Raw genomic sequence first — 57671 nt, forward strand, 5'->3', positions numbered from 1 at the left:
CGGCACGCAATTTCGTACTCACTTTCGATGCCGAGCAGCGCGCTGCGTTGCTCGCGTTCCTGAACTCACTTTAAACGCGCAAAGGAGCCGGGCATGTTCCGACCCAAACTGTTGTTCACCAGCCTCGCCGCACTCGCCCTCGGTGCCTGCTCGCCACAAGACCCGCAAGCAGTGACCTCCGCCGCCATCGCCAACCAGGTGATCCTCCCTACCTACAGCCGCTGGGTCGAAGCCGACCGTACGCTGGCTGCCAGCGCCCTGGCCTACTGCGAAGGCAAGGAAAGCCTGGAAAAAGCCCGCGCCGACTTCCTCAACGCACAAAAAGCCTGGGCCGAGCTGCAACCGCTGCTGGTCGGTCCGTTGGCCGAAGGCAACCGCGCCTGGCAGGTACAATTCTGGCCCGACAAGAAAAACCTGGTCGGCCGTCAGGTCGAGCAACTGGTCAACGGCGACAAGCCAGTTGATGCTGAGGTTTTGGGCAAGTCCAGCGTAGTGGTGCGTGGCTTGTCGGCCTATGAGTACATCCTGTTCGACAGCAAGCCGGACATCGCCACTGCCGAACAGAAAGCCCGCTACTGCCCGCTGCTGGTGGCCATCGGCGCACACCAGAAAGCCCTGGCAGAGGAGATTCTCAAAGGCTGGAACAGCACCGATGGCATGCTTTCGCAGATGACCAAGTTCCCCAACCAGCGCTATGCCGACTCCCACGAGGCTATCGCCGATCTGCTGCGCGCCCAGGTTACCGCCCTGGACACCCTGAAGAAGAAGCTCGGCGCACCGATGGGCCGTCAGAGCAAGGGCATCCCGCAGCCGCTGCAGGCCGAGGCCTGGCGCAGCCACAACTCGATGAACAGCCTGCAGGCCAGCCTCAAGGCCGCCGAAGCCGTCTGGGTCGGGGTAGACAACCAAGGCCTGCGCGGCTTGTTGCCCAGCGATCAGAAAGCGCTGGCGGACAAGATCGACGCCGCCTACGCTACCTCGCTCAAGTTACTGGCCGACAACCAGAAAACGCTCGGTGAGCTGCTGGCCGACGACGCCGGCCAGCAAACCCTCAACCAGATCTACGACAGCTTGAACGTCGTCCACCGCCTGCACGAAGGCGATCTGGCCAAGGCGCTGAACATCCAGCTGGGCTTCAATGCCAACGACGGTGACTGATCATGCTGCGACGCCAGGCACTCAAACTCGGTAGCGTATTGCTCAGTGCCCTCACCTTGGGCGGCTGGAGCCTGTTCCGCAGCAAAGGCAGCGAACCCCTGCTGCTCTCGGCGCGTGACAACGGCGACGGCCAGCACTATGCCGTAGGTTTTCGCCTGGACGGTACACAGGTGTTCAGCACACAGGTCGCTCAGCGTTGCCATGCCATCATCCACCACCCCGAGCAACCAATCGCCCTGTTCGTCGCCCGCCGCCCAGGTACCGAAAGCTACCTGATCGACCTGCGTGACGGGCGCCTGCTGCAAACGGTAGCCTCGCAACCGAACCGGCACTTCTATGGCCACGCCGTCGTGCACAAAGGCGGCGAATGGCTGTATGCCACCGAGAACGACACCACCGACCCAGGCCGCGGCGTGCTTGGCGTGTACCGTTTCGAAGGCGAACGCCTGGTGCACACCGGTGAGATCCCGACCCACGGTATCGGCCCGCACGAGGTTGCCTGGCTGCCTGACGGCGAAACGCTGGTCGTGGCCAACGGCGGTATCCGTACCGAAGCCGAAAGCCGTGTCGAGATGAACCTCGACGCCATGCAACCGAGCCTGGTGCTGATGCAGCGCGACGGCACCCTGTTGAGCAAGGAAACCCTGGCCCAGCAGATGAACAGCGTGCGACACCTGGCAGTGGCCAGCGATGGCACCATCGCCGCCTGCCAGCAGTTCATGGGCGATGCCGATGAAACTGCCGAGCTGCTGGCGATCAAGCGCCCGGGCGAGCCCTTCAAGGCCTTCCCGGTGCCGGAGCGGCAACTGCAAGCCATGGCCCAATACACCGCGAGCGTTGCCATCCACAGCGAGCTGCGGCTGATGGCGCTGACTGCACCGCGGGCCAACCGCCTGTTCGTCTGGGACCTGGACAGCGGCGCGGTGCGGCTGGATGCCCCGATGCCCGACTGCGCAGGCGTTGGCGCGGTGAAGGACGGCTTTGTCGTCACCTCCGGGCAGGGCCGCTGCCGGTTCTACGATTGCCGCAAGGCCGAACTGGTCGGGCAACCGATGAACCTGCCGTCCGGCTTCTGGGACAACCACCTGCATCTCGTCTGATTTTTCTGTTGCACTCACTGGCCTTCTCGCAGCTAAAGCCGATCCCACAGGGTTCTACACGGTCCCTGTAGGAGCGGCTTTAGCCGCGAAAAGGCCGGCACAGGCATTTCACACCCCTCCTCCCGAAAAACAGTCAATACTTCCCCCATTCACACGTGGGCAGGATCGCCCGTTGTCGTGTAGAAGCGAATAACAACTGCATCCAAGGAACCGGACCTATGCTGCGCCGCCGCATGCTCATCATGTTGGCCGTGGTTCTGCTGATCGTGCTGGCCCTGGGGGGTTACAAAGCCTTCTCGATCTACCAGCAGATCCAGATGTTCACTGCCCCCAAGCCACCCATCACCGTGGCAGCTGCCATGGCCGAACAGCGCCCGTGGCAAGAGCGCCTGCCCGCTGTCGGCAGCCTCAAGGCGCTGCAGGGCGTGGATCTGAGCCTGGAGGTGGAAGGCATCGTCAAATCCCTGCACTTCGACTCAGGCCAGCAGGTCAAGGCCGGGCAACTGCTCTTGCAGCTCAACGACGATCAGGAAACAGCCCTGCTCGGTACCGCCCTGGCCGACCTGGGCCTGGCCAAGGTCGACTTCGGCCGTGGCAGCCAGCTGGTGGGCGATTCGGCCATCTCCCGCGGCGAGTTCGACCGCCTTTCCTCCCAGTACCGGCGCAACCAGGCAGTGGTCGAGCAGCTTAAGGCGCAGAAGATCAAGAAACGCATCAATGCACCTTTCAGCGGCACCATCGGCATCCGCCAGGTGGACATCGGCCAGTACCTGGCCGCCGGCACTGTGATCGCAACCCTGCAAGACACGTCCAGCCTGTACGTAGACTTCAACGTGCCGGAACAGGCGCTGCCACAACTAAGCCTGGGCCAGCAGGTGCTGGTGCAAGTGGCCGCCTACCCGGGTCAGCGCTTCCCCGGCAGCCTCAGCGCCATCAACCCCAAGGTCGAGGAAACCACGCGCAACCTGCTGATACGCGCCACCATGGCCAACCCCGACGGCAAACTGCTGCCAGGCATGTTCGCCAGCCTGTTGATCCTGCTGCCCAACCCGCAACCGCAAGTGGTGGTGCCGGAAAGCGCCATTACCTACACCCTGTATGGCAACTCGGTGTATGTCGCCTCACCGAAAAAGGACAAGGACGGCAAACCGGAATACGACGACAAGGGCCAACCCCAACTGATCGCCGAACAGCGCACGGTAAAAACTGGCGAGCGCCGAGACGGCGTGGTTGTGATCCGCGAAGGGCTGCAGGCCGGGGAACAGGTGGTCACCGCCGGGCAGCTGAAACTCACACCCGGTGCCGCGATACGCATTGGCCAGGACAACGCCCTCATGCCCGAACCGGGCGCAGCGGCCAAGGACTGACAGGAGGCTGACATGGCGTTCACCGACCCGTTCATCCGCCGCCCGGTGCTGGCCAGCGTGGTCAGCCTGCTGATTCTGCTGCTCGGCTTCCAGGCCTGGAACAAGCTGCAGATCCGCCAGTACCCGCAAATGGAAAACGCCCTGATTACGGTCACCACCGCCTACCCCGGGGCCAACGCCGAAACCATTCAGGGCTATATCACCCAGCCATTGCAGCAAAGCCTGGCCAGCGCCGAAGGCATTGACTACATGACCTCGGTGAGCCGGCAGAACTTCTCGATCATTTCCATTTACGCGCGCATTGGCGCCGACAGCGACCGGCTGTTCACCGAGCTGCTGGCCAAGGCCAATGAGGTGCGTAACAAGCTTCCCCAGGACTCCGAAGACCCGGTACTGAGCAAGGAAGCTGCCGACGCCTCGGCGCTGATGTACGTCAGCTTCTACAGCAAGGAAATGAGCAACCCGCAGATCACCGACTACCTGTCACGGGTTATCCAGCCCAAGCTGGCCACTTTGCCGGGCATGGCCGAGGCGGAGATCCTCGGCAACCAGGTGTTCGCGATGCGCCTTTGGCTGAACCCGGTGAAGCTGGCCGGTTTCGGCCTTTCGGCTACCGACGTGACCAATGCCGTACGCCGCTATAACTTCCTTTCCGCTGCTGGCGAGGTGAAAGGCGAATACGTGGTCACCAGCGTCAACGCCAGCACCGAGCTGAAGTCGGCCGAGGCGTTCGCCGCCCTGCCGCTCAAGACCAGCGGTGACAGCCGCGTGCTGCTGGGCGATGTGGCGCGGGTCGAGATGGGCGCAGAAAACTACGACACGGTCAGCTCGTTCGACGGCACCCCGTCGGTCTATATCGGCATCAAAGCCACCCCGGCCGCCAACCCACTGGATGTCATCAAGGAAGTGCGGCGCATCATGCCTGAGCTGGAAAGCCAGCTGCCCTCGGCACTGAAAGTGTCGATTGCCTACGACGCCACGCGGTTCATCCAGGCCTCGATCGACGAAGTGATCAAGACCCTGGGCGAAGCGGTGCTGATCGTCATCGTGGTGGTGTTCCTGTTCCTCGGTGCCCTGCGCTCGGTACTGATTCCGGTGGTGACCATACCGCTGTCGATGATCGGTGTACTGTTCTTCATGCAGATGATGGGCTACTCGCTCAACCTGCTGACCCTGCTCGCCATGGTGCTGGCCATCGGCCTGGTGGTGGACGATGCCATTGTGGTGGTGGAGAACATTCACCGGCACATGGAAGAAGGCAAGTCGCCGTTCGACGCAGCCCTGGAAGGCGCGCGCGAAATTGCCATGCCAGTGGTGTCCATGACCATCACCCTTGCCGCCGTGTATGCACCGATCGGCTTCCTCACCGGGCTCACCGGCGCGCTGTTCAAGGAGTTTGCCCTGACGCTGGCCGGGGCGGTGATCATTTCCGGTATCGTTGCCCTGACCCTGTCACCGATGATGTGCGCCCTGCTGCTGCGCCGGGAGCAGAACCCGAGCGGCCTGGCCCACCGCCTCGACCAGCTGTTCGAACGCCTGAAAGGGCGCTACCAGCGTGTGCTGCACGCCACCCTCGACAGCCGGCCGGTGGTGCTGGTGTTTGCCGTGATCATCCTGTGCCTGATCCCGGTGCTGCTCAAATTCACCCAGAACGAACTGGCGCCCAACGAGGACCAGGGGGTGATTTTCATGATGAGCAGCTCGCCTCAACCGGCCAACCTCGACTACCTCAACGCCTACACCGACCAGTTCACACCGCTGTTCAAGGCCTTCCCCGAGTATTACTCGTCGTTTCAGATCAACGGCTTCAACGGCGTGCAGACCGGTATCGGTGGTTTTTTGCTCAAGCCTTGGAACGAGCGCGAACGCACACAGATGGAGCTACTGCCGCTGGTGCAGGCCAAACTCGAGGAAATCAGCGGGCTGCAGATCTTCGGCTTCAACCTGCCGTCGTTGCCCGGCACTGGCGAGGGCTTGCCATTCCAGTTTGTAATCAATACCGCTGGCGACTACCCGGCACTGCTGGACGTGGCCCAGCGCATCAAGACGCGCGCTCAGGAATCGGGCAAGTTCGCCTTCCTCGATATCGATCTTGCCTTCGACAAGCCCGAAGTGGTGGTGGACATCGACCGGGCAAAGGCGGCGCAGATGGGGGTATCGATGGACACCCTCGGCGGCACCCTGGCGACCCTGCTGGGCGAGGCGGAAATCAACCGTTTCACCCTTGAAGGCCGCAGTTACAAGGTGATCGCCCAGGTTGAACGGTCTTACCGCGACAACCCCGGCTGGCTGAACAACTACTACGTGAAGAACGACCAGGGCCAGTTGCTGCCGCTGTCCACCCTGATCACCCTCACCGACCGCGCTCGCCCACGCCAGCTCAACCAATTCCAGCAACTGAACGCTGCGATCATCCAGGGCGTGCCCATGGTCAGCCTGGGCGAGGCGCTGAAGACCGTGCAGGACATCGCTCGCGAAGAGGCCCCGGAAGGCTTTGCCTTCGACTACGCCGGCGCGGCCCGCCAGTATGTACAGGAAGGCAGCGCATTGTGGGTCACCTTCGGCCTGGCGCTGGCGATCATTTTCCTCGTGCTGGCTGCACAGTTCGAAAGCTTCCGCGACCCGTTGGTGATTCTGGTGACAGTGCCGTTGTCCATCTGTGGCGCGCTTTTGCCGCTGTTCCTGGGTGTGTCGAGCATGAACATCTACACCCAGGTCGGGCTGGTGACATTGATCGGGCTTATCAGCAAGCACGGTATCCTGATCGTCGAGTTCGCCAATCAGCTACGCGATGAGCGTGGCCTGAGTGTGCGCGAAGCGATCGAGGAAGCTGCGGCCATTCGCCTGCGGCCGGTGCTGATGACCACTGCGGCTATGGTGTTCGGCATGGTGCCGCTGATTCTGGCAAGCGGGGCAGGAGCGGTCAGCCGGTTCGACATCGGTATGGTGATTGCCACCGGGATGTCGATTGGCACGCTGTTTACCTTGTTTGTGTTGCCGTGCATCTACACCCTGCTGGCGCACAAGGCGAGCGCCAAGGCACCTGCAATCGCTTGAACCGACCTTGGGGCGGGCTTGCCCGCGAAGAGGCCGGCAAGGCAGACGCAAAAAACCAAAGGCCCCGCAATCGCGAGGCCTCTGGCTTTTCCAGCTAACGCAGGGTTCATCCCTGTGACCGCAACCCTTGACGCAGGCCAAACAGGAACAGCAAAAGGTCCTGGTCCGGCTCGCTCCGGGCCTGCTGCTGCGGTTTTGCATCCCGCGGCAACGCGCACTGCTCTGCCATCTCAGCCTTGCTGAACACGGTTGGCCTCGGCTCTTCCCAGGCAGCCACCGCCACGGTGGTCACCGCCAGGCCAGCTACCAGGAACAAAGCTCGAGCAATTTCTAGTTTCATTACTCTAACCCTTTGACAGCGCTGCCAAACGCCATCTTGTAAAAGTAGAGCAGCGTCCGCCATTCCGCGTCATTGAGCGACGAATGGCGGCGCAGCTGACGCAAGTCATTGCCGGCCGCCCGCTGGCAGCTGATACGCCGCCTGCACTTTTCCAGGTCCAGCAGCGCCACTTCGACCCGGGCCTGCTCGCCCTCGCCGATTACCTTGATGAATACGTGCTTGCCATACAGGCAGCCGTGCTGCCAGTGCCCCAGGTGCATCCGCGCCAGGTTGTCCGCCAGGTCCTTGAGCATGCGCTCATGCACCACCTGCGGGTAACGCTCGCGGGCACCTTCGGCATGCCAGGTGTCGAGTTCGACAAAACCGTCCAGCGCTTCGCTGACCAGCAGCGCGCGCCACTGGTGCTCGGCATCGCGCTGCGCACCACAGAAGACGATGCGCGGTACACGCACGCCCAACTGCTCGAAACTGTTCAGCGCATCGAGTTCACGCAACACGGTCGGCCGACCAAAAGGGTGCAACAGGCTGCGGTAGATATGCCCAACCTGGCGTTTGGCATACAACAGCTTGCCATCGACATCGTTGAGGCGTTGCACGCCACTCTCGCCGCCGCGGCGCTGGTTAGGCTCCTCGACCCACTCGCCTTGCTGGCGCCAGTAAAAATCGAACTGCGCTTCCCCTTTATGGGCTACAGCCATCAAACACTACCCCTTACGCAATACATAGACCCGCCACATGGCATAGAACGGCAGGAAGTCGAGGCGTTCCTGGATTCTGAAGCCGGCGGCCCTGAATTCTTCTTCGACCGTTTCGGCAGGTAACACGAAACGGTTCTGGTAATTGTCCTGTTCGGCCTTGGCGCTACGGCGTTGCTCAAGCTTTTTCCGCCGCCAGGCCTTGAAGTTGCCATCCACCCACAGGGAAAGGATCACACTATCACGGCTAACCCGTTGAAATTCCGAAAGAATGGTCTTTCTGTGCGCCGACTCGCCAATGTGATGGAACAGGCGCATGCAGAAAATGCTGTCCACGGCGTTGTCTGGCAGGTCGATGGCAAATGCAGAAGTCTGCAAAGGCCGTACCCGTGCCACCACTTCTGGCGGTTGCGCCGCACAGGCTGTCTCGATCATGGCCTCGGAGTTGTCGGCACCGATGATTACCCGATTGGGCTTTTCCGCCAACAGCGGCCAGAAACGGCCCGCTCCGCATGGCAGGTCGAGTACCAGGCCAGGCTCGCCCGCCAATGCCAAGGCGCGGCGCGCCAACTGCTCATCTCGCTTGTGGGAAAGGCGTCGCGCCAGGCCGTCCTGGTGCTTGAGAAAGTACTCGCGCGCATGGTCTTTGTCGTACTTCTCGGAAAATTCAAGCTTGATGGGGCTACGCATTGGGCATCTCCTGACTCCATTGCGCCCACACTAGTCATGCAAGCGTTGGAATCAGGTCATGCCAATGTGAAAAAAACGTTGAGCACTATTTGACCTGATACAAGAAATTACTCGACCAAGGTGTCCGGGTCGCCTTTGGCCACGGTGTTGCTCAGGTCCACCTGGAAGCGGCAGCCATGCGGCAAGGTGGATGTCAGGGTGACACGCCAACCTTGGTCGTCGCAGATCCGCTGCACCAGCGAAAGCCCCAGCCCAAGCCCCTCGCCACGCCGTTCATCGCCACGCACGAACGGCCTGAACATGGCCTCGCGCTGCTCTTCGGGGATACCCACGCCGCTGTCCTCTACGCTGAAACCGTTGGCTTCCAGGCTCAGGCGGATATACCCACTGTCGGTGTAGTGCGCCGCATTGCGCAGCAGGTTGCCCATCACCGACTGCAGGAAGGTGGCGTTGTACAGCACAGGGCTAGCGCTCACGCGGCCATCGAAATACAGGGTGAGGCCTTTCTGTTCGATGGTGTCGCGCCACACCCCGATGAGCTCGTCGGCCACTTCGCGCAGGGTCGCCCGTGACGCCACTGCCCCCTCATCACGCTGCGCGCGGGCCAACATGAGGAAGGTCTTGACCAGCTCGCGCATTTCTTCGGTGGCCCGCGCCACGCGCTCCACCTGGCTACGCGCACGGGCATCGAGGCCGGGGTTTTCCATCAGAAGCTCACACGAGGTAGCCAACACCATCAACGGCGTGCGCAGCTCGTGGCTGACGTCGCTGGTGAACAGCCGCTCGCGGGTCAGCGCATCACGCAGGCGGCCCAGGGTGTCGTCGAAAGCCACTGCAAGCTGGCCGACTTCGTCTGCCGCATAATCCGGAGCCAGCGGCGGGGCCAGGCCCAATAGTTGATCGCGGTGGCGCACCTGACGCGCCAGGCGGATGACCGGTGCCATTACCCGACGTGCAACCAGCCAGCCAAGGATGACGGCCAACACCAGGCTGAGCACGAAGCCCACCACAACCACGGCAAACAGTACGCGCTCGCGCTCCTCGAAGTCGCTCTGGTCCTGCAGCAGTACATAACGGCGACCATCGACGATCTCGACCATGGCATGGTAGGACAGCTGGTCTCGGAACACCTCGTGGAAACCGCGGTCGAGGTGCCGCAGGTCCTTGGGCAGCTCGAAGTCGTCACGCCCGCCGCTGAAATAGAACAGCTGGTCTGGGCGAGGCCGATGACTCCAGTCACTGACGCTGTCCATACGCAACAGGCGCTGCAGATCACCGCCCAGTACCGAGGAAATCAGTCGCTCTTCGACCAGGTGCACTGTGCCGACGATACCGAATGCGAAGGCTCCGGCCACCAGCGCGCTCATCAGGGCAAAGGCGATGATGATGCGCTGGGCAAGGCTTTGCTTAAACTCCATCGCGGCCCTCGGCGAGGCGATAGCCGACGCCATGGACGGTATGCAGCAACGGTTTTTCAAACGGTTTGTCGATCACCTGGCGCAGCTGATGCACATGGCTGCGCAGGCTGTCGCTATCGGGGCAGTCGTCGCCCCACAAGGCTTCTTCCAGCACCTCGCGGCGCAGTACGTGCGGGCTTTTCTGCATCAGTACCGCCAGCAGCTTGAGGCCGACCGGGTTGAGCTTCAGCAGGCGCCCCTGGCGGGTCACCTCGAGGGTGTCGAGGTCGTAGCTCAGGTCAGCCACCTGCAGGGTGCGCCGCCCACCGCCCTGGGCACGGCGCAGCACCGCTTCGATGCGCGCAGCCAGCTCCGACAGGGCAAATGGCTTGAGCAGGTAATCGTCAGCACCCGAGCGGAAACCTTGCAGGCGGTCGTCCAGCTGGTCGCGGGCAGTGAGCATGATCACCGGCGTGTCACGGCGGGCATCTTCGCGCAGGCGCTTGCACAGGGTGTAGCCATCGATGCCTGGCAGCATGATGTCGAGTACGATCAGGTCGTAATGTTCGGTGGCAGCCAGATGCAGCCCGGACAGGCCATCCTGGGCACAGTCGACGGTGTAGCCTTTCATGCCCAGGTAATCGGCCAGGTTGGCCAGGATATCGCGGTTGTCTTCAACCAAAAGAATGCGCATCGGTTTCTCCTGTGCGGCGCTTCTCGCTGTGGTGCGCGGCAGGCGCAGCTTAAGGCCTATGCCTGCACGGTGCCAGCCCTGGGGAAAATTCACCGCACTTGACGGTTTTTTCACTGATCCTTCACGGACACAGGATAGCGGGCGGCCGACAATACCCGTTCTTTTTCGCGCCCTGGAGCTGTCATGCAGCAACGCACCCGCCCTCGCCCGATCAACTACTGGCTGTACCTGGGGATTCCCCTGGCGACTGCGGTGGCCTTGATCCTGCTGGAGCTGACTTCAGTCGACATGGATGTCGCCAACCTGTTCTTCGACCCCGCTGCCGGGCAGTTCATTGGCCGCCACAGTTACCTGTTGGAAAACATCCTGCATGACCGGGTCAAGCAAGTGGTGATCCTGTTGGGGGTGATATCGCTGCTGACCTTTGCCGCGAGCTTTTTCTGGAAGCGCCTGTTTGGCTGGCGCCGTGAACTGGGCTGCCTGGCGCTGGCACTGGGCTTGTCCACGGCGTTTGTCACGCCGTTGAAAAAAGTCACCCAGGTGCAGTGCCCTTGGAGCCTGACCCAGTTTGGCGGCACCGAAACCTACAGCAAGCTGCTGGAACCACGGCCACCTACCGACAAGCCTGGGCTGTGCTGGCCGGGCGGGCATGCAGCGACCGGGTTCTGCCTGTTCGCCTTGTTCTTCATGCTGCGTGATCGCAAGCCGCGCGTGGCGCGGGTGGCGTTTGTAGTGGCCTTGACAGCAGGGTCGATACTGTCGGTGGGCAGGATGATGCAGGGGGCGCACTTCCTGTCGCACAATGTGTGGACGGCAGTGTTCTGCTGGTTGATCGGATTTGGGTCGTATTACCTGGTTCTCTATCGGCGGGGGCAGGCCGAGGTGCCCGTCGCCGAGCGCAGCGCCGCATGAAAGAGGGGCCGCTTTGCGGCCCTTCGCACTTCAAATGCTACTCAGGCATGCTCGACGAACACATCAGCAAACACCTGCCCCCGCGGTACCCCTGCCATGAACATGCGCCGGGCAAACCGCTCGACACTCCCCGGTGCCCCACACAGCAGCGCCACCGTCTGGCGCGACAACAGCCGCATCCCGGCCAACGCTTCATCCACATGCTCTACCAGCACCAGCTCGACACTGACCCCTGGCAGCTTCAGCAGCTTCTCCGCCAGATAGTGCCCAGCCGGATCCCGCGCCACATGCACCACCCGGATTTCGCCCCGATGCCCCCGGCGCAACGCTTCGCGCAAGATACCCCAGAGTGGCGCCAGCCCGGTTCCCGCAGCCAGTAACCACAGCGGCCGCTCCTGCCAATCAGGGTCGTAATGAAGGGCTCCGCCTCTGAACTCCCCCAAACGCATCTCATCCCCGACCTGCAGACCACGCACCTTGTCGCAAAAGGCACCAGGCCGCTGGCAATCGATATGAAACTCGAGAAAATCATCCTCGCCCGGCAGGCTGGCCAAGGAATAAGGCCGAGCAACCGCCCCTAGCCACAGCACCACATGCTGCCCCGCCTGGTAACGCACCACCCGATCGGGGCGCAACCGCAGGCGCAATACATCGCCAAACCAGTCCAACGCACAGACCTGCGCCGGTACACCACCCAGCAAGGGGTCGTATAACGCCACGCGCAGGTCCTCGACCACCCGGCACTGGCAAGCCAGGCGCCAGCCCTGGGCGTGCTTCTCCAACGCCAATGCCTCGGGCAAAGCGTCTGCCGGTTGCCCGTCCAGGCAGTGCACCAGGCAGGCGTGGCAACTGCCGGCGCGGCAACTGTAAGGCACATTCAGCCCTGCCTCGTTGAGGGCATCGAGCAGGTTGCTGCCAATGGGCACCACCCAGCGGCGCTCGCCCACGCAAATTTCGGGCATGTTCGGTACATCTCCTGCTATCCAAGACTCACTGTAAGCCAAGCAGCGCACACCAGCAAAATAGATGCCTGCACGCTGCCGACCATGGTCCAGACCGGCCGCAGGTGTGCCCGGCACCGATGCGCGCTATACTGCCGCGCCTTTTTCCGTCGGCCTGACCTGCCGGCGCCTTGCAAGGCGCTTCGACGTGCTGGTCGGCTATGTCGAGCGTCTTTTTGAATGTTCCCGTCTTTAAGAGGAGCGCGCTGCATGACCGTGATCAAGCAAGACGACCTGATTCAGAGCGTCGCCGACGCCCTGCAATTCATCTCGTACTACCACCCCGTCGATTTCATCCAGGCCATGCACGAGGCCTATCTGCGTGAGGAATCGCCTGCTGCACGCGATTCCATCGCCCAGATCCTGATCAACTCGCGCATGTGCGCCACCGGCCATCGTCCAATCTGCCAGGACACCGGTATCGTCACCGTGTTCATCCGCGTGGGCATGGACGTGCGCTGGGATGGCGCCACCATGAGCGTCGACGACATGATCAACGAAGGTGTGCGTCGCGCCTACAACCTGCCTGAAAACGTCCTGCGCGCTTCGATCCTGGCCGACCCGGCCGGTGCCCGCAAGAACACCAAGGACAACACCCCGGCAGTGATCCACTATTCCATCGTCCCCGGCGACAAGGTGGAAGTCGATGTCGCAGCCAAAGGCGGCGGCTCGGAAAACAAGTCGAAGATGGCCATGCTCAACCCGTCCGACTCGATCGTCGACTGGGTACTGAAGACCGTGCCGACCATGGGTGCTGGCTGGTGCCCACCTGGCATGCTCGGCATCGGCATCGGCGGTACCGCCGAGAAGGCCGCGGTCATGGCCAAGGAAGTGTTGATGGAGTCCATCGACATCCACGAACTGAAGGCCCGTGGCCCACAGAACCGCCTGGAAGAAATCCGCCTGGAGCTGTTCGACAAGGTCAACCAGCTGGGCATCGGCGCCCAGGGCCTGGGTGGCCTGACCACCGTGCTCGACGTCAAGATCATGGACTACCCGACCCACGCCGCGTCCTTGCCGGTGTGCATGATCCCCAACTGCGCCGCCACCCGCCACGCCCACTTCGTGCTCGATGGCACCGGCCCGGCAGAACTGGAAGCGCCGTCGCTGGACGCCTACCCGGAAATCGTCTGGGAAGCCGGCCCGAGCGCCCGTCGCGTCAACCTCGACGACATCACCCCGGAAGAAGTGGCCAGCTGGAAGCCGGGTGAAACCATCCTGCTCAATGGCAAGATGCTGACCGGCCGCGATGCCGCGCACAAGCGCATGGTTGAAATGCTCAACCGTGGCGAAGAGTTGCCGGTAGACCTGAAAGGCCGCTTCATCTACTACGTCGGCCCGGTCGACCCGGTGGGTGACGAAGTGGTAGGCCCAGCCGGCCCGACCACTGCTACCCGTATGGACAAGTTCACTCGCCAGATCCTTGAGCAGACTGGTCTGCTGGGCATGATCGGCAAGTCCGAGCGTGGCCCGACCGCCATCGAGGCGATCAAGGACAACAAGGCCGTGTACCTGATGGCCGTTGGCGGCGCTGCCTACCTGGTCGCCCAGGCCATCCGCAAGTCGAAGGTACTGGCCTTCGCCGAACTGGGCATGGAAGCGATCTACGAGTTCGAAGTCAAGGACATGCCGGTGACCGTCGCCGTGGACAGCAACGGTGAGTCGGTACACATCACTGGCCCTGCCCTGTGGCAGAGCAAGATTGCCGAAAGCCTGGCCGTCGAAGTGAAGTAACCTGATGTAACTGCGGCGGCTGCTTCGCGGGCAAGCCCGCTCCCACACGTACAGCGCAAGCCAGAAGGCTACGCGTTACCTGTGGGGGCGGCCTTGCCCGCGAAGAGGCCGCACTGTCATCACAGGACTCTCTCGAACTGCTCCGGCCAGTCCCGCCAGGTAAATACCTGCCCTTCCCGCCTCACCCGCCGCACTTCCTGCAGATCTACCTCACACACCAGCCACTGGCTGCAGTCCGGGTTCAACTGCTTACTCAACGCCACCACCCCATCCCCCGGCATCCCGTGATCCGGCGGTACGAACAAGCCTGCCCGGCCGATATTCTCGTCCAATGCCGGCGACCAGGGCGCCACCCCCACCGTAGGGCTCTGCAACACGGCAATCTGGTTCTCCAGGGCGCGCGCCTGGGCGCCAATACGCACCCGGTGGTAACCGGCTTCGGTATCGGTACAACTTGGCGCCAGGATCAGGTCGGCACCACACTCGGCCAGGCGGCGGGCCAGCATCGGGAACTCGTTGTCGTAGCAGATCAGGATGCCCAAGCGCCCCAGTTCGGTTTCGAACACCTGCAGCCCCTGGCCTGCCGCGATGTCCCACTGCTCGCGCTCAAAGCGGGTCATCATCAGTTTGTCCTGATAACCCAGCACACCTTGGGGGCCGAACAGCCAGGCACGGTTGCGGTAGCGCCCATCGTTGTCCAGCACCGGCACACTGCCCGGTTGCAGGTAGATCCCCCAGCGGCGGGCAAGGCTCTCGCACAACGCTTTCCAAGGTTCGATCAGCGGCTGGATGCCGGCAATCGAAGCCTTCAGGTCTTCCCGCTGCCCGGCATTCAGCTGGCCGCTCAACACCAGCCCGGCGTACTCCGGCAGTAGCAGCAAGCGTGCACCCGCCTCCACCGCTTCGGCGCACAGGCCTTGCAGGTGGTCGGCGTAGGCGTCCCAGGTTTCGTGCAGCTCGATGGCATACTGGCAGGCTGCCAGGCGGATCATATCGGCAGTGCCTTGAGCCAGAACGACATCAGCTTGTCGGAGCTTTCCTGCTCGTCCAGGTCACGCCAGGCGTAGGTGGTACGCAGCGATGGGTCGTGCAGGAAGCCGCGGTTGCGCCAGAAGCCATGCAGGGGTTTGTACTCGGCTGGCCGTCGCGGGTGCGCACCAGGTCGCTCGACCGCGCAGAACGCGCAGTAATCGAACTCGGCCAGTTTGTGTGCGTAGGACTCGCGCTCGATGAAGAAGCGAACCCCCAGGCCCTGACCGCGGTATGCCGGCAACACCAGCGACTCACCGAAGTAGTACACACTGGCCGGGTCGCGCCCCTGGGCCAGGAATGGCTGCTGGAATTCGGGCGCGACATCCACCAGCGGCAGGCCGGTAGAGGCGCCGACCACCTTGCCGTCGTCCAGCGCCAGCACAACCAGGCTGCGCCCGGAGCGGGCATAGTTGGCCAGGTAGTCGGCCTCGTACTCTGGGGTGCCGTCGTAAAGGTAGGGGAACTCGCGGAACACAGTAAGGCGCAGGCGAGCGAGGTCATCGATGTAAGGCGCGATAGCGGCACCGTGCAACAGGCGTATTTCCATGTTTGGCGGTCGTTTTGTCGATGTGGATGACGCGCTCGGCTAAGCCGGGCTTGAGGGGAAACCCTATCATCCGAGTTAACGACCCGCCTTTTCCCTACACGACAGGAAATGTTCCATGACCGCAACCGAACTGGTAAATGCTTACTACGCCGCCTTCAACGCGGGTGACATGCCGGCGTTTCTGGCGCTGCTCAGCGAAGACGTGATCCACGACATCAACCAGGGCGAGCGTCAGATGGGCAAGGCCAGGTTCGCCGCGTTCATGGAAAAGATGAACCGCTGCTACCGCGAGCGCCTGGCCGACATCGTGGTGATGCAGAACGCCGATGGCAGCCGCGCGGCGGCGGAGTTCACCGTGCATGGCCAATACCTGGCCGATGACGAAGGGTTGCCGACAGCAAACGGCCAGACCTATGTGCTGCCGGCGGGGGCGTTCTTCTATATTCACTGTGGCAAGATTGCCCGGGTGACCAACTACTACAACCTCAATGACTGGGTGGAGCAGGTTGCCTGAAGCAACCCGCTGCCAACTCAACCAAGCCTGTCAGGCAATACGCGTGCCCAGCACTTTAAGGAACGCCGCCAGCCAGGCCGGGTGCGCGGGCCATGCCGGTGCGGTCACCAGGTTGCCATCCACATGCGCCTGGTCCACCGCGATGTCGATGAACGTGCCACCCGCCAGGCGCACTTCTGGCGCACATGCCGGGTACGCGCTGCACTCACGCCCCTCCAGCACCCCTGCCGCTGCCAGCAGCTGGGCCCCATGGCAGACCGCCGCAATCGGCTTGCCGGCCTGGTCGAACGCCCGGACCAGGTCCAACACCTTTTCATTCAGGCGCAGGTACTCCGGCGCCCGGCCACCCGGGATCAGCAGCGCGTCATAACTCTCGGGCCGCACCCGCACGAAATCATAATTCAGGGCAAAATTGTGCCCAGGCTTTTCGCTGTAGGTCTGTTCACCCTCAAAGTCATGAATCGCGGTACGCACGGTCTGCCCCGCCAGCTTTTCCGGGCACACCGCATGCACCGTGTGGCCCACCATGCTCAAAGCCTGGAACGGCACCATCGCTTCGTAATCTTCGACGTAGTCGCCCACCAGCATGAGAATTTTCTTCGCCGTCATCTCGCCCACTCCTTCGGTTAGCTTTGAATAATCACTGCACGATAGCCGCTGTCAGTCACGGCGGTCGAGGAAGTTGACCACCAACCGATCGAGCCAGCCCCAGATCCGTTGCTTCACCCTGCGCCACAAAGGGCGAGCATGCCAGTGGGCGAGGTCGACTTCTTCGCTCTGGGCGAAGTCGCGCTCGAAGCTGGCCACCACCGCCGCTGTCAACGGCGGGTCCAGCGCTTCGATGTTGGCTTCAAGGTTGAAGCGCAGGTTCCAGTGGTCGAAGTTGCACGAACCGACGCTGACCCAGTCGTCTACCACAGCCATTTTCAGGTGCAGGAAACACGGCTGGTACTCGAAAATCCGCACGCCCGCACGCAACAGGCGCGGGTAGTAACGATGCCCGGCGTAGCGTACCGAGGGGTGATCGGTGCGCGGACCGGTCAACAACAGACGCACGTCCAGGCCCTTGCTGGCAGCCCGGCGCAACGAACGGCGCACGCTCCAGGTCGGCAAGAAGTACGGCGTGGCCAGCCACACCCGTTTCTTGCCGCTGTTCAGCGCCCGTACCAGCGCGTGAAGGATGTCCTGGTGCTGGCGGGCGTCGGCATAAGCAACCCGGCCCATGCCCTGCCCCTGCGCAGGCACCTTGGGCAGACGCGGCAGGCCAAAGCCTTCAGCAGGGCGCCAGGCGGTGCGGCGGTTGTTGGCTTGCCACTGACGGTCGAACAGCAACTGCCAGTCGCTCACCACCGGCCCCTGCATCTGCACCATCACTTCGTGCCATTCGCTGGTCGCCTCACCCGGCGTCCAGAACTCGTCGGTAACGCCCGTCCCCCCCACCACGGCCCAACGTTCGTCAACCAGCAGCAATTTGCGATGATCACGGTAGAGGTTACGCAGGCCACGCTTCCAGCGCAGGCGGTTATACCAGCGCAAGTACACGCCAGCGTCCAGCAGGCGCTGACGCAACGCGCTGTTGAAAGCCAATGAACCGTAGTCATCGAACAGGCACCGCACCCGCACGCCACGCCGGGCAGCCTGCTCCAGCGCGTCGACCACCGCCTCGGCACAGGCACCGGCCTCGACCAGGTACAGCTCCAGGTCAACCTGGAACTCGGCACGCATGATCGCCAGGAGCATGCGCGGAAAGAACGCAGGGCCGTCGATAAGCAGTTCGAACTGATTGCCATCCCGCCAGGGGAAGACCGGCCCCGCCATGTCAGCGCGCAGTGAAGATCAGCACCGCGCTAACCGGTACCGACGGGTTGATGGACTTCAACCTGGCGAACTTGCGCAGGCTTTCCAGCCCCGGCAGCAAGCCAAAATCTTCGGCGCGCAGCACCAGAGGCTCAAGGGTCACCACCTGGAAACGCCGCGCATCCAGGCGGGTGGCCAGCAACAGGACATTGTAGCTGTGCGACTGGCCATGCAAGGTGACCGTCAGCGGCAGGCGCAATTCGATCTGAGCACCGTCGGCCAGGTCATTGATCGGCTGCAGGTCGATCTGCGCCTTCACTGTGGCCTCGGCGAAGCGCTCGACCTCGAACAGGTTGTCGCGCATTTGCTCGTCACGCAGCGGAATACCGCTGCTCACCGAGTCCATCTCGATCCTCAACCCGGCCATACCCTTGCGATCGACCGTGCCATGCAACACCAGAAAGCGATGCACTTCGGCGGTGTCGCCGTTCTTGCCGGTGATGAACGACAGCCGTGAAGATTCGCCATCCAGGTGCCAATTGGCATGAGCGGGCAGGCACAGAGCCAGCAATAAGGCAGGCAGCAGACGGGGCAACTTGAACATGACAGATCTCGTGAAACCAGGCCGCCAACCTTACCCGCCTGCATTCATGGCAGCAAGCGGCAGCCCTCACGCGCGCCTTGCCAGGCCGCCTGGCTGCGTCGCCCCAGGCCTTCAGCGGTGACTCGCCGCTGCTGGCTGTTTTCCTCCAGCAGGCTCAGTGGCAGCCACTGCTTCACGTACCCTTGGCAGTACACCTTGTCGAAGCCCATGACAAAGCGGCAGGAACAGTACTCCTTGGCCGAGTAGGCCGAGAGTATGCCGGGGAAGTCCGCCAGCGCCTGGCGTTCCTGCCATGCCCAGAACAGGAGCCCTACCAGCGCCAGCAGCAATAGCCGCTTCATGCCCCCTCCCCGGCCAGTACCGCCAGCACCCGCTTGAGCAGTTCGTCGTGTCGATAGCTGCTGTCGCGGTCATCGGCGTAGCGCACGATCACCAGCTTTTGCTCAGGCAGCACATATAACGCCTGCCCCCAGTGGCCAAGGGCGGCGAAGGTGTCTGCGGGTGCACTGGGCCAAGGCCGTTCGGCGCCAGCCAGCGGCTGGTTGAGCCACCAGTGGCCACCCGGGATGGCCTCGCCGGGCAGCGCTTGGGCCTGGGCAAACGGGGTGCGGTTGAAGGCCACCCAGGCTTTGGGCAGCAATTGTCGGCCCTGCCAGCGCCCGTCGCGCAACATCAGCAGGCCAATACGGGCCAAATCACGGGCACTAAGGTAGAGATAGGAAGAGCCTACATAAGTGCCTGCCCGGTCACGCTCCCACACCGCACTGCCGATACCCAACGGGGTGAACAGTGCGTGCCAGGGGTAGTCGGGGTACTGCCCGGGATCGAGCATGCCACGCAGCGCGGCGGCCAGCAGGTTGCTGTCGCCGCTGGAGTAGAGGAATCGCTGACCGGGGCTGGCGGCGGCACCCCGGGCCGCTGCGTAGGCGGCCATGTCTGCGCGGCCACGGGTATACAGCATGGCCACCACCGAGGACTTCAGCGGCGCGTATTCGTAGTCTTCCTGCCACTCAAGGCCACTGGCCCAGTGCAGCAGGTCGGCCACGCGCACGCCTGGGTGGGCGCGCATGGGGGGATAGAAGCGGCTGACCGGGTCTTGCAGCTGGAAGCGGCCTTCGCCCTGGGCTACGCCCATTACCGTGGCCAGTACGCTCTTGCTTACCGACCAGGTCAGGTGCGCGGTGGCGGCGCGGGTGGGCGCGGTGTAGCGCTCGTGGAGGATACGCCCATCGCGGATGATCAGCAGAGCGTCCGTGCGGATGCCGTTGCGCTCCGAGGAGGATCGTGCAGGAAAGGCGTAGGCATCGACGGCCTGCCAGTCGAGGGTGGCAGGGTCGTTCTGCCACTGCGGGTCAGGCCAGTCTTCAGCTTTGGCGCTACCTGCAACCAGCGCAAGGATGACCAACAGTACCTTCATCGAGCTCGCCTTGATGGGGGCTGCTTTGCAGCCCTTCGCGGGCAAGCCCGCGCTCACAGTTGCAGGAGCGGATTCCCCCGCGAACAGGCCAACATCATCGATAAGGAATCAGCGCCGAACCGGTCGCTTCTGCAGCTTGCGCTGCAACGTCCGTCGGTGCATGCCCAGCGCCCGCGCGGTGGCCGAGATATTGCCTTCATGCTCGTTCAGCACGCGCTGGATGTGTTCCCACTGCAGGCGATCGACCGACATCGGGTTTTCCGGCACCAGGGTATCCAGGTCGGTGTGCTCCGACAGCAGTGCTGCCAACACGTCATCGGCGTCAGCCGGCTTGCACAGGTAGTTGCAGGCACCGCGCTTGACCGCCTCCACTGCGGTGGCAATGCTCGAGTACCCAGTCAGGATCACCACGCGCATTTCCGGGTCCAGTTCCAGCAGCTTGGGCAGCAGCACCAGGCCGGAGTCGCCATCCATCTTCAGGTCCAGCGTGGCGTAGTCCGGCAGGTCCTGCTGGGCCAGAATCAAGCCTTCTTCGGCAGAACTGGCAGTGCTCACACGGAAACCGCGACGGCTCATGGCCCGGGCCATGACCCGGGTGAAGGTGGCATCGTCATCCACCAGCAGCAGGTGCGGCAGCTCTTCGCTTTCGACCTGGTTTTCTTCGCTCATCATTCATCTCCTCGCTTGCCATAGGGCAGGCGCAGTTCGGTCAGGGTGCCACCCTGTTCATGACTATAGAGTTTCACCGAGCCGCCCGCACGGGTCACGCTGGCCTTGCTCAAGAACAGGCCCAGGCCGAAGCCTTTGCCCTTGGTGGTAATAAAAGGTTTGCCAATGGCTTCGGCAATGGCTGGCGGTACACCAGGACCATGGTCGTGGATACTGATGACGATGTCCTGGGCGTCCCAGTCCAGGCGAACCTCCAGATCATCAGGGCAGGCATCGGCGGCATTGTTCAACAGATTCAGTAACGCCTGGGTCAGGTCTGGCGGCGGCGCCAGACGCGGCACCTTGCCGTCGCGCAGGCGCTGGAAGCGGTAGCTGGCTTCCGGGCGCATCAGGTGCCAGCGGTTGAGCGCCTCGTCCAGCCAGGCGGTCACATCCTGCTCCACGATGGCCAGGCGCCGGTTGGCTTCGGCTGCGCGCACCAGCTGTTGCAAGGTCTCTTTGCACAGCTTTACCTGGTCCTGGAGGATCTGCAGGTCTTCCTGCAACAGCGGGTCGGTATGGTCCTGGCGCATTTCGTTGATCAGCACGCTCATGGTCGCCAGCGGCGTGCCCAGCTCATGGGCGGCACCGGCGGCCTGGGTAGCCACAGCCAGCAATTGCTCGTCGCGCAGGCTTTCTTCACGCCGCTCTGAACGCAGCTGCTCCTGTCGGCGCAGTTCTTCGGCCATGCGCGCGGCAAAAAAGGTGATCACAGCCGCCGCAAGGGCAATGCTCAGCCACATGCCGTAGACCTGCATCTTGTCCCGCGCCATCGGCAGCCCTTCGAGCGGGTAGAACTGCACCAGCAGCAAGCTGTAGGCCGTCAGCGCAATGCCCGACAGGATCAGCGAATACAGCCACGGCAAGGTCACCGCAGCGATCGCCAACGGCACCAGGTAATACGACACGAACGGGTTGGTCGAGCCGCCGGAGTAATACAGCAAGGCACTGTGGATCAGCAGGTCACAGGCCAGTTGCAGGGCGTACTCCATTTCGGTGACGGGCAGCGACAGCCGTAGGCGCAGGGCCGTGAAGGCACACAGCAACGAAGACAAGGCCAAGGTGCCGGCCAGTGACAGCCAGGGCAATGGCAGCAGTTCGGTCCAGTAGGCAACGCCCACCGAGCCGGCCTGGGCTGCCAGGACCAGGACCCGAATGACGGTCAGGCGCCAGAGGTTCTGGCGGGTAGCGGACAACGGTTGTACGGCGGCGAGCATGAGCTCTCCTGATGAGTGCTCCAGAAAAATCGGCTGGAGTATACCGAAGCCAGGCGCCTCGCTGCAGCGATGCGGCAAAGCGCCACACTTTGTCACAGGTTCATGATGGCACTTTTGAACCCACTACACTGTTGCCGGTCCTATGGGCCATGCGTGGAATGGATGACCAGCCCCCACGCCTTCAAATGCCAAGGAGTACCACATGCAAATCCCACGTCGCGGCGCCGCCCTGATCATGTCTTGCGGCCTGCTCGCCAGCCTGCCGGCACTGGCTGCCGATGAACCGCGTTTCAACCAGGTATCGCTGCGTGCCGAAGTCAGCAAGGAAGTGGCGCGCGACCTGATGGTCGTGACCCTGTACAGCGAAGCGCAGAACAGCGACCCGGGCAAGCTCGCCAAGCAGATTACCGAAACCATGAACAAGGCCGTGCAGCAGTCGCGCCAGGTCAAGGACGTGAAGATCAGCCAAGGCAGCCGCAACAGCTACCCGGTGTATGACAGCAAGGGCCAGAAAATTACCGGCTGGCGCGAGCGCGCCGAACTGCGCCTTGAAAGCGCCAACTTCCCGGCCTTGTCCCAGCTTACCGCCGATTTGTTGCAAGAGCTGAAAATGGCTGGCATGGATTTCTCCATCGCCCCGGCCACGCGCAAGGCCAGCGAGGATGCTCTGCTCAAGGATGCGGTCGATGCCTTCAAGGCACGCGCGCAACTGGCGACCGAAGCGCTGGGTGGCAAAGGCTACAAAGTGGTGAGCCTGAACCTCAACAGCAGCGGCTACCCGCGCCCGTACTTGCGTAGCGCGCCGATGGCGATGAAGGCCATGGGGGCTGATGAAGCAGCACCGGCGCCAGATATCGAGGCGGGCACCAGTGAAGTGAGCATGAATGCCGATGGCCTGATCGAAGTGCAGATGCCATAAGGCGTCCACGCATCATCTGTGGGAGCCCGCGAGCAAGACACGGCGGTGGATGGCACGGGCTTTGCCCGTGTTCGCGGGTAAACCCGCTCCTACGGGTGACTGCGTCATTTTCACGATTTTCAGACATTTCTTACGCACCAACAGGGTGCGTCCTACGCTTTCCCCTGCCTAGAAACATCGCGCAAAACGCCATCATTTTGCCTACGCAAACGTTTAACTTCGCCAAAAGTTATACCAATGCGACATCCATGTACGTTCGTGCCACTTTCCCGGCGCCAACTATCCTTGTACCTGTTGCATTGGGAACGCCCCCTGCATAAGTATCCGCAGGTCGGCTCACGAGGCCACCTCATCCAAAAAATGACAACAATGAGGCCACCATGCTCAAACACGCAGTCATTCCGTTCCTGCTGGGTGCAGGCTTGCTTAGCGGCGCACCGTCGGCCGTTGCCGCATCCAACCTGGTGTTCTGCTCCGAAGGCAGCCCAGCCGGCTTCGATCCGGGGCAGTACACCACCGGGACCGACTTCGATGCCTCGGCAGAGACCGTGTTCAACCGCCTGACCCAGTTCGAGCGCGGCGGCACTGCTGTCATCCCGGGCCTGGCGACCAAATGGGAAGTGTCCGACGACGGCAAGACCTACACCTTCCACCTACGCGAAGGGGTCAAGTTCCACACCACCGACTACTTCAAGCCCAGTCGCCCGTTCAACGCCGACGACGTGCTGTTCACCTTCAACCGCATGCTCGACAAGGACAACCCGTTCCGCAAGGCGTACCCCACCGAGTTTCCATACTTCACCGACATGGGCATGGACAAGAACATTGCCAAGGTGGAGAAGCTTGACGAGCACACGGTGAAGTTCACCCTCAACGAGGTTGACGCCGCGTTCATCCAGAACCTGGCCATGAGCTTTGCCTCGATCCAGTCCGCCGAATACGCCGACCAGCTCCTAAAGAACGGCAAGGCCGCCGACATCAACCAGAAGCCGATCGGCACCGGCCCGTTCGTGTTCAGCAAATACCAGAAGGACGCGCAGATCCGCTTCAAGGGCAACAAGGACTACTGGAAGCCCGAGGACGTGAAGATCGACAACCTGATCTTTGCCATCACCACCGACGCCTCGGTGCGCATGCAGAAGCTCAAGAAGAACGAGTGCCAGGTCACCCTGTTCCCACGCCCGGCCGACATCGAGCCGCTAAAAGCCGACAAGAACCTGCAAATGCCGCAGCAGGCCGGTTTCAACCTCGGCTATATCGCCTACAACGTGATGGACAAGATCAAGGGCAGCAACGAGGCCAACCCCATGGCCCAGCTGAAAGTCCGACAGGCGCTGGACATGGCCGTGGACAAGAAAAAAATCATCGAGTCGGTGTACCAGGGCGCCGGCCAGCTGGCGGTCAACGCCATGCCGCCCACGCAGTGGTCCTATGACGACAGCATCAAGGACGCCGCTTTCGACCCCGAGAAAGCCAAGCAACTGCTCAAGGAAGCCGGCATCAAGGAAGGCACCGAAATCACCCTATGGGCCATGCCCGTGCAACGCCCGTACAACCCCAATGCCAAACTGATGGCCGAAATGCTCCAGTCCGACTGGGCCAAGATCGGCATCAAGGCAAAGATCGTCAGCTATGAATGGGGCGAATACATCAAGCGCTCCAAAGGCGGCGAACAGGGCGCCATGCTGATCGGCTGGAGCGGCGACAACGGTGATCCGGACAACTGGCTGGGTACCCTGTACGGCTGCGATGCCATCGACGGCAACAACTTCTCCAAGTGGTGCTACAAGCCCTACGACGACCTGATCAAGCAGGCCAAGGCCACTTCCGACCAGGCCAAACGTACCGAGCTGTACCAGAAGGCGCAGCATATCCTCAAGGAGCAGGTACCGATCACCCCGATCGCCCACTCCACCGTCTACCAGCCCATGAGCGCCAAGGTGAAGGACTTCAAGATCAGCCCATTCGCGCTGAACGCCTTCTACGGCGTCAGCGTGGACAAATAGGCTGACTGAGGCACCCGCTGAATCGCGGGTGCCCTTCACCCCCGCCACCTCTTCATGTCGTCCTGCGGCCATACGCTGCGGGGTCGGCGAACTGTTGCCGCCATTCGTACCCGGAGGCGGCGCGAACAGATGAAAAAGGATTTGCCATGCGCCACGTTACCCGCCTTTCCGCGCTGCTGGCCCTGGGCCTGATCAGCCAATCCCCGGTCCTGCTCGCCAACAACCTGGTGTTCTGCTCTGAAGGTAGCCCCGCCGGTTTCGACACCGCCCAGTACACCAGCGCCACCGACAACGACGCCGCCGAACCCATCTACAACCGCCTGGTCGAGTTCGAACGTGGCGGCACCGCCGTGCACCCGGCCCTGGCGACGCGCTGGGAGGTGTCCGACGACGGCCTGCGCTACACCTTCCACCTGCGTGAAGGGGTCAAGTTCCACAGCAACAAGGCCTTCAGCCCGAGCCGCACGTTCAATGCCGACGATGTGCTGTTCACCTTCAACCGCATGCTCGACAAGGGTCATCGGTTCCGTCAGGCCTACCCTACCGAGTTTCCCTATTTCAACGGCATGGGCCTGGACAAGAACATCGCCCGTGTCGAGAAGACCGACCCATTGACCGTGGTGTTCACCCTGAACACCGTCGATGCCGCGTTCGTCCAGAACCTGGCCATGAGTTTCGCCTCCATCCTCTCCGCTGAATACGCCGAGCAGCTACTGGCCAGTGGACGCCCCAGCGACATCAATCAGCAGCCTATCGGTACCGGGCCATTCGTGTTCCAGCGCTACCAGAAGGATTCGCAGATCCGCTACAAGGGCAACAAGGACTATTGGGCAGCGAACGAAGTGAAGATCGACAACCTGGTGTTCTCGATCAATACCGACCCCTCGGTGCGTATCCAGAAGCTGCGCCGCAACGAATGCCAGGTCACCCTGCACCCACGCCCGGCCGACCTGCCGGCGCTCAAGGCCGACAGCACGCTGCAGGTGCTCCAGCAACCAGGCTTCAACCTCGGCTACATCGCCTACAACACCCAGCACCCGCCATTCGACCGCCTGGAAGTGCGCCAGGCAATGGACATGGCGGTCAACAAGGAAGCCATCCTCCAGGCGGTGTACCAGGACGCCGGCCAACGGGCGGTCAACGCCATGCCACCGACCCAGTGGTCCTATGACGACAGCATCAAGGACGCCCCGTACGCGCCGGAAAAGGCCAGACAGCTGCTTCAGCAGGCGGGTGTCAAACCTGGCACCGAGATCACCCTGTGGGCCATGCCGGTGCAACGCCCGTACAACCCCAATGCCAAGCTGATGGCCGAAATGCTCCAGGCCGACTGGAGCAAGCTCGGTTTCAAGGTGCGCATCGTCAGCTACGAATGGGGCGAATACCTCAAGCGCATGAAAAACGGTGAGCACGACATCGCCCTGATCGGCTGGACCGGTGACAACGGCGACCCGGACAACTGGCTCGGCACCCTCTACAGCTGCGATGCCATCGGCAGCAACAACTACTCGCAGTGGTGCGATCCGCAGTACGACAGCCTGGTCAAGCAGGCCAAGCAAGTGACCGACCGTACGCAACGCACCGCCCTGTACCAGCAGGCCCAGCAGCGGCTAAAGCAGCAGGTACCGATTACGCCGGTGGCGCATTCCACCGTGAGCCAGCCGCTTAGCGTCAAGGTTTCCCAGTTCAAGGTCAGCCCGTTTGGGCGCAATGATTTTTCCGGTGTGAGTGTTGATTAAGCGTTAGCCAGTACCGGCCTCTTCGCGGGCAAGCCCGCCCCCACAGGATCTCAACAGGTTCGGACACTGCGCCCTACCTGTGGGAGCGGGCTTGCCCGCGAAGAGGCCAGAACGGCCAACACAACGCCCCGATTCTGCCCGGCGATCCCGCGGCACCCCTGGCAACACCGCAGCAATCACCCGGCCCACAAGGCCGGCCATAACTAGAAAAGAAAGGGAGCTTTAACCTTGAAAGTATTCACCTTGACCGCACTGGCGTTATCCATCAGTGCCTTTTCCACGGTGGCCCAGGCAGATCCGCAGAGCCAGGACTACCTCCCGCTCACCCTCAAAAGCAGCAGCGAGCAAGCGCAAGCCAGCGGCTTCATCGACGGCCAAAGCCTGTCCGGCAGCACCCGCAACTGGTATGCCCGCGAACGCGCCGCACGCGCGCCGCTGTGGAAGTACTATAAGAACGACGGCACCCGCCACGACACCCACAGCCGTGAAAACTGGGTCCAGGGCACCATCCTCAATTACAGCTCCGGCTTCACCCAGGGCACCGTGGGCTTCGCCGTCGAGGCTGCCGGCTACAACGCCATCGCCCTGCAGCAGAGCCGCGAAGCCATTGCCGGCCCCAACAACCGCACCCTCACCCACAGCGATGGCGACCCCATCGGCCAGTGGAGCAAACTAGGCCTGGGCAATATCAAGGCGCGCGTGTCCAACACCACCCTTACCCTTGGCCGCCAGTCGGTGGACACGCCGATGATCGCCTACATCGGCAACCGCGCCCTGCCCTCGAGCTTCCAGGGCGCGTTCCTGCACAGCGCTGAATTCGACAACCTCAGCCTCGACCTGGGCACCTTCGACCGCGTCTCGCCACGTACCGAACAGAGCCTCAGCAAGTTCCGCAGCGAGTACAGCGCCACCGGCGTGGAAACCGACCGTGCCAGCACCGCCGGCATCAACTACCAGCCGTTCAAGAGCCTGAGTACCAGCCTGTACGCCACCAAGGTCGAGGACTTCTGGAACCAGTACTACTTGGGCGCCAACCATGTGCTCGGCGACAGCGCAGTGCTCAGCCTGAGCACCGGCCTGAACTACTACAAGACCGTCGACGCCGGCAGCCAGAAAATGGGCAAGATCGACAATGACACCTACAGCCTGTCACTGGGCCTGACCCATCAGGCCCACACCCTCAGCGCCTCCTGGCAGCAGGTCAACGGCAATGAGTACTTCGACTACCTGCACGAAACCAACGGCATCTTCCTGGCCAACTCGCTGCTGTCGGACTTCAACGGCCCCAACGAGAAATCGCTGCAGCTTTCCTATGTGCTGAACATGGCGCCCTATGGCGTACCTGGCCTGAAGTTCAACCTGTACAACGCCCGCGGCTGGGGTATCGACGGCACTCACTACCGCGGCACTGCCTACGACGTGAATGGCCTGGATGGCGAAACCCACTATGAGTGGGGTATCGGCACCAGCTACGCGCTGCAGAGCGGGCCGCTGAAAGACACCAGCATCCGCGCCACCTACACCACCCATCGCGCCAGCAAGGCCCAGGGCGATGGCAGCCTGGATGAGTTCCGCGTGGTCACCACCATTCCGTTCAACATTCTCTGAGCGCGGGCGCCACGGCCTGCTTCGCTGCAGGCCGTGGCAGCTACGCTGGAATCAATGCACGCAGGGAGACTTCAACCTATGCAGATAGCTTTCAGGAAAACGCCAATGCTGCGCCTTACCCTGGCAGCGCTGATACTGGGCAGCGCCACGCATCTGGCCGCCAAGCCGCTGGTGGTGTGTACCGAAGCCAGCCCGGAAGGGTTCGACGTTGTTCAGTACACCACTGGGGTCACTTTCGATGCCTCGTCCGAAACCCTGTTCAACCGCCTGGTCGACTTCAAGCCCGGCACCACCGATATCCAGCCGGCCCTGGCCGAGCGTTGGGACATTTCAGCCGACGGCCTGACCTACACGTTTCACCTGCGCCAGGGGGTGAAGTTCCACAGCACCGAGTACTTCACCCCTACCCGTGAATTCAACGCCGACGATGTGCTGTGGAGCCTGCGCCGCCAGCTCGACCCCGCCCATCCATGGCACGACAAGACCAGCGTCGGCTACCCGTACTTCGAAAGCATGGCCTTCAAGCAACTGCTCAAGTCGGTGGACAAAACCGACGACCACACGGTGGTGATCACTCTCACCCGCCCGGAAGCGCCGTTCCTGCGGGACATGGCGATGGGGTTCACCTCGATCTACTCCGCCGAATACGGCGACCAGTTGCTCAAGGCCGGCAAGACCGCAGCGCTGAACAGCAAGCCGATCGGCACCGGCCCGTTCATCTTCCAGCGCTACAACAAGGATGCGCAGGTCCGCTTCAAACCTAACCCGGATTACTTTCGCGGCAAGCCGCCAGCCGACGCCCTGATATTCGCCATCGCTACCGATAGCAACGTACGCCTGCAGAAACTGCGCGCCAACGAGTGCCAGGTGGCGTTGTACCCCAAACCCGAGGATGTGCCGTCGATAAAGGCCGACGCCAGGCTCAAGGTCGCAGAGACCGAAGCGTTGGTCACCGGCTACATCGCCATGAATACCCAGCACAAATACCTCAACGACGTGCGCGTGCGTAAAGCCATCAACATGGCCTTCGACCGCCAGACCCATGTCGACCAACTGTTTGGCAAAGGCAACGCACTGGTGGGTGTAAACCCTTACCCACCCACCATGATCGGCTACAACACCCACAACCAGAACCCACCGCGCGACCTCGATAAAGCCCGCGCCCTGCTCAGGCAGGCCGGTGTACCCGAGGGCACGGTAATCACCCTGTTCACCCGCAACGGCGGCGGCATGACGAACCCTAACCCGCGCCTGTCCGCCGAAATGCTGCAAGCCGACCTCAAGCAGATCGGCCTGAAGCTGGATATTCGCGTGATGGAATGGGCCGAGATGCTGCGCCGCGCCAAGCAGGGCGAAGCCGACCTGGTGTCCACCGGCTGGGCAGGCGACAACGGCGACCCGGACAATTTCCTTGGCCCGCTGCTCAGTTGCGAGGCCGCCAAAAACGGTGAGAACTACGCGCGCTGGTGCAACTCGAAATTCCAGGAGCTGATCACCCGTGCCCGCGAGGTGATCGACAACGACGAGCGCGCAAGGCTCTATAGCGAGGCATTGAAGGTGTACGATGACGACCAACCCTGGATCAGCATGGCCCACCCCAAGGTGTTCACGGCCATGCGTGACAACGTGGAGGGCTACGTGATCAGCCCTCTGACCAACAATAACTTCGCCACGACCAAGGTGAAGTAGAACAACAACGACCGCCGGCGACCCACACGGGGACCGGCGGCTCTGCCGTAGCGGGCTGATCGCCCCACGGCCTGATGAGGTAACCCCGACAATGTTGAGTTTTATTGCCCGGCGCCTTGGCCTGCTGATACCGACCTTTTTCGGCATCACCTTGCTGACCTTCGCGCTCATACGCCTGATCCCCGGCGACCCGGTGGAAGTGATGATGGGCGAGCGCAGGGTCGACCCCGAAATGCATGCCCAGGCCATGGAACGCCTGGGCCTGAACAAGCCACTGCCGGTCCAGTACCTGGACTACGTCGGCAAACTTGCCCAGGGTGACCTCGGCGAATCGCTGCGCACCCGCGAAAGCGTGTGGCGCGAGTTCCTCACCCTGTTCCCGGCCACCCTGGAACTGGCCTTCGCCGCCCTGCTGTTCGCCGGCATCGTCGGCCTGCTGGCCGGGGTGATCGCCGCACTCAAGCGCGGTTCGTTGTTCGACCACGGGGTCATGGGCATATCACTGGCCGGCTACTCGATGCCGATTTTCTGGTGGGGCCTGATCCTGATCATGTTCTTCTCGGTGAGCCTGGGCTGGACCCCGGTATCCGGGCGCATCGATCTGCTGTACGACATCGAGCCGAAGACCGGCTTCATGCTTATCGACACCCTGCTCAGCGATGAAGAAGGCGCGTTCAAGGACGCTGTGATGCACCTGATCCTGCCGGCCATCGTGCTCGGCACCATCCCGCTGGCGGTGATCGCCCGCATGACACGCTCGTCGATGCTTGAAGTACTGCGCGAAGACTACATCCGCACCGCCCGCGCCAAAGGCCTGTCGCCGGCCCGTGTGGTGTTCGTCCATGGCCTGCGCAATGCGCTGATCCCGGTGCTGACCGTGTTCGGCCTGCAGGTCGGCACGCTGCTGGCCGGTGCGGTGCTGACCGAAACCATCTTTTCCTGGCCGGGCATCGGCAAATGGCTGATCGAAGCCATCGGTGCCCGTGACTACCCCGTGGTCCAGAACGGCATCCTGTTGATCGCCTGCCTGGTGATTCTGGTCAACTTCGTCGTGGACATCCTCTACGGCCTGGCCAACCCACGCATCCGTCATCAGCGCTGAGGCCCTTGCCATGACTAGCCCGATTCCAAAATCCGTGTCGCCGGCCAGCCCGGTGGACCAGAGCCTGCTGTACCCCTCCCCGTACAAAGAATTCTGGCAAGCCTTCGCGCGCAACAAGGGCGCGGTAATGGGCCTGGCCTTCATGTGCCTGGTGGTGTTCTGCGCGCTGTTCGCGCCTTGGGTCGCCCCGCATGACCCGAGCGAGCAGTACCGCGACTTCCTGCTGACCCCGCCGGTGTGGCTGGAAGGCGGCACCTGGCAGTTCATCCTGGGCACCGACGAACTGGGCCGTGATCTGCTTTCGCGGCTGATTCAAGGTGCACGGCTGTCGCTGCTGATCGGCCTGTCGTCAGTGGTGATGTCACTGATCCCAGGCATTCTCCTTGGCCTGCTGGCCGGCTTTTTCCCGCAGTTGCTCGGCCCGTCGATCATGCGCCTGATGGACGTGATGCTGGCGCTGCCGTCACTGCTGCTGGCTGTGGCCATCGTCGCCATCCTCGGCCCAGGCCTGATCAACACCGTGATCGCCATCGCCATCGTTTCCCTGCCGTCCTACGTGCGCCTGACCCGCGCCGCGGTGATGGGCGAACTGAACCGCGACTACGTCACCGCTGCCCGCCTGGCCGGCGCCGGCTTGCCCCGGCTGATGTTCGTCACCGTGCTGCCCAACTGCATGGCACCGCTGATCGTGCAGGCGACCCTGAGTTTTTCCTCGGCGATCCTCGACGCCGCTGCGCTGGGTTTCCTCGGCCTCGGCGTGCAGCCGCCTACCCCCGAGTGGGGCACCATGCTGGCTTCGGCCCGGGATTACATCGAGCGCGCCTGGTGGGTGGTAAGCCTGCCCGGCCTGACCATTCTGCTCAGTGTGCTGGCAATCAACCTGATGGGCGACGGCCTGCGCGATGCGCTGGACCCGAAACTCAAGAACGCCGCCTGAGGAGAACGCCATGTCACTGTTGCAGATCAACAACCTGAATGTGCGCTTCGGCGACGCCAACGCGGTACCGGTGGTCGATGGCCTGGACCTGGCGGTGGACGCCGGCGAAATCCTGGCCATCGTCGGCGAGTCCGGCTCGGGCAAGTCGGTCACCATGATGGCCCTGATGGGCCTGATCGATGCCCCCGGGCGCATCACCGCCGACGCCCTGACATTCGACGGCACCGACATGCTCAAGCTCAGCGGCCGTCAGCGGCGCAAGGTGGTGGGCAAGGATATCGCCATGGTCTTCCAGGACCCGATGACCGCGCTCAACCCCAGCTACACCGTGGGCTTCCAGATAGAGGAAGTGCTGCGCCAGCACTTGGGCCTTAAGGGCAAGGCTGCCCGCCAGCGTGCTCTGGAGCTCTTGAAGAAGGTCGAGATTCCGGCCGCCGAAAGCCGCCTGGACGCTTACCCGCACCAGCTGTCAGGCGGCATGAGCCAACGTGTGGCGATCGCCATGGCCATTGCCGGCGAGCCCAAGCTGCTGATCGCCGACGAACCGACCACGGCCCTCGACGTGACCATCCAGGCACAGATCATGGAACTGCTGGTCAACCTGCAGAAGGAGCGCAACATGGCGCTCATCCTGATCACCCACGACCTCGCCGTGGTCGCCGAAACCGCCAGGCGGGTGTGCGTGATGTACGCCGGCCAAGCCGTGGAAGTGGGCCAGGTGCCAGAACTGTTCGATGTGCCCGCCCACCCTTACAGCGAAGCCCTGCTCGCCGCGATCCCCGAGCACAGCATTGGCGCCGAGCGCCTGGCCACATTGCCTGGCATCGTCCCCGGCCGCTACGACCGCCCGGTCGGCTGCCTGCTGTCACCACGCTGCCCCTATGTACAGGACAATTGCCGGCGCCAGCGCCCGCCCCTCGACCCTCAGGCCCACAGCCTGGTGCGTTGCTTCTACCCGCTGAACCAGGAGGTGGCGTGATGGCCGTCGTTCTATCTGCCCGGGAGCTGACCCGGCACTACGAAGTCTCCCGCGGGCTGTTCAAGGGCCATGCGCTGGTGCGCGCGCTCAATGGCGTGTCGTTCGAACTGGAGGCCGGCAAGACCCTGGCCGTGGTCGGCGAGTCGGGCTGCGGCAAGTCGACCCTGGCCCGCGCCCTGACCCTGATCGAAGAGCCGTCGTCCGGCTCGCTGCAAATTGCCGGCACCGAGGTGAAGGGCGCCAGCAAGGCAGAGCGCAAACAACTGCGCCGCGATGTGCAGATGGTGTTCCAGAGCCCCTACGCCTCGCTCAACCCACGGCAGAAGATCGGTGACCAACTGGCCGAACCGCTGCTGATCAACACCTCGCTGAGCAAGGCCGAGCGCCGCGACAAAGTGCAGAAGATGATGGAACAGGTCGGACTGCGCCCCGAGCACTACCAGCGCTACCCTCACATGTTCTCTGGCGGCCAGCGCCAGCGTATCGCCCTGGCCCGGGCGATGATGCTGCAACCCAAGGTGCTGGTGGCCGACGAACCGACCTCCGCGCTGGACGTGTCGATTCAGGCGCAGGTGCTGAACCTGTTCATGGATCTGCAGAAGGAGTTCAACACCGCCTACGTGTTCATCTCGCACAACCTGGCGGTGGTGCGGCATGTGGCGGATCAGGTACTGGTGATGTACCTGGGGCGGCCGGCGGAGATGGGGCCGAAGGAGGACATCTACAACAAGCCGCTGCATCCCTATACCCAGGCGCTGCTGTCGGCGACACCGGCGATTCATCCAGACCCGTTGAAGCCGAAGATTCGCATCGTCGGGGAGCTGCCCAACCCGCTGAACCCGCCGGATGGGTGTGCCTTCCACAAACGCTGCCCGTATGCGACCGAGCGGTGTGCCAAGGAGGTGCCGGCGCTGAGGCAGGTGAGTACGCGGCAGGTTGCGTGCCACTATGCGGAGCAGTTTCTTTAACTGTTAGAAAACTGGGCAGCCCTCAATGCGAAAAACAGCAGTTTGCTGCGCTGCCCAGTCACGCTTCCTGACCATCGCTCAGTTAGCAGGGCTAATAGTGGAACACTGAGCATGCGTTTCAGCGCCGAGGATTTGAGAATGCAGCGGAAGGAACGCAGCCTGAAGAGCCAAGGCTTGCACACCCCAAAAACCCCTATCATGAACCAGGCGCAGATATAAACTTTTGCCACTGATCGGCTGAAATGGCAATAATGATCGCCATCAAGAAAAGCCCTAGCAACTGACCGAAAAATACAGCCCGTTTACTCCAACCGCTCTTGCGTTCACCCAGACCAAGAAGTCGGTGCCCCCCAGAACACCGCAGCCAGCAACCCCATGAAAACGTCCATAGTAACGGCCCTTAATTATGAGTTATTCCTGAACCTCCCCAGACAGTAATCGGGTAACCAGCAGAAATCAAACACCTATTTTTGACTAACCTCTACAGACTGCACGTATTTCTGCATATCCACCAGCTAGCAACATCATTAACGGGTTAGTTAGCACTATAGTCAATGGCAAGTCTCAAGAAAATACTATAGGAACTTCCAGACAATACCTCACCTACACTTCCTACACTAAACAACATATTCAACGAGACCTTGGCGTTCATTAGAACACCAACTTCTATTGAATTTATTGGATCTCAAGCCGGACATCCGGGCCCGCCCTGCACATGCCTTTTGCAGCGAGGAGTTGCAGCAAAAGGGCCGCAAAGCGGCCCCCAAAATCTCAATGCATAAAGAACCAGATCAGAATGATCACCGGAATCGGCACCCCAATCATCCAAAGCAGTATCGAGCGCATGGCCTTTCTCCTTGTTCGATGGTGACAAGAAAGGTGCAGCCGCCATGCCAGTTGTATCAAAAAACTACATTCATAAGAATCAAAGGCTTACCCTCCAAGCCGCCTGAGCAAACCGTGCAATATGCAGGATCCACGCCCTTGCACCTGGGTGTTCTGCAATGCACTATCCAACCATGATCGCCACCACCCTCCCCGACGGCCCCGAGCAAACCCCGCTTACCGCCGAAATCGTGCTGCGCTACCACCTCTGCTGGAAGCATCGCGACCTCGATGGCGTCATGGCGCTTTACCACCCCGATATTCAGTACCACGACTTCTTTCAGAACCGCGTGCTCGGCCATCAGGAACTGCGCGACTACGTACGTGCCTGCCTGCCCCATGAAGCCGGCGAGGACATCGTCCACAGCGACCGCATCCGCGTCGATGGCTGCACCGCATTCATCCAGTATCAGGTCACGGTCCAGGGCGGCGACGGCCTGGTTGCGTTCCAGTCCAGCGAGGCGATCACCGTCAAAGACGGGCTGATCTGGCGGGTCAACGAATACGCCACGCTGGTCCGCCAGAACGGCACAGGCCACGCCAACAGCGGTCCGCGCCCTGCCACCAGCCGCCTGGGCCTGTCGCCTCGGCAGTTGTCGACCATGGCCCAGGACCTGGAGCACTACTTCCAGCGTCAACGCCCCTACCTCGACCCGGAGCTCGACCTGCAACAGGTCGCCGACGCCAGCGGCTACAGCCGCAACCAGATTTCCTACCTGCTCAACCAGGTGCTGGGGCAAAGCTTCTACCGCTACGTCAACCAGGCACGCCTGCAGCACCTGATGGCCAGCCTCGGCGATGACAGCGTCGAGGCGACGATCGACGAGCTGGCCTTCAGTGCCGGCTTCAACTCGCTGTCGGCGTTCTACAAGTGCTTCCGTGAGCACACCGGGCTCACGCCCAAGGCCTACCTGAAGCAAATTTCCCTGCGTGCACGCACGTAAGACAGCTGCCCGCTGACACCACTACGATCGCCCACAGACCTTGACGGATGTGGAGCCGAACCCGATGCAACCCCTGCGCACGCTCAGCCTGTGGATGGACCAGCTCGACGAGCCGCTGTGCGCGCGCCCGGCACTGCGCAATGACCTCGACGTTGACGTGTGCATCATCGGTGCCGGCTATACCGGCCTTTGGACCGCGTACTACCTCAAGCGCCAGGCACCCCAGCTGAACATCGCGGTGATCGAAGCCCAAATCGCCGGCTTCGGCGCCTCCGGCCGTAATGGGGGCTGGCTGATGGGCAACCTGCTCGGCGAAGACCGCCTGCTCGGCACCCTCTCGCCGCAACAGCGCCGCGCCAGCATCGACCTGCTGCACGGCATCCCGGATGAAGTGCATCGCGTGCTGCAAAGCGAAGGCATCGACTGCGACTACCGCAAAGGCGGCGTCCTTTATTGCGCGGCGCGCTACCCGGAGCAGGAACGCAGCCTGCGCGCCTACCTCGACGACTTGTATCGTCAAGGCATGACCGAGGACGACTACCGCTGGCTGAGCCCCGAGCAGTTGGGGAGCCAGCTGCGGGTCAGCAATGCGTTTGGAGCCATTTACAGCCCGCACACGGCGACCATCCAGCCCGCCAAGCTGGTGCGCGGCCTTGCCCGGGCAGTGGAGGCGCTGGGCGTATCGATCTACGAAAACACCCCGGCCATCGACTGGCAGCCGAGCGAGGTGCGTACCCCGCTGGCACAGATTCGCTGCCAGTGGATGGTGCCTGCCGTGGAGGGTTACGCCGCCAGCCTGCCGCCACTGGGCAAACACCAATTGCCAGTACAGAGCCTGCTGGTGGCCACCGAGCCGCTGCCGGAAAGCGCCTGGGAACAGATCGGCCTGAGCCAGGGCCAGGCCTTCAGCGAAAGCAGCCGCCAGGTCACCTATGGCCAGCGCACTGCCGACAACCGCCTGGTCTTCGGTGCCCGCGGTGGCTACCGCTTCGGTGGGCGCCTGCGCGAAAACTTCAACCTCGACGAACACGAAGTCGAACTGCGCCGCTACCTGTTCGGCGAACTGTTCCCGCAGCTCAAACAGGTACGCATCACTCATACCTGGGGCGGCAACCTCGGCATGGCGCGGCGCTTCCGCCCACACATGCTCTGCGACCGCCAGCGCGGCATCGCCCTTGCCGGCGGCTACGGCGGCGAAGGCGTCGGCGCTACCAACCTGGGTGGACGCACCCTGGCGGCGCTGATCCTCAACCAGCGCAACGAGCTGACGGCACAACCCTGGGTGCTCGACAACCGCCCGCTATCGAGCCTGGCCAGCTGGCCTCCCGAGCCCTGCCGCTGGCTGGGCTACAACGCGATCATCCAGAGCTTCGTCCACGAGGACCGGACCCTCGCCAACCCCGCCAGTGCGCCGTGGAGGCGGCGCCTGGCCATCTCGGTTGCGGACTTCATGGAAGGCTTCATGCACTGACTTCCCTTATCACTCGTACAGGATCCACCGGTCATGAGCATCACCCAGTTCAAGAACACCGAATTTGCCGTGCTCGACAGCTCCAACCCGGTCGCGGTACCGCTCGGCGAACCCGTGGCAGTCACGTCAGTCACCTGCGTGGAGCGCAGCGATGGCGTTGAAACCGGCATCTGGGAATGCACCCCTGGGCGCTGGCGGCGGCAGATCGTGCAACAGGAGTTCTGCCATTTCGTCAAGGGCCGCTGCACGTTCACCCCCGACGGTGGCGAGCCCCTGGTCATAGAAGCCGGAGACGCATTGATGCTACCGGCCAACAGCACCGGCACCTGGGACATCCTGGAGACCGTGCGCAAGACCTACGTGCTTATTTTCTGATCCGCTGATCGCCTGCCTTCGATAACAACAGACAAAGCAAGGTAAACCCGACATGCGCACCTTCCTCCTCGCCCCCCTGATGCTGGCCGCCAGCGTGGCCAGCGCCGCTGAAACGGTGAAGATCTACAACTGGTCCAGCTACGTGGCCCCCGACACGTTGAAGAACTTCCAGCAAGCCAGCGGCATCGTGCCGACCTATGACGTGTACGACAGCAATGAAACCCTCGATGGCAAGTTGATGACCGGCAATTCCGGCTACGACGTGGTGTTCCCCTCCAACCACTTCATGGCCCGGCAGATCCAGGGCAAGGCCTTGAAGCGCCTGGACAAGTCCCAGCTGCCCAACTGGCACAACCTCAACCCGGTGCTGCTCAAGGCGCTGGAGGGGAACGACCCGGGCAACCAGTACGGCTTCCCTTACCTGTGGGGCAGTACCGGTATTGGCTACAACATCGACAAGGTCAAGGCGGTGCTCGGCGACAACGCGCCCGTGGACTCCTGGGACCTGATCTTCAAGCCCGAGTACATGAGCAAGCTGAAAAGCTGTGGGGTCGCGGTGCTGGACAATGGCCCCGAACTGCTGCCGATCGCCCTGCACTACCTGGGCTTGCCCCATCACAGCCAAGATCCCAAGGACTACGAGAAGGCCAAGGACCTGCTGATGAAGGTGCGGCCTTACATCAGCTATTTCCACTCGTCCAAGTACACGGGCGACCTGGCCAACGGCGATATCTGCGTGGTGGTGGGGTTCTCGGGGGATGTGCTGCAGGCGAAGAACCGCGCCGACGAGGCGAACAATGGCGTGAAGGTGGGCTATTCGATACCCAAGGAAGGCGCGCCGATGTGGTTCGACATGGTCGCCATGCCCGTCGATGCGCCGGATGAAAAGGCCGGATATGCCTACATGAACTACCTGCTGCAGCCGGAAGTGATGGCCAACATCAGCAACCATGTGCAATACGCAAACGGCAACCTCAAGGCAGACGGGCTGGTGGACCCGTCGATGAAGGGTAATACGATGATTTACCCGAGCGACGAGGTGATGGGCAAGCTGTATGCGCTGGAGGCGATGCCGGCGAAGATCGACCGTATTCGTACGCGAATCTGGACCAGTATCAAAGCCGGAAATTGAAATGGGGCCGCCTAGCGGCCCTTCGCGGGCACGCCCGCTCCCACAGGTATCACATGACCTCCAGGTTTGGTGATTCCCTGTGGGAGCGGGCGTGCCCGCGAAGGGCTGCAAAGCAGCCCCGATTTCAGGCCTTAATGGTGCTCGCGGGTAGCGCGGAACTTGATGTCCGGCCAGCGCTCTTCCATCAACGCCAGGTTGACCCGGGTCGGCGCCAGGTAGGTCAGGTGACCGCCGCCGTCGATGGCCAGGTTTTCCATGGCCTTGGTCTGGAATTCCTCGAGCTTCTTCTTGTCATCGCAGCTGATCCAGCGCGCCGACCAGACAGTGATGGGCTCGTAGGCGCACTCGACCTTGTACTCTTCCTTCAGGCGGCTGGCGACCACGTCGAACTGCAGCACACCGACCGCACCCAGGATGATGTCGTTGCTGCGCTCAGGGAAGAACACCTGAGTAGCACCTTCTTCGGCCAGCTGCTGCAGGCCTTGACGCAGTTGCTTGGATTTGAGCGGGTCTTTCAGGCGTACGCGGCGGAACAACTCCGGCGCGAAGTGCGGGATACCGGTGAAGCCCAGCGCTTCGCCTTCGGTGAAGGTATCGCCGATCTGGATGGTGCCGTGGTTGTGCAGGCCGATGATGTCACCGGCAAAGGCCTCTTCCAGCTGCTCACGCTCGGAGGAGAAGAACGTCAGCGCATCGCCGATACGCAGGTCTTTGTTCAGGCGAACGTGGCGCATTTTCATGCCTTTCTCGTACTTGCCCGAGCAGATGCGCATGAAGGCGATACGGTCGCGGTGTTTCGGGTCCATGTTCGCCTGGATCTTGAACACGAAGCCGGTGAACTTCTCTTCCACAGGCTCCACGGTGCGCTCGTGGGCCACACGGCCAAGCGGACGCGGCGCCCAGTCGACCACGGCGTCGAGCACGTGGTCGACACCGAAGTTGCCCAGTGCAGTACCGAAGAACACCGGGGTCAACTGACCGTTGATGAACTCTTCCTGATTGAACTCGTGGCAAGCACCCTGCACCAGCTCCAGTTGCTCGACGAACGCGTCGTACTGGTCGCCCAGGTGCGCGCGGGCTTCGTCCGAGTCCAGTTTCTGGATGATCTTGGCTTCGGTACGCTCGTGGCCGTGGCCCGGGGTGTACACCACGATGTAGTCACCGGTCAGGTGGTACACGCCCTTGAAGTCGCGGTAGCAACCGATCGGCCAGGTGATTGGCGCGGCCTTGATCTTCAAAACGGCTTCGATCTCGTCGAGCAGTTCGATCGGGTCGCGGATGTCACGGTCGAGTTTGTTGATGAAGCTGACGATGGGCGTGTCGCGCAGGCGACACACGTCCATCAGGGCGATGGTGCGCGGCTCTACACCTTTACCGCCGTCGAGCACCATCAGCGCCGAGTCCACCGCGGTCAGGGTGCGGTAGGTGTCTTCCGAGAAGTCTTCGTGGCCGGGGGTGTCGAGCAGGTTGATCATGTGCTCGCGGTACGGGAACTGCATCACCGAGGTGGTGATGGAGATGCCGCGCTGCTTCTCCATTTCCATCCAGTCGGAGGTGGCATGGCGGTCGGACTTGCGCGACTTCACGGTACCGGCGACGGCAATGGCCTTGCCCATCAGCAGCAGCTTCTCGGTGATGGTGGTTTTACCGGCGTCGGGGTGGGAAATGATTGCGAAAGTGCGGCGCTTCGCGACTTCGGCGGCCTGGTTGGTCATGGGAAATCGCCTGACTGGGGGATTTGAAAGGGGCAGTATCATACCTGAAGTTGGGCCTGGACCAAAATCTGCCGAATGAATGGCGCCTGTGCCGGCCTCTTCGCGGGTAAACCCGCTCCTACAGGTACGACACAGGGTTCGGATGCGGTGCAGTCACTGTAGGAGCGGGTTTACCCGCGAAGAGGCCGGCACAGACAAAAGAAATCCAACAGGCAATCGATTTATCACGACAAATGCCCAAAGCGCAGTTATTTCAACGCCTGCAGCGCATTAAGCCACTGTTTTTTCTCGCCAAAAATCCCTCAACCCAGCGATTAACGCTGGCCAAATGCCGTCTCAGATGGGAACCTTTACGCCCACGGAGACGTCCACTCCCCTGCAACCCGCTTCGGTTGGGGACTGGTTTCATCAGCATTTTCGGGCCCGACGGGGTTCGGCTCATGGCCTGATCGCAGCCTTCGGCTTGCATCTCGCTGCTACTCGCGAACACACCACCCGCCGCCTGGATTGGCCGGCTTCCAAGAAGTGTGCTCGCCGACAACACAAGGAGTCCGCCTGTGGCTAAACGCTACGGAAAGGGGCTGTTGGGATGGGCCGCCGTGCTCGTCATCCTGGCCCTGCTGGTCCACTGGATCGGCATCGACACGATCGCGCGTTATCGCGACGATCTTGGGTTCTACCTGCAAGCGCACCTGGTATTGGTGCTGGCTTCGATGGCGGCGGCGCTGGCCGTGGGCATCCCCGCCGGCATTGCGTTAAGTCGACCGCACCGGGTCGACAAAGCCGAGCGCTTCATGCAGTTCTTCAACGTTGGCAACACCATTCCCCCCCTTGCCGTTCTGGCCATCGCCCTGAGTATCCTGGGCATCGGTGCCGGGCCTGCGATCTTCGCACTGTTCCTCGCCTCCCTCCTGCCCATCGTGCGCAACACCTACGAAGGCCTGAAAAACGTCCCCGCCTCGCTCAAGGAAGCCGCTACCGGCATTGGCATGACCCCGCGCCAGCAACTCTGGCAGGTGGAGCTGCCCAACGCGGTGCCGATCATCGTCGGCGGCGTACGCGTGGCCCTGGCGTTGAACGTGGGCACCGCACCGCTGGCATTCCTGATCGGCGCCAACAGCCTGGGCAGCCTGATCTTCCCCGGCATCGCCCTGAACAACCAGCCGCAGCTGCTGTTGGGTGCCGCCTGCACCGCTCTGTTGGCACTGGTGCTGGACGCGGCGGTGAGTTTCTCCAGCAGGCGCTGGCTGGAACGTGGCCTGGCCCAATAAGGATAGGAAACGTATGAAGAAGAGAATCGCCTTGCTGCTGGGCGCGGCCCTGCTGTTCGCAGGAGTTGCCCAGGCAGCGGAAAAACCCCTGGTGCGCATCGGCGCGCGGGTGTTCACCGAACAGACCGTGCTCGCCGAAATCACCGCGCAGTACCTGCGCGCCAACGGCTTTGACGTACGCGTCACCACCGGCCTTGGCAGCAGCATCGCTCGCCAGGCCCAGGAAACCGGCCAGCTCGACCTGATGTGGGAATACACCGGGGTGTCGCTGGTGTCCTACAACCACATCGATGAGCGTATGCCCAGCGCCGAGGCCACCTACGCCAAGGTCAAGGAGCTGGATGCCAAAAAAGACCTGATCTGGCTGACCCCGTCGAAATTCAGCAACACCTATGCCCTCGGCTTGCCGAAGCAGGTCGCCGAGGCCTACCCGCAGATCAACTCGATCAGCGACCTCAACCAGGTGCTGCGCGACGAGCGCAAGCGTAATCACCTGGTGGCCCTGGACACCGAATTCGCCAACCGCCCCGACGGCCTGGTCGGGCTCAAGGAAATGTACGACCTGCAGGTCGGCCGCGCCAACATCCGCCAGATGGACGCGGGCCTGGTCTACACGGCCATGCACAACAACCAGGTGTTCGCAGGCTTGGTCTACACCACCGACGGTCGCCTGAGCGCGTTCAACCTCAAGCTGCTCGAAGACGACAAGCACTACTTCCCCGACTACACCGCCGCCCCGGTGGTGCGCAAGGCCGTGCTCGACGCCAACCCGCAACTGGTCGCCCTGCTCAAGCCACTGGCCGAGCAGCTCGATGACGAGACCATGCGCCAGCTCAATGCCAAGGTCGACGTGGACCACCAGAACCCGTCCGCAGTGGCCGCCGCGTTCCTGCGAGAGCATCCCCTCAAGGAGGTACAGCCATGAGCCTGCTCGACACGTTCGCCCACCTCGACTGGGCCCAGGTGCTGCAACTGACCTGGCAGCACATCATGCTGGTCGGCATCGCCGTCGGCCTGGCGATCCTCGTTGGCGTGCCGCTGGGCATCCTGATGACCCGCTTCCCGGCGGTGGCCGGCCCGCTGCAGGCCAGCGCCACAGTGCTGCTGACCATCCCATCGATTGCGTTGTTCGGCCTTCTGCTGCCGTTCTACTCCAAGTTCGGCCAGGGGCTGGGCCCCTTGCCTGCGATCACTGCCGTGTTTCTTTATTCGCTGCTGCCAATCATGCGCAACACCTACCTGGCCCTGACCAATGTCGAGCCCGGAATCCGTGAAGCCGCGCGTGGCATCGGCATGACCTTCGGCCAGCGCCTGCGCATGGTCGAGCTGCCCATCGCCGTACCGGTGATCCTCGCCGGCGTGCGCACCGCCGTGGTGATGAACATCGGCGTCATGACCATTGCCGCCACCATCGGCGCCGGCGGCCTCGGCGTGCTGATTCTTACTTCCATCAGCCGCAGCGACATGTCGATGCTGCTGGTCGGCGCCGTACTGGTCAGCCTGCTGGCGATCATCGCCGACCTGCTGCTGCAAACCCTGCAACGTGCCCTGACTCCAGAAGGACTGCGCTCATGATCGAACTGAAGAACCTCAGCAAAACCTTCAACGTCAACGGCAAGGACGTCAAAGCCGTCGACTCGGTAAGCCTCACCGTCAACGAAGGGGAAATCTGCGTGTTCCTCGGCCCGTCGGGCTGCGGCAAGAGCACCACGCTGAAAATGATCAACCGCCTGATCACGCCCACCTCGGGCCAGGTGTTCATCAATGGCGAAGACACCACCGGGCTGGACGAAGTCACCCTGCGCCGGCACATCGGCTATGTGATCCAGCAGATCGGTTTGTTCCCCAACATGACCATCGAAGAGAACATCACCGTGGTGCCACGCCTGCTTGGCTGGGACAAGCAGAAATGCCACGAGCGTGCGCGCGAGCTGATGCACATGATCAAGCTCGAACCCAAGCAGTACCTGCAACGCTACCCGCGCGAGCTGTCTGGCGGCCAGCAACAGCGTATCGGCGTGATTCGCGCCCTGGCAGCAGATGCACCCGTGCTGTTGATGGACGAGCCGTTCGGCGCGGTCGACCCGATCAACCGCGAGATGATCCAGAACGAGTTCTTCGAAATGCAGCGGGCGCTGAACAAGACGGTGATCATGGTCAGCCACGACATCGACGAAGCGATCAAACTGGGCGACAAGATTGCCATCTTCCGCGCTGGCAAGCTGTTGCAGCTGGACCATCCGGACACCTTGCTGGCGCACCCGGCGGATGACTTCGTAAGCAACTTCGTCGGCCAGGACAGCACCTTGAAACGCTTGCTCCTGGTGCGTGCCGAAGATGCCGCGGACAACGCGCCGTCGGTGAGCCCGGAGACGCCGGTGAGCGATGCGCTGGAGTTGCTGGACGAGCACGACCGCCGTTATGTGGTGGTGACCGATGCGCAGAACAAGGCACTGGGCTATGTACGCCGGCGCGACATGCACCGCCAGCAAGGGACGTGTGGCGATTTCCTGCGGCCGTTCAATGCCACCGCGTCGCACGATGAGCATTTGCGCATCCTGTTGTCGCGCATGTACGAGTTCAACCGCGCGTGGTTGCCAGTGCTGGATGCCGAGAAGGTGTTCTTGGGCGAGGTGACGCAGGAGTCGATTGCCGCGTACCTGAGCTCGGGGAGATCGCGGGGGGCGAAGAGCAGTATCGTTTCGCCGGCCGAGGCGGTGGTGTCGTAATCGTCGGGGGCGCTTTGCGCCCCTTCGCGGGTAAACCCGCTCCTACAACGGCCTGTGTTCAATCCCCGATGTATGTCTACCACCGATCAATAGGAGCGGGTTTACCCGCGAATACGGTAGCGGCGGCAACGGTGAGCGGCTGGTGAAATTGGCCAGCAGGCCCGGCCCTTTCGCGGGTGAACCCGCCCCTACACCCGACCGCGAAGGGCCGCAAAGCGGCCCCGGCAATCTCGATCAAAACCCAACACTGGCCTGCACGTAGAAGGTCCGCGGCTCACCCACGTAAAGGCCGGCATTGTTGTCACTGGAGCGGGTGAAGTACTGCTTGTCGAACAGGTTCTTCACCCCCGCCGCCAGCTTCAGGTTGGACATGTCCGGCCCGAACTCATAACCGCCACGGGCATGCCAGGTCACGTAGCCTGGAATATCGCCATACTGCCCGTCAGCACTCGGCTCGGTGATGTAGTCGCCATTGAAACTGCCATCGGCATTGATCCCGGTTCCCGGCGCACGCTGCTTCGATTGGGCATAGGCGTCCAGGTTCCAGGTCCAGCGGTTAACTGCGTAACGCACCCCGGCAGTGGCCACCTGGCGTGAATAGAACGGCAGGTCCCGGCCCTTGAACCCCGGGATATCCCCTTCATAGGTCGCGCGGGTATAGGTGTAGCCACCGCTCACCGACAGCCCGTCCAGGCGCGGGTCCAGCCCGGCCAGGTCATAACGCACCGAAGCCTCGATGCCCTGGTGCTTGGTCGCACCGAGGTTGGTCCAGCCCACGTCGTTGCTGATGTACTGCAGCTCATCATCGAAGTCGATGTAGAACGCCGTCAGCTCACCGGCAAAGCCGCCATTGTCATAACGGGTACCGATTTCGTAGGTCTTGGCTTTTTCCGGCTCCAGGCCATTGGCCGTACTGTTGCCAGAACCGCCCTGGCCCAGCTGGAAGTACTGCAGGCTACCGAACGAAGTCTCGTAGTTGGCGAACACCTTCCAGGCATCGGAAACGTGGTACATCACGCTCAGTGCCGGCAAAGGCTCGTTGCTGGTGATGCTGCGCTTCTTCTCGGCTACCGGGCGGTTGTTGGCGTCCAGTACCGGGCGGTCGCGCCAGTCGGTATTGATGTGCTCGAAGCGCACGCCAGGGGTGATGGTCCAGTTGCCCACGTCGATCTTGTCGTCGATGTAGTAGGCGCTGGCCTCGGTGCCACCACTGCGGTCCTGGAACACGTGACCGTCAGAAGTCGGGGTCACCGTCGGCACGTTGTCGATCAGCGCCAGGCGAGTCGATTGTTCGCGCATCGCTTCCTTCAGGTAACGGTAACCGACACTGACTTCCTGGGTGGTTGGGCCGGCAAAGAAGATGCGCGACACACGGGGTTCGATGGCGAAGGTGTGGTAGTTGCGCGGGTACGACGACAACGTCTTCATGTCCCGCGAGGCAATGGTGCTGCCGCGGAAGCTGTCGGTGTAGTAGGTCAGCACTTCGAACTGGGTGGCATCATCGAGCTGCCGCTGCCATTTGAACGACACATCCTTGCGCCGGCCCGCGAAGTAATCGTAATCGCGCAGCGACTGGTAGGGGTTGCTGTCGTATTGGGCCTGGGTCAAGCCACCCGGCATGTCGGCACGGCCATCGTAATAATGGAAGTTGAGCCAGAACTCATCGACATCGGTTGGCGCCCAATGCGTCTTGAGGATAACGTCGTCGATGTCGTTGCCGTTGTTGCTTTCACGGTAACCGTTGCCATTCACCCCGGTGTACAACAGCGCCACGCCCATGCCATTGTCGGCCGTGCCACCGACGAAGGCTGACTCGGTGTGTTTCCAGCCACCGTGCTGGGAGGTCTCCAGGGTGGTGGACAGCTCTGCCGAGGCCTTTTCCGGAATCGCCCGGGTTACAAAGTTGATCACGCCGCCCACGTTCTGCGGGCCGTAGCGCACCGAGCCGGCACCGCGCACGACGTCGATGCTGTCGAGGTTGCCAGAAGAAATCGGTGCCATCGACAGCTGTGGCTGGCCATACGGTGCGAAGGCGGCCGGGATGCCATCGATCAGTACCGTGGAGCGCGGCGACAGGCGCGAAGTAAGGCCGCGCACGCCCACGTTCAGCGACAGGTCGCTGCCACCGGTTCCGTTGGAGTCCTGCACTTGCACGCCTGGGATGCCGCGCAGCACGTCGCGCACGTTCATTGCGCCCTTCTCCACCATTGCCTCGCGGCGTACCACGGTGCGTGCCCCGGGGTGGTTCTGTACCACGCTCTGCTGGGCATCACCCAGCCAGTCACCGACCACTTTGATGTCGGTGGGTGCCAGCTCCAGGCTGCCGCTGCCCAGGTCAAGGGTAGTCGGCAGTGGCTTCACCACAACGGTGTCCCCGGTCACCTCGAAGGTGAGCCCGCTGCCTTGCAACAGCTGTTGCAGCGCCTGCACCGGCGCCAGCTTGCCCGATACCGCCGGGGCCTGTTTGCCGGCGACCAGCTCGGGGCTGAAAAACAGCTGCAGGCTGGTCTGCTGGCCGAGCTGGTTCAGCGCCGAACCCAACGGCTGGGCCTGGATCTGGAGGGTATTGCCGGCCTCTGCGGCCTGGCTGTCAACGGCCACGGTGCTGACCGCCAGGGCCAGCGCCAGGGCGCGAAAGCGTGGGAAGGGTTTGTTGTTGTTCACGTCGTCGAAACATCCTGGAATGCGGAATAAACGCCAACCGCGTGCAAATGGAAATGCTTGGCAGTTGCAGCTGGCGAAGAAGACGAACGAGTGAAAAAAAACCTGAATCTATTTGGCGATTATTTCGCTGGAGCCGTCTTCATGGGCCTTGATGGCCACCGGCAGGATGCTCGGCAAAGCCCGCAGCAAAGCGTCTGTATCGTTGGTACTGAAGGTGCCGGACAGGCGCAGCCGCGCGACTTTCCCAGGGGCGACCCGCAATGGCTGGCTACGGTAGCGCGAGGTTTCGGCCACTACTTCGGCGAGGGTTGCGTTGTCGAACAGCAGCTTGCCCTGTCGCCATGCGGTCATGGCGCCGGTGTTGACCGCATAGGGTGCGGCGACCAGGCCCTGTGCATCGATATGCGACCCCTGCCCGGCCGTCAGTTGCGCCAGCGAGGCACCCTTGCCCTGCACCCGCACCGACCCCTGTTCCACCGCCACACGGGTGCTGGCTGGGTCCAGGCGGACGTCAAAGCGGGTACCTGTGACGATCACACTGCCCTGGGCCGTGTCGACCACAAACGGCCGGTTACTGTCATGGGCGACGCTGAACATCACTTCCCCGGCGTTCAGGCGCACGTGCCGCTGGCCGGCGCTGAACTCGACCTGCAACTGCGTGTTGCCATTGAGCTCCAGATGCGAGCCATCCGGCAGTTCGATCTGACGGCGCTCATTGAAGGCCGTCTGCAGGCTGCCTTGATGGTTCAGTTGCAGGTGGTGCCAACCGCCCCAGCCCAGGCCCAGCGCCACTACCGCGACACTGGCGGCCAACGCCTGGCGCATGAAACGCCGTCGTGGCAGCTTCTGCACCGGGTCTGGCTGGCACAGCGCCTCCAGGTGCTGACGTGGAATGAAGTCGGCGGCCTGCCACACGCGGCAGAGATGCTCATATTCTTCCCGGTGGTGCTCGTCGCTCGCCAACCAGGCATGCAACTGCTTGTGCAGCCCGGCATCCCGAGGTGCATCCTGCACGCGGGCGAACCATGCGGCCGCCTGCTCGCGGACGGCATCGGTACCGTGCTGTTTCATCGAAAAGGCCTCCTGACTCTTCATGCCGACACATCCAGGTGCTCACGCAGGTGCCGAAGCGTGCGGATCATATACTTTTCGACCATGTTCTTGCTCAACCCCATGCGCTCGGCAATCTCGGCCTGGGTCAGGCCTTCGAGCTTCTGCCAGATGAACACCTGCCGGCAGTTGAGTGGCAGCTCGGCCAGCGCCCGCTCGACGCTGTCGGCCAGCTCCAGGGCGTGCACGTAGGCTTCCGGGTCGCCACTGCCGGTTGCGCCTTCTTCGAAGGCTTCCCGCTCCAGGGCCTGGCGGCGGTCTTCGCGACGGAAGCCATCCACAGCGATGTTGCGCGCAGCCTGATGCAAGTAGGCGCGTGGCTGCTCAACCTGCTCGCGCGGGGTTTCCAGTACCCGGACAAAGGCATCGTGGGTGAGGTCCTCGGCCTGCTGACGACTGCGCAGCTTGCGCGTCCAGGTGCCGATCAGCTCATGGTAGTGGTCGAGGAAGCCTTTGTGTCCGGACACGGTCGGGGTCATCAGGGAGGCAGACAAGGGTGCGAATAGTAATGTTTCGCATCAAAAGCAGCAAATCCGCCAGTCGGTAACAAAAAATTTATGGGCGATTTCCTGTACGGGGGTACCAGGAAAATGTGGCCATAAATATGAACACCTCCGCCCTTTTCGCGGGCAAGCCAGCTCCCACATGGAACGCGTATCCCCTGTAGGAGCGGGCTTGCCCGCGAAGGGCCCAACACGCTCCATTCCACAATTTTTTACGCTTGAAAGACCGCAGGGAACATCAGCCGGTCACACGAGTCGGTTATTCAAATGGCTGGTCGTCGATCCACGTCGATCACGCCCGGATTGCCTGTTGATTCTGCATTCTTCACGCCCTAAAGTGCGCGCCGAACGTCCATGCTGGAAACGATCCATCCGGCTCAAGTACTGAGTAGGCGAACCAAAGTGGGGATACGGAGGACGTTCAGTTTGCAGCCACTTAATCTTTCAGTTTGCCCATGGAGTCCCTGAGCATGTCGATCCAGGTCGAAGACTATTTCGCGCGTGAAACCTTCCAGAAAATGAAGGCGTTCGCTGACAAGCAGGAAACCCCGTTCGTACTCATCGACACCCAGATGATCAGCCAGGCGTACGACGACCTGCGCGCCGGTTTCGAATTCGCCAAGGTCTACTACGCGGTCAAGGCCAACCCGGCCGTTGAAATCATCGACCTGCTCAAAGAGAAAGGTTCGAGCTTCGACATCGCCTCGATCTACGAGCTGGACAAAGTGATGGGCCGCGGTGTCAGCGCCGACCGTATCAGCTACGGCAACACCATCAAGAAGTCCAAGGACATCCGCTACTTCTACGAGAAGGGCGTGCGCCTGTACGCCACCGACTCGGAAGCCGACCTGCGCAACATCGCCAAGGCCGCACCGGGCTCGAAAGTGTATGTGCGTATTCTGACTGAAGGCTCCACCACTGCCGACTGGCCACTGTCCCGCAAGTTCGGCTGCCAGACCGACATGGCCATGGACCTGCTGATCCTCGCCCGCGACCTGGGCCTGGTGCCATACGGCATCTCCTTCCACGTGGGCTCGCAGCAACGCGACATCAGCGTGTGGGACGCCGCCATCGCCAAGGTCAAGGTAATCTTCGAACGCCTGAAAGAAGAAGACGGCATCGAACTGAAGCTGATCAACATGGGTGGTGGCTTCCCGGCCAACTACATCACCCGTACCAACAGCCTGGAAACCTACGCCGAGGAAATCATCCGCTTCCTCAAGGAAGACTTCGGTGACGAACTGCCGGAAATCATCCTCGAGCCTGGCCGTTCGCTGATCGCCAACGCCGGCATCCTGGTCAGCGAAGTGGTGCTGGTCGCACGCAAGTCGCGTACCGCCGTCGAGCGCTGGATCTACACCGACGTGGGCAAGTTCTCCGGCCTGATCGAAACCATGGACGAAGCCATCAAGTTCCCGATCTGGACCGAGAAGAAAGGCGAAGCCGAGGAAGTGGTCATCGCCGGCCCGACCTGCGACAGCGCCGACATCATGTACGAGAACTACAAGTACGGGCTGCCGCTGAACCTGGCCATCGGTGACCGCCTGTACTGGCTGTCGACCGGCGCCTACACCACCAGCTACAGCGCAGTGGAATTCAACGGCTTCCCGCCGCTGAAGGCTTACTACCTGTAATGCACAACGGGGCCGCAAGGCCCCGTTTTCATGTGCGTGCAGTCGGTGCTGGCCTCTTTGCGGGTAAACCGTACAACGGCCTGCGCCCAACCACCGATGCGTGTGTAGGAGCGGGGTTACCCGCGAATACGGTAGCGGCAGCAACGGTGAACGGCGGGTGGAGATTGACCAGCAGGCCCGGCCCTTTCGCGGGTAAACCCGCTCCTACGACGGCCTGTACCCAACCGCCGATGCGTGTGTAGGAGCGGGTTTACCCGCGAATACGGTGGCGGCGGCAACGTTGAACGGCCAGTGGAAATTGGCCAGCACAGTCAACCTCACTCACCACGCCGTTCGATCTCCTCGGCATAGCGCCCGGCAAAGGTCATGAGCACCGGCCCCGCCTCCTGCAAGGTCACCAGTGCAGCGCGCAGGAAGTTCATGTTGCCCTCGATCCGCGCCCGCTCCAGCCAAGGCGCGGCCTCAGCCACCTGGCCGCGTTCGACCAGCACCAGCGCCAGGCTGAACATCCCACGAAAATCCCCCGCCTCGGCCGACCGCCGATACCAACGCACCGCCCGCGCCGGGCTGGGCGCCGTGGCAATGCCCTGCTCCAGGTAACGCCCATACAGGTTCATCGATTTGGCATGCCCCAGCTGCGCAGCCTTCTCGTAGCACATCAGTGCCTGCGCCTGATTGGCCGGCACCCCACGCCCGGTCGCCAGAAGGTTGCCCAGGTTATACAGGCCCCAGTCCAACCCGGAGTCGGCCGCACGGGCGTAATGAACGGCAGCCTGCGCCAAGCTCACCTCGCCGCCCCAGCCATGCTCCAGGCAACGCCCGAGCATGTTGTGCGCCATGGCACTGCCACTCTGTGCAGCGATACCGAACCAACGCCGGGCAACGGTGGCATCCTGCTGGATGCCACGCCCATCCAGCAGGATCTGCCCCAGCAGCAACTGCGCCTCGACCACGCCCTGCCCCGCTGCCGCCAGAATCGCCTGGGCGGCCTTGCCGGGGGTTTCCTCGAGCATGGCCTGCAAGCCGGCCACATCCACCACTTCCTCACGTCGCAGCAGGTAGGACACGGCTCAGACCTCAGCCCAGCGGCGCAGCAAGTTATGGTAGGTGCCCGTCAGCTGCAACAGCGAAGGATGGTCCGGCACATCGGCAGTCAGTTGCTGGATTGCATTGTCCATCTCGAACAGCAGCGCCCGCTGGCTGTCATCGCGCACCAGGCTCTGGGTCCAGAAGAATGCGGCATAGCGTTGGCCACGGGTCACCGGGTTGACCTTGTGCAGGCTTGTGCCGGGGTACAGCACCATGTCACCGGCGGCCAGCTTGATCTGCTGCACGCCATAGGTGTCCTGGATCACCAGCTCACCGCCGTCGTAGCTTTCCGGCTCGCTGAGGAACAGCGTGGAAGACAGGTCGGTACGCACCCGCTCCGGGCTGCCCTTGGGCTGGCGCAGGGCATTGTCGATGTGGAAACCAAAGTTGCCGCCATCGCGGTAGCAGTTGATCAGCGGCGGGAACACCTTGTGCGGCAAGGCTGCCGACATGAAGCGCGGGGTCTTCCACAGGCGGTCGATCAGCGCAGTGCCGATTTCCTTGGCCAGTGCATGGCCTTCCGGCAGCTGCAGGTTGTGCTTGGCCTTGGCCGACTGATAACCCGCCGTAACCTTGCCATCGGCCCAGTCGGCCCCCTCCAGCGCCTCGCGGATACGGGCCAGTTCATCAGCGTCGAACAGGCCTGGAATGTGAAGCAGCATGGCAACAGCACCGTTAGGAAATGTAAAGGCTCAATGATATTGATTCCCTTTTACGCTACACAAGCCCCATTCGCCGCTTAAGACGTTTCAGCGGCATGAAACCGTAAAGACAAATTGTAAAGATTGTAAATTCTTCACGAATGGTAACGACTCTCAATTGTTAGTCAAAATTGCTTACATTAAGATCCACCGCCTCAATACCTTGGGGAAGGTTCTTTGCAATGCGCCAGTACGTACCATCTGCTGTGAGTTCGCCACGCCTGATCGTGTCTGCCATCGGTGTCGCCCTGAGTGCCTCGTCGGTATATGCCGCCGATCCGGCCGCCAACAGCGCCATCACCCTCGATGCCACCAGCGTCAACGGCAAGGCTGAACAAGCCAGCACCGATTACAAGGTGGAGAAGGCCGCCTCGCAGAAGTACACCGCGCCGCTGGTAGACACCCCGCGCTCGGTAACCGTTATCCCGCAGCAAGTGATCAAGGACACCAACGCCCTGACCCTGCAGGATGCCCTGCGCACCGTGCCCGGCATTACTTTCGGCGCTGGCGAAGGCGGCAACCCGCAAGGTGACCGCCCGTTCATCCGCGGCTTCGACGCCCAGGGCGATACCTACCTGGACGGCGTACGTGACACTGGCGCCCAAACCCGCGAAATCTTCGCCATCGAATCTGTTGAAGTGGCCAAGGGGCCGAACTCGGCCATCGGTGGCCGTGGCGCGGCCGGCGGTACCATCAACCTGGTAAGCAAGCGCGCGCATCTGGGCAACTCGCTGGACGGCGCCTGGACCTGGGGCAGCGACCAGACCCAGCGCTACACCTTCGATGGCAACTACCAGTTCAGCGATACCGTTGCCGGTCGCCTGAACCTGATGACCCACGAAAGCAACGTCGCCGGCCGCGACAAGGTCAACTACGACCGCTGGGGCATCGCCCCGTCGCTGGCCTTTGGCCTGGGCACGCCGACCCGCGTCAACCTTGACTACTACCACCTGGAAAGCGACGACCTGCCGGATTCGGGCATCCCTTACACCATCCCGACCAACGGCAGCGCCGGGCGCACCTCGGCACACCCGAGCAAGCCGAATGATGGCGGCGACAGTGACAACTTCTATGGCCTGACCGGCCGCGACTTCCGCAAGACCCGAGTGGATATCGCAACCTTCGCCGTCGAGCACGACCTGACCGACTCGCTGACCATCAAGAACACCCTGCGTCACGGCAACAGCATGCAGGACTACATCCTGACCCAGCCCGACGACAGCAAGGGCAACGTCAACAACGGCAGTGTCTGGCGCCGCGCCAACACCCGTGTCGGCAACACCGCCACTACCACCAACCAGACCGATCTGTTCGGCGAGTTCTACGTTGGCGGGATGAAAAACAGCTTCTCGACCGGTATCGAACTGAGCCGTGAAGAGAGCGAGCGCTCAAGCTACACCGTCGATACCGACACCGTGCCAGGCGGGTCTGCCAACAGCAACTGCACCCCAGGCATGATCGGCGCCACCAGTGGCTATAACTGCACTTCGCTGAGCAACCCGAACCCGGATGATCCGTGGAACGGTGCCATCTCGCGCAACTATGCCGGCACCACCACCAACAGCAAGACCCGTGCAATCTACGTGTTCGACACCCTGGAGCTTACCCCGGAGTGGCTGGTCAACATGGGCCTGCGCTACGACCACTTTGACACCGACTACAAGACCTACAACGCCGCCGGCACCACCACCGCCAAAGGCAAAGATGTCAGCGAGTTCGTCACCGGCCAGCTGGGCCTGGTGTGGAAGCCGGCCGAAAACGGCAGCATCTACGTCTCCTATGCCACCTCCGCAACGCCACCAGGCGCCATGCTCGGCGAAGGTACCGAAGGCAACCCGCTGGGTGGCACCCCGGACCGTAACGGCAACCTGCTGGCCAGCGACATGGAGCCGGAAGAAACCACCAACTACGAAATCGGCACCAAATGGGACCTGCTCGACCAGCGCCTGTCGCTGACCGCTGCGCTGTTCCGCACCGAGAAGGAAAACGCCCGCGTCCAGGTGGACACCACTACCTACGAGAACGTCGGCGAAACCCGCGTGCAGGGTATCGAGCTGTCCGCCAGTGGCAAGCTCACCGACAAGTGGCAGGTGTTTGCCGGCTACACCTACATGCAGGCTCGCCAGATCGACGGCGGCCCGCTGGGCAAGGCCAACGACGGCAATCAGCTGCCGAACACGCCGAACAACAGCGCCAGCCTGTGGACCACCTACTCGATCACGCCAAAGCTGACCGTGGGCGGTGGTGCGTTCTACGTGGATGACGTGTACGGCAGCGTGGCCAACACCACCATGGTCGACAGCTACGTACGCTACGACGCCATGGCCGCCTACAAGCTGACCAAGAACGTCGACCTGCAACTGAACGTGCAGAACCTGACCAACGAGGTGTACTACGACAAGGCCTTCTCTACCCACTTCGCCAACCAGGCGGCCGGGCGGACGGCGCTGTTGACCACCAGCGTGCACTTCTGATGTCTGGGTTGGGTTGATCTTTTGGAGGGCTGCGCCTGTGTCGGCCCTTTCGCGGCCAAAGCCGCTCCTGCGTTGCCGGTACAGGAGCGGCTTTAGCCGCGAAGAGGCCTGCACAGACAACACGAAAAGCAGCCCATCCGGCCCCGTTCATTCCAGTGAGCGGGGCTTTTGCGTATCAAGGCATAATGCACGCCGCGCTGGCCGCGGCAGCAACTCAAGGTGAGAAACGTGGTGAAGAAGACGCTGTTCCAATTGCACTGGTTCTTTGGCATCACCGCTGGCCTGGTGCTGGCCTTGATGGGCATTACCGGGGCGCTGTACTCGTTCCAGGAAGAACTGCTGCGCGCATTCAATGCCGATGTACTCAAGGTAGAAGTACGCGCCGAAGGCGTGCTACCGCCGGCCGAGCTGGTTAAGCGGGTCGAAGCCCAGCAACAGGACAAGGTGTCGATGCTGTGGGTCGACGTGCGCGAAGGCAACGCTGCACGGATCTTCTTCATGCCCGCGCCGGGCGAACGCCGTGGCGAGCTGCGCTATGCCGACCCGTACACCGGCGAACTCAAGGGCGAAGCGGCCGGGCAAGGCTTCTTCAACCTCATGCTCAAGCTGCACCGTTTCCTCGCCATGGGCGATACTGGCCGGCAAATCACCGGGGCCTGCACCCTGATGCTGGTGTTCTTCTGCCTGTCCGGCCTTTACCTGCGCTGGCCGCGTAAAGCGCTGGACTGGCGCACCTGGCTGACCTTCGACTGGGCCAAGAAAGGCCGCGCCTTCAACTGGGACCTGCACGCCGTTGCCGGCACCTGGTGCCTGCTTTTCTATCTTCTGTTCGCCCTGACCGGGCTGTTCTGGTCCTATGAGTGGTACCGTGAAGGCCTGAACAAGCTGCTGGCCGACGCGCCGGCTGCGGGCCAGCAGCAAAAACGGGGTGAAGGCCGTGGCCGGCACGGGCCGCAGAACGTCGACAGGAATGCGCCGCCGCTGGTGGTGGACTACGACGCCATCTGGGCCAACCTCAAGGACGCCGCGGGCCCAGGCCTGTCCACCTACAACCTGCGCCTGCCGCCCGCTGGTGGTCAGCCGGCCAACCTGTTCTACCTGCTCGACAACGCTGCGCACCCGCGTGCCTTCAATACCCTGGTGCTGGACCCGGCCACTGGCCAGGTTAAAAAGCACGACCGCTACACCGACAAGTCCTTCAAGGCGCAGCTACTGCAGAGTGTTTACGCCTTGCACGTCGGCGAATACTTCGGCTTGCTGGGGCGCATCATCGTCACCATCGCCAGCCTCACCATGCCGTTGTTCTTCGTCACCGGCTGGCTGCTGTACCTCGACCGCCGCCGCAAGAAACGTCAGGTGCGCGCAGCACGTGGCAACGTCGCCAACAGCGGCAATGGCGACGGCTGGCTGATCGGCTTTGCCAGCCAGAGTGGCTTTGCCGAACAGTTGGCCTGGCAGAGCGCCGAGCAGCTGCAGGCAGCTGGCCAGCCCGTTCAGGTTCGCGCCCTTGCCGAGCTGGGTGAAAACGACCTGCGCCAAGCACATCGCGCGCTCTTCGTGGTGAGTACCTTCGGCGACGGCGAAGCGCCCGACAGCGCTCGCGCCTTCGAGCGCAAGGTACTCGGCCAGCCTTGGGCACTCAACAACCTCAACTATGCCCTGCTCGCCCTCGGTGATCGTCAGTACCCGCACTTCTGCGGTTTCGCTCGTCGCCTACAGGCGTGGCTGGGAGAGCGCGGTGCCAGCAGTGCATTCAGCCCGGTGGAAGTGGACAACGCCGACCAGGCCGCCCTGCAGCAATGGCAGCAGGAGCTGGCGCAACTGACCGGTGTCCAGCCGGTGGCCGCCTGGCAGCCGCCAACCTTTGCCAACTGGTCGCTGGTGCGCCGCGAACTGCTCAATCCCGGCAGCCAAGGCCAACCGGTTTACCTGCTTGGCCTGCAGGCTGCAGAACCTGCGAGCTGGGAAGCCGGCGATCTGGTAGAGGTACTGCCGCTGAATGGGCAGCCACGGATCGACGCGTTCCTCAAGGGCATGGCACTGGACGCCAGCAGCCAGGTGCAGGTCAATGGCTTGAGCGAAACTCTTGCCCAGGCACTCGCTGGCCGCCAACTGCCGACGCGACGCGACCACCTGATCGGCTTGCAGCCACAAGCGCTGGTCGATGCACTGGTGCCAATCGGTAGCCGCGAGTACTCCATCGCCTCGATCGCCAGCGATGGTGTGCTGGAGCTGATCGTGCGCCAGGAACGCCACCCCGACGGCAGCCTTGGCTTGGGCTCTGGCTGGCTGACGGAATACCTGCCAATGAATGGCACCTTGAGCCTGCGCCTGCGGCGTAACAGTGGCTTCCATCTGCCTGAGGCTGCTGCGCCGATGATCCTGATCGGCAACGGCACTGGCCTGGCGGGTCTTCGCAGCCTGTTGCGCGCGCGGGTCAATGCCGGTGAGCAGCGCAACTGGCTGCTGTTCGGCGAGCGTAACCGGGCGCATGACTTGCTGTGTGGCGATGAGCTGCAAGCTTGGCTGGACAACGGCGACCTGGCACGGCTGGACCTGGCGTTCTCACGCGATCAGGCCGAGAAGGTGTATGTGCAGGACGTGATGCTGGAGCAGGCCGAGGACTTCAAACGCTGGGTGGCCGACGGGGCTTGCGTGTATGTCTGCGGCAGCCTGCAAGGCATGGCAGCGGGGGTGGATGCGGCGCTCAACGGCATGCTGGGTGAAGCTGCTGTACAGCAGTTGATCGAGGATGGGCGGTATCGGCGGGATGTGTATTGACCGGTGTGTAGGAGCGGGTTTACCCGCGAATACGGTGGCGGCGGCAACGGTGAACGGCGGGTGGAAATTGGCCAGCAGGGCTGGCCTCTTCGCGGGTAAACCCGCTCCTACGGTGGCCTGTGTCCAACCCCAGATGTGTGTCCACCACCGGGGTAGGCGTGGGTTTACCCGCGAATACGGTGGCGGTGGCAACGGTGAACAGCGGGTGGAAATTAGCCAGCAGGGCCGGCCTCTTCGCGGGTAAACCCGCTCCTACGGGGGCCTG

At 62.5% G+C, this 57671-nt stretch carries 49 protein-coding genes (1 of these 49 running past the window's edge); 28 read left to right on the plus strand and 21 right to left on the minus strand.

Translation table 11 applies throughout. From position 1 onward, the window contains the following. The 5 genes from ACF8FG_RS11480 to ACF8FG_RS11500 all read left to right on the plus strand — a co-directional run. Positions 1-74: the final stretch of a di-heme oxidoredictase family protein gene (locus ACF8FG_RS11480; RefSeq protein ID WP_135198691.1), read on the plus strand. Its footprint begins 1354 nt before the window's first position; only the last 74 of its 1428 coding nucleotides appear in the window; its start codon lies off the left edge, out of view; the stop codon is at positions 72-74. A 19-nt stretch (positions 75-93) separates the two neighbouring features. After that, positions 94-1158, plus strand: a complete 1065-nt coding sequence (locus ACF8FG_RS11485) for an imelysin family protein (protein ID WP_070383492.1) — start codon at positions 94-96, stop codon at positions 1156-1158. A gap of 2 nt (positions 1159-1160) precedes the next feature. Next, on the plus strand, positions 1161-2258 hold the full coding sequence (locus tag ACF8FG_RS11490) for a DUF1513 domain-containing protein (RefSeq protein WP_318078890.1): 1098 nt from the start codon (positions 1161-1163) through the stop codon (positions 2256-2258). Between the two features lie 218 nt (positions 2259-2476). Then, complete coding sequence (locus tag ACF8FG_RS11495) at positions 2477-3625, plus strand: efflux RND transporter periplasmic adaptor subunit (protein ID WP_014589794.1); 1149 nt, start codon at positions 2477-2479, stop codon at positions 3623-3625. A gap of 12 nt (positions 3626-3637) precedes the next feature. Next, positions 3638-6682 (plus strand): multidrug efflux RND transporter permease subunit, encoded by a 3045-nt coding sequence (locus tag ACF8FG_RS11500; RefSeq protein WP_070383491.1) that lies wholly within the window; start codon positions 3638-3640, stop codon positions 6680-6682. Positions 6683-6788: 106 nt separating this feature from the next. Here ACF8FG_RS11500 and ACF8FG_RS11505 read toward each other — a convergent pair whose 3' ends face one another. The 5 genes from ACF8FG_RS11505 to colR all read right to left on the minus strand — a co-directional run bounded on the left by ACF8FG_RS11505 (position 6789) and on the right by colR (position 10498). Next, a complete protein-coding gene (locus ACF8FG_RS11505; protein ID WP_014589792.1) occupies positions 6789-7022 on the minus strand; it encodes a hypothetical protein in 234 nt (77 codons plus the stop codon). Continuing rightward, positions 7022-7720 carry a lipopolysaccharide kinase InaA family protein gene (locus tag ACF8FG_RS11510; protein ID WP_014589791.1) on the minus strand — a complete coding sequence of 233 codons (699 nt, stop codon included), beginning with the start codon at positions 7718-7720 and terminating at the stop codon, positions 7022-7024. The genes ACF8FG_RS11505 and ACF8FG_RS11510 overlap by 1 nt, the downstream gene beginning before the upstream one ends. A gap of 6 nt (positions 7721-7726) precedes the next feature. Beyond that, positions 7727-8407, minus strand: coding sequence for a class I SAM-dependent methyltransferase (locus tag ACF8FG_RS11515; RefSeq protein ID WP_010952107.1), 681 nt, complete (start codon positions 8405-8407; stop codon positions 7727-7729). A gap of 107 nt (positions 8408-8514) precedes the next feature. Beyond that, positions 8515-9825, minus strand: coding sequence for a HAMP domain-containing sensor histidine kinase (locus ACF8FG_RS11520; RefSeq protein WP_014589790.1), 1311 nt, complete (start codon positions 9823-9825; stop codon positions 8515-8517). After that, positions 9815-10498, minus strand: a complete 684-nt coding sequence (gene colR / locus ACF8FG_RS11525; protein ID WP_003255215.1) for a two-component system response regulator ColR — start codon at positions 10496-10498, stop codon at positions 9815-9817. Before colR ends, ACF8FG_RS11520 begins: the two co-directional genes overlap by 11 nt. Positions 10499-10681: 183 nt before the next feature. Between colR and ACF8FG_RS11530 the strand changes: the two genes are divergently transcribed. Next, positions 10682-11410 (plus strand): phosphatase PAP2 family protein, encoded by a 729-nt coding sequence (locus tag ACF8FG_RS11530; RefSeq protein ID WP_014589789.1) that lies wholly within the window; start codon positions 10682-10684, stop codon positions 11408-11410. Positions 11411-11451: 41 nt separating this feature from the next. On the opposite strand, the gene ACF8FG_RS11535 is transcribed toward ACF8FG_RS11530, so the two are convergent. Beyond that, positions 11452-12372: an iron-sulfur-binding ferredoxin reductase gene (locus ACF8FG_RS11535; protein WP_014589788.1), complete on the minus strand. Its 921-nt coding sequence runs from the start codon at positions 12370-12372 to the stop codon at positions 11452-11454. Positions 12373-12621: 249 nt separating this feature from the next. Between ACF8FG_RS11535 and ACF8FG_RS11540 the strand changes: the two genes are divergently transcribed. Continuing rightward, the gene (locus ACF8FG_RS11540; protein WP_003255232.1) at positions 12622-14145 is read left to right on the plus strand and encodes a fumarate hydratase; all 1524 of its coding nucleotides are present in this window, start codon (positions 12622-12624) and stop codon (positions 14143-14145) included. A gap of 119 nt (positions 14146-14264) precedes the next feature. On the opposite strand, the gene ACF8FG_RS11545 is transcribed toward ACF8FG_RS11540, so the two are convergent. Together ACF8FG_RS11545 and ACF8FG_RS11550 are read right to left on the minus strand one after the other, a co-directional pair. After that, entirely contained in the window at positions 14265-15137 is an 873-nt protein-coding gene (locus ACF8FG_RS11545; RefSeq protein WP_014589786.1) for a carbon-nitrogen hydrolase family protein, read from the minus strand. After that, positions 15134-15724: a GNAT family N-acetyltransferase gene (locus tag ACF8FG_RS11550; protein WP_003255235.1), complete on the minus strand. Its 591-nt coding sequence runs from the start codon at positions 15722-15724 to the stop codon at positions 15134-15136. Before ACF8FG_RS11550 ends, ACF8FG_RS11545 begins: the two co-directional genes overlap by 4 nt. Positions 15725-15839: 115 nt before the next feature. On the opposite strand from ACF8FG_RS11550, the gene ACF8FG_RS11555 reads away from it, so the two are divergent. Further along, on the plus strand, positions 15840-16238 hold the full coding sequence (locus tag ACF8FG_RS11555) for a nuclear transport factor 2 family protein (RefSeq protein WP_010952100.1): 399 nt from the start codon (positions 15840-15842) through the stop codon (positions 16236-16238). 30 nt (positions 16239-16268) lie between these two features. On the opposite strand, the gene ACF8FG_RS11560 is transcribed toward ACF8FG_RS11555, so the two are convergent. From ACF8FG_RS11560 to ACF8FG_RS11590, 7 genes are all read right to left on the minus strand, one after another. Next, positions 16269-16847: a DJ-1/PfpI family protein gene (locus tag ACF8FG_RS11560; protein WP_014589785.1), complete on the minus strand. Its 579-nt coding sequence runs from the start codon at positions 16845-16847 to the stop codon at positions 16269-16271. Between the two features lie 51 nt (positions 16848-16898). Beyond that, the gene (locus ACF8FG_RS11565; protein ID WP_014589784.1) at positions 16899-18056 is read right to left on the minus strand and encodes a phosphatidylserine/phosphatidylglycerophosphate/cardiolipin synthase family protein; all 1158 of its coding nucleotides are present in this window, start codon (positions 18054-18056) and stop codon (positions 16899-16901) included. 1 nt (position 18057) lies between these two features. Next, on the minus strand, positions 18058-18639 hold the full coding sequence (locus ACF8FG_RS11570) for a YceI family protein (RefSeq protein WP_003255241.1): 582 nt from the start codon (positions 18637-18639) through the stop codon (positions 18058-18060). A 44-nt stretch (positions 18640-18683) separates the two neighbouring features. After that, positions 18684-18980 (minus strand): amidase, encoded by a 297-nt coding sequence (locus tag ACF8FG_RS11575; protein WP_318078892.1) that lies wholly within the window; start codon positions 18978-18980, stop codon positions 18684-18686. Then, complete coding sequence (locus ACF8FG_RS11580; protein ID WP_318078893.1) at positions 18977-20056, minus strand: serine hydrolase; 1080 nt, start codon at positions 20054-20056, stop codon at positions 18977-18979. The genes ACF8FG_RS11575 and ACF8FG_RS11580 overlap by 4 nt, the downstream gene beginning before the upstream one ends. Positions 20057-20164: 108 nt before the next feature. Next, on the minus strand, positions 20165-20725 hold the full coding sequence (locus ACF8FG_RS11585; protein ID WP_003255244.1) for a response regulator transcription factor: 561 nt from the start codon (positions 20723-20725) through the stop codon (positions 20165-20167). Then, positions 20725-21981, minus strand: a complete 1257-nt coding sequence (locus tag ACF8FG_RS11590; protein WP_014589781.1) for an ATP-binding protein — start codon at positions 21979-21981, stop codon at positions 20725-20727. The genes ACF8FG_RS11585 and ACF8FG_RS11590 overlap by 1 nt, the downstream gene beginning before the upstream one ends. A 202-nt stretch (positions 21982-22183) precedes the next feature. Between ACF8FG_RS11590 and ACF8FG_RS11595 the strand changes: the two genes are divergently transcribed. The 13 genes from ACF8FG_RS11595 to ACF8FG_RS11655 all read left to right on the plus strand — a co-directional run bounded on the left by ACF8FG_RS11595 (position 22184) and on the right by ACF8FG_RS11655 (position 38735). Further along, a complete protein-coding gene (locus tag ACF8FG_RS11595; protein WP_003255248.1) occupies positions 22184-22900 on the plus strand; it encodes an SIMPL domain-containing protein in 717 nt (238 codons plus the stop codon). A gap of 380 nt (positions 22901-23280) precedes the next feature. Further along, positions 23281-24906, plus strand: coding sequence for an ABC transporter substrate-binding protein (locus tag ACF8FG_RS11600; protein WP_003255250.1), 1626 nt, complete (start codon positions 23281-23283; stop codon positions 24904-24906). A 146-nt stretch (positions 24907-25052) separates the two neighbouring features. Continuing rightward, positions 25053-26645, plus strand: a complete 1593-nt coding sequence (locus ACF8FG_RS11605; protein ID WP_318078894.1) for an ABC transporter substrate-binding protein — start codon at positions 25053-25055, stop codon at positions 26643-26645. 228 nt (positions 26646-26873) lie between these two features. Beyond that, entirely contained in the window at positions 26874-28253 is a 1380-nt protein-coding gene (locus ACF8FG_RS11610) for an OprD family porin (protein ID WP_019439057.1), read from the plus strand. Positions 28254-28331: 78 nt separating this feature from the next. Beyond that, on the plus strand, positions 28332-29942 hold the full coding sequence (locus ACF8FG_RS11615) for an ABC transporter substrate-binding protein (RefSeq protein ID WP_019439058.1): 1611 nt from the start codon (positions 28332-28334) through the stop codon (positions 29940-29942). 91 nt (positions 29943-30033) lie between these two features. Further along, positions 30034-31044, plus strand: a complete 1011-nt coding sequence (locus ACF8FG_RS11620; RefSeq protein ID WP_014589777.1) for an ABC transporter permease subunit — start codon at positions 30034-30036, stop codon at positions 31042-31044. A 10-nt stretch (positions 31045-31054) separates the two neighbouring features. Continuing rightward, complete coding sequence (locus ACF8FG_RS11625) at positions 31055-31981, plus strand: ABC transporter permease subunit (RefSeq protein WP_009685150.1); 927 nt, start codon at positions 31055-31057, stop codon at positions 31979-31981. Positions 31982-31991: 10 nt separating this feature from the next. Beyond that, positions 31992-32960, plus strand: coding sequence for an ABC transporter ATP-binding protein (locus ACF8FG_RS11630; RefSeq protein WP_003255260.1), 969 nt, complete (start codon positions 31992-31994; stop codon positions 32958-32960). Then, the gene (locus tag ACF8FG_RS11635; RefSeq protein ID WP_003255261.1) at positions 32960-33928 is read left to right on the plus strand and encodes a peptide ABC transporter ATP-binding protein; all 969 of its coding nucleotides are present in this window, start codon (positions 32960-32962) and stop codon (positions 33926-33928) included. Before ACF8FG_RS11630 ends, ACF8FG_RS11635 begins: the two co-directional genes overlap by 1 nt. A 1004-nt stretch (positions 33929-34932) precedes the next feature. Further along, positions 34933-35757, plus strand: coding sequence for a nuclear transport factor 2 family protein (locus ACF8FG_RS11640; protein ID WP_189637567.1), 825 nt, complete (start codon positions 34933-34935; stop codon positions 35755-35757). Positions 35758-35821: 64 nt separating this feature from the next. After that, positions 35822-37228: an FAD-binding oxidoreductase gene (locus ACF8FG_RS11645; protein WP_014589772.1), complete on the plus strand. Its 1407-nt coding sequence runs from the start codon at positions 35822-35824 to the stop codon at positions 37226-37228. Positions 37229-37261: 33 nt separating this feature from the next. Next, positions 37262-37603: a cupin domain-containing protein gene (locus tag ACF8FG_RS11650; RefSeq protein WP_134697369.1), complete on the plus strand. Its 342-nt coding sequence runs from the start codon at positions 37262-37264 to the stop codon at positions 37601-37603. A gap of 52 nt (positions 37604-37655) precedes the next feature. After that, a complete protein-coding gene (locus tag ACF8FG_RS11655; RefSeq protein WP_134697370.1) occupies positions 37656-38735 on the plus strand; it encodes a polyamine ABC transporter substrate-binding protein in 1080 nt (359 codons plus the stop codon). Between the two features lie 131 nt (positions 38736-38866). Here the strand turns inward: ACF8FG_RS11655 and ACF8FG_RS11660 are convergent, their stop codons facing one another. Then, on the minus strand, positions 38867-40450 hold the full coding sequence (locus ACF8FG_RS11660) for a peptide chain release factor 3 (protein ID WP_014589769.1): 1584 nt from the start codon (positions 40448-40450) through the stop codon (positions 38867-38869). A 557-nt stretch (positions 40451-41007) separates the two neighbouring features. Here ACF8FG_RS11660 and ACF8FG_RS11665 point away from each other — a divergent pair. From ACF8FG_RS11665 to ACF8FG_RS11680, 4 genes are read left to right on the plus strand one after another with little or no spacing between them, the layout of a single operon-like run. Then, positions 41008-41721, plus strand: a complete 714-nt coding sequence (locus ACF8FG_RS11665) for an ABC transporter permease (protein ID WP_003248483.1) — start codon at positions 41008-41010, stop codon at positions 41719-41721. A gap of 13 nt (positions 41722-41734) precedes the next feature. Beyond that, positions 41735-42646, plus strand: a complete 912-nt coding sequence (locus tag ACF8FG_RS11670; protein WP_110744911.1) for a glycine betaine ABC transporter substrate-binding protein — start codon at positions 41735-41737, stop codon at positions 42644-42646. Continuing rightward, positions 42643-43296, plus strand: coding sequence for an ABC transporter permease (locus ACF8FG_RS11675; protein ID WP_003248487.1), 654 nt, complete (start codon positions 42643-42645; stop codon positions 43294-43296). The genes ACF8FG_RS11670 and ACF8FG_RS11675 overlap by 4 nt, the downstream gene beginning before the upstream one ends. Next, positions 43293-44450 carry a betaine/proline/choline family ABC transporter ATP-binding protein gene (locus ACF8FG_RS11680; protein ID WP_014589768.1) on the plus strand — a complete coding sequence of 386 codons (1158 nt, stop codon included), beginning with the start codon at positions 43293-43295 and terminating at the stop codon, positions 44448-44450. Before ACF8FG_RS11675 ends, ACF8FG_RS11680 begins: the two co-directional genes overlap by 4 nt. A gap of 234 nt (positions 44451-44684) precedes the next feature. Here ACF8FG_RS11680 and ACF8FG_RS11685 read toward each other — a convergent pair whose 3' ends face one another. The 3 genes from ACF8FG_RS11685 to ACF8FG_RS11695 all read right to left on the minus strand — a co-directional run bounded on the left by ACF8FG_RS11685 (position 44685) and on the right by ACF8FG_RS11695 (position 48703). Further along, a complete protein-coding gene (locus ACF8FG_RS11685; protein WP_014589767.1) occupies positions 44685-47114 on the minus strand; it encodes a TonB-dependent siderophore receptor in 2430 nt (809 codons plus the stop codon). Positions 47115-47222: 108 nt separating this feature from the next. Further along, a complete protein-coding gene (locus tag ACF8FG_RS11690; RefSeq protein ID WP_026031847.1) occupies positions 47223-48185 on the minus strand; it encodes a FecR family protein in 963 nt (320 codons plus the stop codon). A gap of 20 nt (positions 48186-48205) precedes the next feature. Further along, the gene (locus ACF8FG_RS11695; protein ID WP_012051258.1) at positions 48206-48703 is read right to left on the minus strand and encodes an RNA polymerase sigma factor; all 498 of its coding nucleotides are present in this window, start codon (positions 48701-48703) and stop codon (positions 48206-48208) included. A 494-nt stretch (positions 48704-49197) separates the two neighbouring features. Here ACF8FG_RS11695 and ACF8FG_RS11700 point away from each other — a divergent pair, with 494 nt between their 5' ends. Continuing rightward, positions 49198-50361: a type III PLP-dependent enzyme gene (locus tag ACF8FG_RS11700; protein WP_003248498.1), complete on the plus strand. Its 1164-nt coding sequence runs from the start codon at positions 49198-49200 to the stop codon at positions 50359-50361. A gap of 317 nt (positions 50362-50678) precedes the next feature. On the opposite strand, the gene ACF8FG_RS11705 is transcribed toward ACF8FG_RS11700, so the two are convergent. After that, entirely contained in the window at positions 50679-51428 is a 750-nt protein-coding gene (locus tag ACF8FG_RS11705) for a tetratricopeptide repeat protein (protein WP_014589765.1), read from the minus strand. Positions 51429-51431: 3 nt separating this feature from the next. Then, positions 51432-52112: a Fe2+-dependent dioxygenase gene (locus tag ACF8FG_RS11710; RefSeq protein WP_119714133.1), complete on the minus strand. Its 681-nt coding sequence runs from the start codon at positions 52110-52112 to the stop codon at positions 51432-51434. A 221-nt stretch (positions 52113-52333) separates the two neighbouring features. Between ACF8FG_RS11710 and ACF8FG_RS11715 the strand changes: the two genes are divergently transcribed. After that, positions 52334-54625 (plus strand): TonB-dependent siderophore receptor, encoded by a 2292-nt coding sequence (locus ACF8FG_RS11715; protein WP_014589763.1) that lies wholly within the window; start codon positions 52334-52336, stop codon positions 54623-54625. Between the two features lie 228 nt (positions 54626-54853). After that, the gene (locus tag ACF8FG_RS11720; protein WP_119714134.1) at positions 54854-57406 is read left to right on the plus strand and encodes a sulfite reductase flavoprotein subunit alpha; all 2553 of its coding nucleotides are present in this window, start codon (positions 54854-54856) and stop codon (positions 57404-57406) included. Positions 57407-57671 lie beyond the last annotated feature (265 nt).

It is taken from the genome of Pseudomonas sp. YQ_6 (genome assembly GCF_043103245.1).
In the GTDB taxonomy this organism is placed as follows: Bacteria; Pseudomonadota; Gammaproteobacteria; order Pseudomonadales; family Pseudomonadaceae; genus Aquipseudomonas; species Aquipseudomonas alloputida.

Excerpts from the sequence above, each read along its gene's own strand:
- ACF8FG_RS11485 (WP_070383492.1), top strand. The coding sequence starts at position 94 with ATGTTCCGACCCAAACTGTTGTTCACCAGCCTCGCCGCACTCGCCCTC.
- ACF8FG_RS11490 (WP_318078890.1), top strand. The coding sequence starts at position 1,161 with ATGCTGCGACGCCAGGCACTCAAACTCGGTAGCGTATTGCTCAGTGCC.
- ACF8FG_RS11495 (WP_014589794.1), top strand. The coding sequence starts at position 2,477 with ATGCTGCGCCGCCGCATGCTCATCATGTTGGCCGTGGTTCTGCTGATC.
- ACF8FG_RS11500 (WP_070383491.1), top strand. The coding sequence starts at position 3,638 with ATGGCGTTCACCGACCCGTTCATCCGCCGCCCGGTGCTGGCCAGCGTG.
- ACF8FG_RS11505 (WP_014589792.1), bottom strand. The coding sequence starts at position 7,022 with ATGAAACTAGAAATTGCTCGAGCTTTGTTCCTGGTAGCTGGCCTGGCG.
- ACF8FG_RS11510 (WP_014589791.1), bottom strand. The coding sequence starts at position 7,720 with ATGGCTGTAGCCCATAAAGGGGAAGCGCAGTTCGATTTTTACTGGCGC.
- ACF8FG_RS11515 (WP_010952107.1), bottom strand. The coding sequence starts at position 8,407 with ATGCGTAGCCCCATCAAGCTTGAATTTTCCGAGAAGTACGACAAAGAC.
- ACF8FG_RS11520 (WP_014589790.1), bottom strand. The coding sequence starts at position 9,825 with ATGGAGTTTAAGCAAAGCCTTGCCCAGCGCATCATCATCGCCTTTGCC.
- colR (WP_003255215.1), bottom strand. The coding sequence starts at position 10,498 with ATGCGCATTCTTTTGGTTGAAGACAACCGCGATATCCTGGCCAACCTG.
- ACF8FG_RS11530 (WP_014589789.1), top strand. The coding sequence starts at position 10,682 with ATGCAGCAACGCACCCGCCCTCGCCCGATCAACTACTGGCTGTACCTG.
- ACF8FG_RS11535 (WP_014589788.1), bottom strand. The coding sequence starts at position 12,372 with ATGCCCGAAATTTGCGTGGGCGAGCGCCGCTGGGTGGTGCCCATTGGC.
- ACF8FG_RS11540 (WP_003255232.1), top strand. The coding sequence starts at position 12,622 with ATGACCGTGATCAAGCAAGACGACCTGATTCAGAGCGTCGCCGACGCC.
- ACF8FG_RS11545 (WP_014589786.1), bottom strand. The coding sequence starts at position 15,137 with ATGATCCGCCTGGCAGCCTGCCAGTATGCCATCGAGCTGCACGAAACC.
- ACF8FG_RS11550 (WP_003255235.1), bottom strand. The coding sequence starts at position 15,724 with ATGGAAATACGCCTGTTGCACGGTGCCGCTATCGCGCCTTACATCGAT.
- ACF8FG_RS11555 (WP_010952100.1), top strand. The coding sequence starts at position 15,840 with ATGACCGCAACCGAACTGGTAAATGCTTACTACGCCGCCTTCAACGCG.
- ACF8FG_RS11560 (WP_014589785.1), bottom strand. The coding sequence starts at position 16,847 with ATGACGGCGAAGAAAATTCTCATGCTGGTGGGCGACTACGTCGAAGAT.
- ACF8FG_RS11565 (WP_014589784.1), bottom strand. The coding sequence starts at position 18,056 with ATGGCGGGGCCGGTCTTCCCCTGGCGGGATGGCAATCAGTTCGAACTG.
- ACF8FG_RS11570 (WP_003255241.1), bottom strand. The coding sequence starts at position 18,639 with ATGTTCAAGTTGCCCCGTCTGCTGCCTGCCTTATTGCTGGCTCTGTGC.
- ACF8FG_RS11575 (WP_318078892.1), bottom strand. The coding sequence starts at position 18,980 with ATGAAGCGGCTATTGCTGCTGGCGCTGGTAGGGCTCCTGTTCTGGGCA.
- ACF8FG_RS11580 (WP_318078893.1), bottom strand. The coding sequence starts at position 20,056 with ATGAAGGTACTGTTGGTCATCCTTGCGCTGGTTGCAGGTAGCGCCAAA.
- ACF8FG_RS11585 (WP_003255244.1), bottom strand. The coding sequence starts at position 20,725 with ATGAGCGAAGAAAACCAGGTCGAAAGCGAAGAGCTGCCGCACCTGCTG.
- ACF8FG_RS11590 (WP_014589781.1), bottom strand. The coding sequence starts at position 21,981 with ATGCTCGCCGCCGTACAACCGTTGTCCGCTACCCGCCAGAACCTCTGG.
- ACF8FG_RS11595 (WP_003255248.1), top strand. The coding sequence starts at position 22,184 with ATGCAAATCCCACGTCGCGGCGCCGCCCTGATCATGTCTTGCGGCCTG.
- ACF8FG_RS11600 (WP_003255250.1), top strand. The coding sequence starts at position 23,281 with ATGCTCAAACACGCAGTCATTCCGTTCCTGCTGGGTGCAGGCTTGCTT.
- ACF8FG_RS11605 (WP_318078894.1), top strand. The coding sequence starts at position 25,053 with ATGCGCCACGTTACCCGCCTTTCCGCGCTGCTGGCCCTGGGCCTGATC.
- ACF8FG_RS11615 (WP_019439058.1), top strand. The coding sequence starts at position 28,332 with ATGCAGATAGCTTTCAGGAAAACGCCAATGCTGCGCCTTACCCTGGCA.
- ACF8FG_RS11620 (WP_014589777.1), top strand. The coding sequence starts at position 30,034 with ATGTTGAGTTTTATTGCCCGGCGCCTTGGCCTGCTGATACCGACCTTT.
- ACF8FG_RS11625 (WP_009685150.1), top strand. The coding sequence starts at position 31,055 with ATGACTAGCCCGATTCCAAAATCCGTGTCGCCGGCCAGCCCGGTGGAC.
- ACF8FG_RS11630 (WP_003255260.1), top strand. The coding sequence starts at position 31,992 with ATGTCACTGTTGCAGATCAACAACCTGAATGTGCGCTTCGGCGACGCC.
- ACF8FG_RS11635 (WP_003255261.1), top strand. The coding sequence starts at position 32,960 with ATGGCCGTCGTTCTATCTGCCCGGGAGCTGACCCGGCACTACGAAGTC.
- ACF8FG_RS11640 (WP_189637567.1), top strand. The coding sequence starts at position 34,933 with ATGCACTATCCAACCATGATCGCCACCACCCTCCCCGACGGCCCCGAG.
- ACF8FG_RS11645 (WP_014589772.1), top strand. The coding sequence starts at position 35,822 with ATGCAACCCCTGCGCACGCTCAGCCTGTGGATGGACCAGCTCGACGAG.
- ACF8FG_RS11650 (WP_134697369.1), top strand. The coding sequence starts at position 37,262 with ATGAGCATCACCCAGTTCAAGAACACCGAATTTGCCGTGCTCGACAGC.
- ACF8FG_RS11655 (WP_134697370.1), top strand. The coding sequence starts at position 37,656 with ATGCGCACCTTCCTCCTCGCCCCCCTGATGCTGGCCGCCAGCGTGGCC.
- ACF8FG_RS11660 (WP_014589769.1), bottom strand. The coding sequence starts at position 40,450 with ATGACCAACCAGGCCGCCGAAGTCGCGAAGCGCCGCACTTTCGCAATC.
- ACF8FG_RS11670 (WP_110744911.1), top strand. The coding sequence starts at position 41,735 with ATGAAGAAGAGAATCGCCTTGCTGCTGGGCGCGGCCCTGCTGTTCGCA.
- ACF8FG_RS11675 (WP_003248487.1), top strand. The coding sequence starts at position 42,643 with ATGAGCCTGCTCGACACGTTCGCCCACCTCGACTGGGCCCAGGTGCTG.
- ACF8FG_RS11680 (WP_014589768.1), top strand. The coding sequence starts at position 43,293 with ATGATCGAACTGAAGAACCTCAGCAAAACCTTCAACGTCAACGGCAAG.
- ACF8FG_RS11690 (WP_026031847.1), bottom strand. The coding sequence starts at position 48,185 with ATGAAACAGCACGGTACCGATGCCGTCCGCGAGCAGGCGGCCGCATGG.
- ACF8FG_RS11695 (WP_012051258.1), bottom strand. The coding sequence starts at position 48,703 with ATGACCCCGACCGTGTCCGGACACAAAGGCTTCCTCGACCACTACCAT.
- ACF8FG_RS11700 (WP_003248498.1), top strand. The coding sequence starts at position 49,198 with ATGTCGATCCAGGTCGAAGACTATTTCGCGCGTGAAACCTTCCAGAAA.
- ACF8FG_RS11710 (WP_119714133.1), bottom strand. The coding sequence starts at position 52,112 with ATGCTGCTTCACATTCCAGGCCTGTTCGACGCTGATGAACTGGCCCGT.
- ACF8FG_RS11715 (WP_014589763.1), top strand. The coding sequence starts at position 52,334 with ATGCGCCAGTACGTACCATCTGCTGTGAGTTCGCCACGCCTGATCGTG.